The sequence below is a fragment of the Agrococcus sp. DT81.2 genome (assembly GCF_049844935.1).
Lineage (GTDB): Bacteria > Actinomycetota > Actinomycetes > Actinomycetales > Microbacteriaceae > Agrococcus.
This window is the reverse complement of record NZ_JBNCLZ010000008.1, coordinates 55,363-100,305: the sequence shown is the minus strand read 5'-3', so window position 1 is coordinate 100,305 and position 44,943 is coordinate 55,363. Positions and strand designations below refer to the sequence as shown.

Annotated in this window: 46 protein-coding genes and 1 tRNA gene (1 of these 47 only partly in view); 30 read left to right on the top strand and 17 right to left on the bottom strand. The window is 72.7% G+C overall.

Translation table 11 applies throughout. The features are described from left to right. Positions 1 to 149: 149 nt before the first annotated feature. Complete coding sequence (locus ACLQ21_RS14290; protein ID WP_425664631.1) at positions 150 to 977, bottom strand: sugar phosphate isomerase/epimerase family protein; 828 nt, start codon at positions 975 to 977, stop codon at positions 150 to 152. A 91-nt stretch (positions 978 to 1,068) separates the two neighbouring features. On the opposite strand from ACLQ21_RS14290, the gene ilvD reads away from it, so the two are divergent. The 6 genes from ilvD (at position 1,069) to ACLQ21_RS14260 (ending at position 8,758) form a co-directional block, all read left to right on the top strand. After that, complete coding sequence (gene ilvD / locus ACLQ21_RS14285; RefSeq protein ID WP_425664630.1) at positions 1,069 to 2,766, top strand: dihydroxy-acid dehydratase; 1,698 nt, start codon at positions 1,069 to 1,071, stop codon at positions 2,764 to 2,766. 35 nt (positions 2,767 to 2,801) lie between these two features. Beyond that, positions 2,802 to 4,589: an acetolactate synthase large subunit gene (locus ACLQ21_RS14280; protein ID WP_425664629.1), complete on the top strand. Its 1,788-nt coding sequence runs from the start codon at positions 2,802 to 2,804 to the stop codon at positions 4,587 to 4,589. Continuing rightward, positions 4,589 to 5,107 carry an acetolactate synthase small subunit gene (ilvN, locus tag ACLQ21_RS14275; RefSeq protein ID WP_425664628.1) on the top strand — a complete coding sequence of 173 codons (519 nt, stop codon included), beginning with the start codon at positions 4,589 to 4,591 and terminating at the stop codon, positions 5,105 to 5,107. Before ACLQ21_RS14280 ends, ilvN begins: the two co-directional genes overlap by 1 nt. Before the next feature lie 32 nt (positions 5,108 to 5,139). Continuing rightward, complete coding sequence (ilvC, locus tag ACLQ21_RS14270; RefSeq protein WP_425664627.1) at positions 5,140 to 6,165, top strand: ketol-acid reductoisomerase; 1,026 nt, start codon at positions 5,140 to 5,142, stop codon at positions 6,163 to 6,165. A gap of 81 nt (positions 6,166 to 6,246) precedes the next feature. Beyond that, positions 6,247 to 7,722 carry an FAD-dependent oxidoreductase gene (locus ACLQ21_RS14265; RefSeq protein ID WP_425664626.1) on the top strand — a complete coding sequence of 492 codons (1,476 nt, stop codon included), beginning with the start codon at positions 6,247 to 6,249 and terminating at the stop codon, positions 7,720 to 7,722. A 46-nt stretch (positions 7,723 to 7,768) separates the two neighbouring features. Then, the gene (locus ACLQ21_RS14260) at positions 7,769 to 8,758 is read left to right on the top strand and encodes a DUF2332 domain-containing protein (RefSeq protein ID WP_425664625.1); all 990 of its coding nucleotides are present in this window, start codon (positions 7,769 to 7,771) and stop codon (positions 8,756 to 8,758) included. A gap of 60 nt (positions 8,759 to 8,818) precedes the next feature. On the opposite strand, the gene ACLQ21_RS14255 is transcribed toward ACLQ21_RS14260, so the two are convergent. Then, positions 8,819 to 10,312 carry an MDR family MFS transporter gene (locus tag ACLQ21_RS14255; RefSeq protein ID WP_425664624.1) on the bottom strand — a complete coding sequence of 498 codons (1,494 nt, stop codon included), beginning with the start codon at positions 10,310 to 10,312 and terminating at the stop codon, positions 8,819 to 8,821. 110 nt (positions 10,313 to 10,422) lie between these two features. Between ACLQ21_RS14255 and ACLQ21_RS14250 the strand changes: the two genes are divergently transcribed. Continuing rightward, on the top strand, positions 10,423 to 11,028 hold the full coding sequence (locus ACLQ21_RS14250; protein WP_425664623.1) for a TetR family transcriptional regulator: 606 nt from the start codon (positions 10,423 to 10,425) through the stop codon (positions 11,026 to 11,028). Between the two features lie 5 nt (positions 11,029 to 11,033). Here the strand turns inward: ACLQ21_RS14250 and ACLQ21_RS14245 are convergent, their stop codons facing one another. Continuing rightward, on the bottom strand, positions 11,034 to 12,479 hold the full coding sequence (locus ACLQ21_RS14245; RefSeq protein WP_425664622.1) for a DUF222 domain-containing protein: 1,446 nt from the start codon (positions 12,477 to 12,479) through the stop codon (positions 11,034 to 11,036). A gap of 116 nt (positions 12,480 to 12,595) precedes the next feature. Between ACLQ21_RS14245 and ACLQ21_RS14240 the strand changes: the two genes are divergently transcribed. Both ACLQ21_RS14240 and ACLQ21_RS14235 read left to right on the top strand, forming a co-directional pair. Then, positions 12,596 to 12,997: a hypothetical protein gene (locus tag ACLQ21_RS14240; RefSeq protein ID WP_425664621.1), complete on the top strand. Its 402-nt coding sequence runs from the start codon at positions 12,596 to 12,598 to the stop codon at positions 12,995 to 12,997. Next, positions 12,994 to 13,374 carry a hypothetical protein gene (locus ACLQ21_RS14235; protein ID WP_425664620.1) on the top strand — a complete coding sequence of 127 codons (381 nt, stop codon included), beginning with the start codon at positions 12,994 to 12,996 and terminating at the stop codon, positions 13,372 to 13,374. Before ACLQ21_RS14240 ends, ACLQ21_RS14235 begins: the two co-directional genes overlap by 4 nt. A gap of 43 nt (positions 13,375 to 13,417) precedes the next feature. Here the strand turns inward: ACLQ21_RS14235 and ACLQ21_RS14230 are convergent, their stop codons facing one another. Further along, entirely contained in the window at positions 13,418 to 13,813 is a 396-nt protein-coding gene (locus ACLQ21_RS14230) for a DoxX family membrane protein (RefSeq protein WP_425664619.1), read from the bottom strand. Between the two features lie 162 nt (positions 13,814 to 13,975). Here ACLQ21_RS14230 and serA point away from each other — a divergent pair, with 162 nt between their 5' ends. Beyond that, positions 13,976 to 15,568, top strand: coding sequence for a phosphoglycerate dehydrogenase (gene serA, locus ACLQ21_RS14225; RefSeq protein ID WP_425664618.1), 1,593 nt, complete (start codon positions 13,976 to 13,978; stop codon positions 15,566 to 15,568). Between the two features lie 4 nt (positions 15,569 to 15,572). Here the strand turns inward: serA and ACLQ21_RS14220 are convergent, their stop codons facing one another. Both ACLQ21_RS14220 and ACLQ21_RS14215 read right to left on the bottom strand, forming a co-directional pair. Further along, on the bottom strand, positions 15,573 to 16,340 hold the full coding sequence (locus ACLQ21_RS14220) for a hypothetical protein (RefSeq protein WP_425664617.1): 768 nt from the start codon (positions 16,338 to 16,340) through the stop codon (positions 15,573 to 15,575). After that, positions 16,337 to 17,014, bottom strand: a complete 678-nt coding sequence (locus tag ACLQ21_RS14215; RefSeq protein WP_425664616.1) for a hypothetical protein — start codon at positions 17,012 to 17,014, stop codon at positions 16,337 to 16,339. The genes ACLQ21_RS14220 and ACLQ21_RS14215 overlap by 4 nt, the downstream gene beginning before the upstream one ends. A gap of 109 nt (positions 17,015 to 17,123) precedes the next feature. On the opposite strand from ACLQ21_RS14215, the gene ACLQ21_RS14210 reads away from it, so the two are divergent. Next, a complete protein-coding gene (locus tag ACLQ21_RS14210) occupies positions 17,124 to 17,849 on the top strand; it encodes an alpha/beta fold hydrolase (RefSeq protein ID WP_425664615.1) in 726 nt (241 codons plus the stop codon). A 12-nt stretch (positions 17,850 to 17,861) separates the two neighbouring features. Here ACLQ21_RS14210 and ACLQ21_RS14205 read toward each other — a convergent pair whose 3' ends face one another. After that, complete coding sequence (locus ACLQ21_RS14205; RefSeq protein ID WP_425664614.1) at positions 17,862 to 19,058, bottom strand: sensor histidine kinase; 1,197 nt, start codon at positions 19,056 to 19,058, stop codon at positions 17,862 to 17,864. 104 nt (positions 19,059 to 19,162) lie between these two features. Next, the gene (locus ACLQ21_RS14200) at positions 19,163 to 19,702 is read right to left on the bottom strand and encodes a TetR/AcrR family transcriptional regulator (protein WP_425664613.1); all 540 of its coding nucleotides are present in this window, start codon (positions 19,700 to 19,702) and stop codon (positions 19,163 to 19,165) included. A gap of 100 nt (positions 19,703 to 19,802) precedes the next feature. Here ACLQ21_RS14200 and ACLQ21_RS14195 point away from each other — a divergent pair, with 100 nt between their 5' ends. Continuing rightward, entirely contained in the window at positions 19,803 to 21,344 is a 1,542-nt protein-coding gene (locus ACLQ21_RS14195; RefSeq protein ID WP_425664612.1) for an MFS transporter, read from the top strand. A 73-nt stretch (positions 21,345 to 21,417) separates the two neighbouring features. Here the strand turns inward: ACLQ21_RS14195 and ACLQ21_RS14190 are convergent, their stop codons facing one another. Continuing rightward, positions 21,418 to 21,675 (bottom strand): DUF6458 family protein, encoded by a 258-nt coding sequence (locus ACLQ21_RS14190; protein ID WP_425664611.1) that lies wholly within the window; start codon positions 21,673 to 21,675, stop codon positions 21,418 to 21,420. Between the two features lie 171 nt (positions 21,676 to 21,846). Here ACLQ21_RS14190 and ACLQ21_RS14185 point away from each other — a divergent pair, with 171 nt between their 5' ends. The 5 genes from ACLQ21_RS14185 to ACLQ21_RS14165 all read left to right on the top strand — a co-directional run bounded on the left by ACLQ21_RS14185 (position 21,847) and on the right by ACLQ21_RS14165 (position 25,984). Then, positions 21,847 to 22,917, top strand: a complete 1,071-nt coding sequence (locus ACLQ21_RS14185; RefSeq protein WP_425664610.1) for a 3-isopropylmalate dehydrogenase — start codon at positions 21,847 to 21,849, stop codon at positions 22,915 to 22,917. Then, a complete protein-coding gene (locus ACLQ21_RS14180; protein WP_425664609.1) occupies positions 22,914 to 24,002 on the top strand; it encodes a branched-chain amino acid aminotransferase in 1,089 nt (362 codons plus the stop codon). The genes ACLQ21_RS14185 and ACLQ21_RS14180 overlap by 4 nt, the downstream gene beginning before the upstream one ends. Further along, complete coding sequence (locus ACLQ21_RS14175; protein WP_425664608.1) at positions 24,002 to 24,778, top strand: fumarylacetoacetate hydrolase family protein; 777 nt, start codon at positions 24,002 to 24,004, stop codon at positions 24,776 to 24,778. The genes ACLQ21_RS14180 and ACLQ21_RS14175 overlap by 1 nt, the downstream gene beginning before the upstream one ends. Positions 24,779 to 24,948: 170 nt before the next feature. Further along, positions 24,949 to 25,524 (top strand): DUF937 domain-containing protein, encoded by a 576-nt coding sequence (locus ACLQ21_RS14170; RefSeq protein ID WP_425664607.1) that lies wholly within the window; start codon positions 24,949 to 24,951, stop codon positions 25,522 to 25,524. A 133-nt stretch (positions 25,525 to 25,657) separates the two neighbouring features. Beyond that, complete coding sequence (locus ACLQ21_RS14165) at positions 25,658 to 25,984, top strand: PadR family transcriptional regulator (protein ID WP_425664606.1); 327 nt, start codon at positions 25,658 to 25,660, stop codon at positions 25,982 to 25,984. Here the strand turns inward: ACLQ21_RS14165 and ACLQ21_RS14160 are convergent. Continuing rightward, positions 25,953 to 26,648: a permease prefix domain 1-containing protein gene (locus ACLQ21_RS14160; RefSeq protein WP_425664605.1), complete on the bottom strand. Its 696-nt coding sequence runs from the start codon at positions 26,646 to 26,648 to the stop codon at positions 25,953 to 25,955. The two genes, ACLQ21_RS14165 and ACLQ21_RS14160, sit on opposite strands and share 32 nt — an antisense overlap. 37 nt (positions 26,649 to 26,685) lie before the next feature. Between ACLQ21_RS14160 and gltX the strand changes: the two genes are divergently transcribed. Genes gltX through ACLQ21_RS14140 form a run of 4 tightly spaced genes read left to right on the top strand, consistent with a single transcriptional unit; the run spans position 26,686 to position 30,729 of the window. Then, complete coding sequence (gltX, locus tag ACLQ21_RS14155) at positions 26,686 to 28,176, top strand: glutamate--tRNA ligase (RefSeq protein WP_425664604.1); 1,491 nt, start codon at positions 26,686 to 26,688, stop codon at positions 28,174 to 28,176. Continuing rightward, positions 28,176 to 29,087, top strand: coding sequence for an NAD(P)/FAD-dependent oxidoreductase (locus ACLQ21_RS14150; RefSeq protein WP_425664603.1), 912 nt, complete (start codon positions 28,176 to 28,178; stop codon positions 29,085 to 29,087). Before gltX ends, ACLQ21_RS14150 begins: the two co-directional genes overlap by 1 nt. Positions 29,088 to 29,107: 20 nt before the next feature. Beyond that, a complete protein-coding gene (locus ACLQ21_RS14145; RefSeq protein ID WP_425664602.1) occupies positions 29,108 to 29,872 on the top strand; it encodes an ABC transporter permease in 765 nt (254 codons plus the stop codon). Continuing rightward, positions 29,869 to 30,729: a helix-turn-helix domain-containing protein gene (locus tag ACLQ21_RS14140; protein WP_425664601.1), complete on the top strand. Its 861-nt coding sequence runs from the start codon at positions 29,869 to 29,871 to the stop codon at positions 30,727 to 30,729. The genes ACLQ21_RS14145 and ACLQ21_RS14140 overlap by 4 nt, the downstream gene beginning before the upstream one ends. Here the strand turns inward: ACLQ21_RS14140 and ACLQ21_RS14135 are convergent. Continuing rightward, positions 30,714 to 31,277: a DUF5655 domain-containing protein gene (locus ACLQ21_RS14135; protein ID WP_425664600.1), complete on the bottom strand. Its 564-nt coding sequence runs from the start codon at positions 31,275 to 31,277 to the stop codon at positions 30,714 to 30,716. The genes ACLQ21_RS14140 and ACLQ21_RS14135 overlap by 16 nt on opposite strands. Positions 31,278 to 31,577: 300 nt before the next feature. Here ACLQ21_RS14135 and ACLQ21_RS14130 point away from each other — a divergent pair. The 6 genes from ACLQ21_RS14130 to ACLQ21_RS14105 all read left to right on the top strand — a co-directional run bounded on the left by ACLQ21_RS14130 (position 31,578) and on the right by ACLQ21_RS14105 (position 38,258). Further along, a tRNA-Gln gene (locus tag ACLQ21_RS14130) sits at positions 31,578 to 31,649 on the top strand. Positions 31,650 to 31,810: 161 nt separating this feature from the next. Continuing rightward, positions 31,811 to 33,250 carry an APC family permease gene (locus ACLQ21_RS14125; RefSeq protein WP_425664599.1) on the top strand — a complete coding sequence of 480 codons (1,440 nt, stop codon included), beginning with the start codon at positions 31,811 to 31,813 and terminating at the stop codon, positions 33,248 to 33,250. 2 nt (positions 33,251 to 33,252) lie between these two features. Next, the gene (locus ACLQ21_RS14120) at positions 33,253 to 34,572 is read left to right on the top strand and encodes a glutamine synthetase (protein ID WP_425664598.1); all 1,320 of its coding nucleotides are present in this window, start codon (positions 33,253 to 33,255) and stop codon (positions 34,570 to 34,572) included. Continuing rightward, on the top strand, positions 34,562 to 35,734 hold the full coding sequence (locus tag ACLQ21_RS14115; protein ID WP_425664597.1) for an amidohydrolase family protein: 1,173 nt from the start codon (positions 34,562 to 34,564) through the stop codon (positions 35,732 to 35,734). Before ACLQ21_RS14120 ends, ACLQ21_RS14115 begins: the two co-directional genes overlap by 11 nt. After that, a complete protein-coding gene (locus ACLQ21_RS14110) occupies positions 35,731 to 36,993 on the top strand; it encodes a M20 metallopeptidase family protein (protein ID WP_425664596.1) in 1,263 nt (420 codons plus the stop codon). The genes ACLQ21_RS14115 and ACLQ21_RS14110 overlap by 4 nt, the downstream gene beginning before the upstream one ends. Further along, positions 36,990 to 38,258: an aspartate aminotransferase family protein gene (locus ACLQ21_RS14105; RefSeq protein WP_425664595.1), complete on the top strand. Its 1,269-nt coding sequence runs from the start codon at positions 36,990 to 36,992 to the stop codon at positions 38,256 to 38,258. Before ACLQ21_RS14110 ends, ACLQ21_RS14105 begins: the two co-directional genes overlap by 4 nt. 7 nt (positions 38,259 to 38,265) lie before the next feature. On the opposite strand, the gene ACLQ21_RS14100 is transcribed toward ACLQ21_RS14105, so the two are convergent. Then, positions 38,266 to 39,138 carry a MurR/RpiR family transcriptional regulator gene (locus ACLQ21_RS14100; RefSeq protein WP_425664634.1) on the bottom strand — a complete coding sequence of 291 codons (873 nt, stop codon included), beginning with the start codon at positions 39,136 to 39,138 and terminating at the stop codon, positions 38,266 to 38,268. Positions 39,139 to 39,290: 152 nt separating this feature from the next. Here ACLQ21_RS14100 and ACLQ21_RS14095 point away from each other — a divergent pair, with 152 nt between their 5' ends. After that, positions 39,291 to 39,704, top strand: a complete 414-nt coding sequence (locus ACLQ21_RS14095; protein WP_425664594.1) for a hypothetical protein — start codon at positions 39,291 to 39,293, stop codon at positions 39,702 to 39,704. A gap of 5 nt (positions 39,705 to 39,709) precedes the next feature. On the opposite strand, the gene ACLQ21_RS14090 is transcribed toward ACLQ21_RS14095, so the two are convergent. Next, positions 39,710 to 40,660: a PLP-dependent cysteine synthase family protein gene (locus ACLQ21_RS14090; protein ID WP_425664593.1), complete on the bottom strand. Its 951-nt coding sequence runs from the start codon at positions 40,658 to 40,660 to the stop codon at positions 39,710 to 39,712. A gap of 151 nt (positions 40,661 to 40,811) precedes the next feature. On the opposite strand from ACLQ21_RS14090, the gene ACLQ21_RS14085 reads away from it, so the two are divergent. Both ACLQ21_RS14085 and ACLQ21_RS14080 read left to right on the top strand, forming a co-directional pair. Then, on the top strand, positions 40,812 to 41,051 hold the full coding sequence (locus tag ACLQ21_RS14085) for a hypothetical protein (protein WP_425664592.1): 240 nt from the start codon (positions 40,812 to 40,814) through the stop codon (positions 41,049 to 41,051). Positions 41,052 to 41,091: 40 nt separating this feature from the next. Then, on the top strand, positions 41,092 to 41,490 hold the full coding sequence (locus ACLQ21_RS14080) for a DUF1304 domain-containing protein (RefSeq protein ID WP_425664591.1): 399 nt from the start codon (positions 41,092 to 41,094) through the stop codon (positions 41,488 to 41,490). A gap of 54 nt (positions 41,491 to 41,544) precedes the next feature. Here the strand turns inward: ACLQ21_RS14080 and ACLQ21_RS14075 are convergent, their stop codons facing one another. The 4 genes from ACLQ21_RS14075 to ACLQ21_RS14060 all read right to left on the bottom strand — a co-directional run. Beyond that, positions 41,545 to 42,807: a YihY/virulence factor BrkB family protein gene (locus ACLQ21_RS14075; RefSeq protein ID WP_425664590.1), complete on the bottom strand. Its 1,263-nt coding sequence runs from the start codon at positions 42,805 to 42,807 to the stop codon at positions 41,545 to 41,547. Between the two features lie 80 nt (positions 42,808 to 42,887). Further along, entirely contained in the window at positions 42,888 to 43,433 is a 546-nt protein-coding gene (locus tag ACLQ21_RS14070; RefSeq protein WP_425664589.1) for a TetR/AcrR family transcriptional regulator, read from the bottom strand. After that, positions 43,420 to 44,241, bottom strand: coding sequence for an alpha/beta fold hydrolase (locus tag ACLQ21_RS14065; protein ID WP_425664588.1), 822 nt, complete (start codon positions 44,239 to 44,241; stop codon positions 43,420 to 43,422). Before ACLQ21_RS14065 ends, ACLQ21_RS14070 begins: the two co-directional genes overlap by 14 nt. Positions 44,242 to 44,435: 194 nt before the next feature. Further along, a protein-coding gene (locus ACLQ21_RS14060; protein WP_425664587.1) for an aldolase/citrate lyase family protein crosses the window boundary here: on the bottom strand, positions 44,436 to 44,943 show its 3' portion. It continues 290 nt past the right edge of the window; only the last 508 of its 798 coding nucleotides appear in the window; its start codon lies off the right edge, out of view — the gene reads right to left on this strand; the stop codon is at positions 44,436 to 44,438.

Sequence of the window (44,943 nt, the reverse complement as noted above, 5' to 3'; positions counted from 1 at the left end):
TCTCAACCCCGACAGAAGACACCGCGTTGCACTAGACCCTGGAAACCGCCGCGCTGCGCGCGCGGAGCGGCTCAACCAGCGGAGGGGCGCCGCGGACGGCAGGGCGGAGCGGCTCAACCAGCGGAGGGGCGGCCGGACGGAAGCACGGCTCAGCGCTGCTCGGGCGCCGGCTCCGTCTCGGCCGGCGCGCTCTGCCCCAGGTGCTCCCGCGCGAACTCGAGCGTCTCGACCAGCAGCCGCAGCCGGTCGCGCTCCGAGCGCGCCTGGCGCGTCTTGATCTCGGCGACCACCTGACCCGTCCACTCCTGGGCGGCGAGCATCTGCAGCACCTCCGCGACGGGCTCGTTGCCGTGCCCGGGAACGAGGTGCTCGTCGAACACCTTGTCCTCGTCGGCGGCGACACCGTCGGTGAGGTGCAGGTGCCGCAGCCGCGGGCCGAGATCCAGCGCGAGCTGCATCGAGTCGCGCTTCGCGAGCGCGCAGTGCGAGAAGTCGAGCGTCGCGTGGTCGACATCCATCTCGCTCGGGTCGATGCCCGGCAGGTACGCCTGCCGGTCGGTGCCGCCCATCGCCCACGGGAACATGTTCTCGACCGCGACCTCGATGCCGTGCTTCTGCTCGGTCTGCCGCACCGCATCCACGAACGTCCTGGCGTACTTGCCCTGCCACCGGAACGGCGGATGCACGACCACCGCGGGCGCGCCGACCGCGACCGCGAGCTCCGCGGACCGGTCGAGCTTCACGAACGGATCCCTGCCCCAGACGAACGTCGTCAGCAGCACGACGGGCGCGTGGATCGCCATGATCGGCTGCTGGTAGCGCTCCGACAGCTCGAGCAGCCGCTCGGGGCTGCGCGTCTTCGCGTCGGTGGTCACCATCACCTCGACGCCGTCGTATCCCGCCTCGTGGGCGAGCCGGAATCCGTCCTCGACACCCTTGGGGAAGACGGAGATCGTGCTCAGGCCGACCTTGATCATGCGAACGACGGTAGACCCTCCAGCCTGGAGGACGCGCATCCGCCGATGGCGCGAGCCGATCTGACATGTCCCGGCGGCGTAGGATCGGGCCATGCCTGAGATCGACATCAAACCGCGTTCGCGCGCCGTCACGGACGGCGTCGAGGCCACCACGAGCCGGGGGATGCTCCGCGCGGTCGGGATGGGCGACGGCGACTGGGAGAAGCCGCAGATCGGCATCGCGAGCTCGTGGAACGAGATCACGCCGTGCAACCTCTCGCTCGACCGCCTCGCGCGCTCGTCGAAGGAGGGCGTGCACGCCGGCGGCGGCTACCCGCTGCAGTTCGGCACCATCTCGGTCTCCGACGGCATCTCGATGGGCCACGAGGGCATGCACTTCTCGCTCGTCAGCCGCGAGGTCATCGCCGACAGCGTCGAGACCGTCGTGATGGCGGAGCGGCTCGACGGCACCGTGCTGCTCGCCGGCTGCGACAAGTCGCTCCCCGGCATGCTCATGGCGGCCGCGCGGCTCGACCTCGCGAGCGTCTTCGTCTACGCCGGCTCGATCGCACCCGGCTTCGCGAAGCTCGAGGACGGCACGATCCCGCAGTCGATGACCATCATCGACTCGTTCGAGGCCGTCGGCGCCTTCAAGGCCGGCAAGATCTCGGCCGAGGACCTGCACCGCATCGAGTGCGGCTTCGCGCCCGGTGAGGGCGCGTGCGGCGGCATGTACACGGCCAACACGATGGCGTGCGTCGCGGAGGCGCTCGGGATGAGCCTGCCCGGCTCGTCCACGCCGCTGTCGGCCGACCGTCGCCGCGACTTCTACGCGCGCCGCTCCGGCGAGGCCGTCGTCGAGCTGCTGCGCCGCGGCATCACCGCCCGCGACATCCTCACGAAGGAGGCGTTCGAGAACGCCATCACCGTCGCGATGGTGCTCGGCGGCTCCACGAACGCCGTGCTCCACCTGCTCGCGATCGCGCACGAGGCCGAGGTCGAGCTCACGCTCGAGGACTTCCGCCGCATCGGCCAGCGCTCGCCGCACCTCGCCGACGTCAAGCCGTTCGGCGCGTACGTCGCGCAGGACTTCGACCGCGTGGGCGGGATGCCGGTGGTCATGAAGGCGCTCCTCGACGCCGGCCTCCTCCACGGCGACGTCATGACCGTGACCGGCAGGACCCTGGCCGAGAACCTCGCCGACCTCGACCCGGCCGCGATCGACGGCACCGTCGTCCGCAAGCTCGACGACCCCATCCACGCGACGGGCGGCCTGACGATCCTCGACGGCACGCTCGCGCCCGAGGGCGCGGTCGTGAAGACGGCGGGCTTCGACGCCGAGGTGTTCGAGGGTCCCGCCCGCGTGTTCGACCGCGAGCGCGCGGCGATGGACGCCCTCACCGCCGGCCAGATCCGCGCGGGCGACGTGGTCGTCATCCGCTACGAGGGCCCCAAGGGCGGGCCCGGGATGCGCGAGATGCTGGCCATCACGGCCGCCATCAAGGGGGCGGGCCTCGGCAAGGATGTATTGTTGCTGACAGACGGCAGATTCTCAGGCGGCACAACCGGCCTGTGCATCGGCCACATCGCCCCTGAGGCGGTCGACTCCGGTCCGATCGCCTTCGTGCGCGACGGAGACCGCATCAGGGTCGACATCGCCGCTCGCTCGCTTGACCTGATCGTCGACGAGGCAGAGCTCGCCTCCCGGCGTGAGGGCTGGGAGCCGCTGCCCCCGCGCTACACGCGCGGAGTCCTCGCCAAGTACGCACGACTCGTGCGATCCGCCGCCACCGGCGCGGTCACCGGCTGACGCCGGGTCCGTACGAGAGTCAAGCCAGGAGAGCCATGTCCATCGCACCCAGGCCTGCCGCACCGCGCAGCGCCGAACCGCCGGTCCTGACCGGTTCGGGGGCCGTCCTGCGGTCGCTCGAGCTGCTCGGCGTCGAGGACGTCTTCGGCATCCCCGGCGGCGCCATCATCCCGTTCTACGACGAGCTCATGCAGCAGTCGGCGATCCGCCACATCCTCGTGCGCCACGAGCAGGGCGGTGGCCACGCCGCCGAGGGCTACGCGGCCGCGACCGACCGCGTCGGCGTCTGCATCGCCACGAGCGGCCCGGGCGCGACGAACCTCGTGACCGCGATCGCCGACGCCTACATGGACTCGGTGCCGCTCGTCGCGATCACCGGCCAGGTGTTCAGCCACCTGATCGGCACGGATGCGTTCCAGGAGGCCGACATCACCGGCATCGTGATGCCGATCACGAAGCACTCGTTCCAGGTCTCCCGCGCGGAGGACGTGCCCGGCGTCATGCGCGCGGCCTTCCACATCGCCTCCACCGGCCGTCCCGGTCCCGTGCTCGTCGACATCACGAAGGACGCGCAGCAGGGGTCGGCGCCGTTCGTCTGGCCCGAGACGATCGACCTGCCCGGCTACCGCCCGGTGACGAAGGCGCATGGCAAGCAGGTCGCGGCCGCCGCGACCCTGCTCGCCGAGGCCAAGCGCCCCCTGCTCTACGTCGGCGGCGGCGTCATCCGCGCCCACGCGTCGGCAGAGCTGCTCGAGTTCGCCGAGGCGACCGGTGCCCCGGTCGTCACGACGCTGATGGCGCGCGGCGCCTTCCCCGACTCGCACCCCCAGCACCTCGGCATGCCCGGCATGCACGGCTCGGTGCCGGCGGTGCTCGCGTTCCAGGAGTGCGACCTGATCCTCGCGCTCGGCGCCCGCTTCGACGACCGCGTCACCGGCAAGGTGAACGAGTTCGCGCCCGGCGCGAAGGTCATCCACGTCGACGTCGACCCGGCCGAGATCTCCAAGATCCGCCCCGCCGACGTGCCGATCGTCGGTGACGTGCGCGACGTGCTGAGCGACCTGTCGATCGCGTTCCAGGAGCGCGCCGCGAGCGCCCGCACCGACCTCACCGACTGGTGGGAGCGGCTGCACGGCCTGCAGGAGCGCTTCCCGCTCGGCTTCTCGGAGCCGAGCGACGGCAAGCTCGCCCCGCAGCACGTCATCCAGCGCATCGGTGAGCTCACCGGTCCCGAGGCGATCTACGCCTCGGGCGTCGGCCAGCACCAGATGTGGGCGGCGCAGTTCATCAAGTACGAGCGCCCCAACTCGTGGCTCAACTCCGGCGGCGCCGGCACGATGGGCTACGCCGTGCCCGCGGCGATGGGCGCGAAGGTGGCGGAGCCCGAGCGCGTCGTGTGGGCGATCGACGGCGACGGCTGCTTCCAGATGACCAATCAGGAGCTCGCCACCTGCACGCTCAACGACATCCCGATCAAGGTCGCGATCATCAACAACTCGTCGCTCGGCATGGTGCGGCAGTGGCAGAGCCTGTTCTACGAGGGCCGGCACTCGTTCACCGACCTCGAGACCGGCGACGACGCGAAGATGATCCCCGACTTCGTCAAGCTCGGCGAGGCGTACGGGTGCCTGGCCATCCGCGTGACGAAGGCTGAGGAGATCGACCCCGCGATCAAGCTCGCGCTCGAGACGAACGACCGCCCGGTCGTCATCGACTTCATCGTGTCGAAGGACGCGATGGTGTGGCCGATGGTGCCGCAGGGCGTCTCGAACTCCTTCGTGCAGTACGCCAAGGAGCACAGCCCGGTGTGGGAGGAGGAGTGATGAGCACGCACGTCCTGTCGCTGCTGGTCGAGGACAGGCCCGGCCTGCTGACCCGCGTCGCCGCGCTCTTCGCGCGCCGCGGCTTCAACATCGACTCGCTTGCGGTCGGCAAGACCGAGGTGCCCGGCCTCAGCCGCATCACCGTCGTCGTCGACGTCGAGGACCTGCCGCTCGAGCAGGTCACGAAGCAGCTGAACAAGCTCGTCAACGTCGTCAAGATCGTCGAGCTCGAGCCTGGCCAGTCCGTGCAGCGCGAGCACCTGCTCGTCAAGGTGCGCGTCGACAACTCCACGCGCTCGCAGATCCTCGAGGCAGCGACGCTGTTCCGCGCCCGCGTCGTCGACGTGACGACCGACGCGCTCGTCATCGAGGTCACGGGCGACTCTGCCAAGTGCCAGGCGCTGCTGAAGCTGCTCGAGCCCTACGGCATCAAGGAGATCGCGCAGTCCGGCCTGCTGGCCATCGGTCGCGGCGGCAAGTCCATCAGCGAGCGCGTCCTCAAGTCCGACGCGCGCTGACCACAGATCTGAACCACAAGCAAGGAGACACCATGACCGAGGTCATCTACGACGACGGTGCCGACCTGGGCATCATCCAGGGCAAGAAGGTCGCCGTCATCGGCTACGGCTCGCAGGGACACGCGCACGCGCAGAACCTGCGCGACTCGGGCGTCGAGGTCCGCGTCGGCCTGCAGCCGGAGTCGAAGAGCCGCGCGAAGGCGGCGGAGGCCGGCTTCGAGGTCGGCACGCCGGCCGAGGTCGCAGCCTGGGCGGACGTCGTCGTCCTGCTCGCGCCCGACCAGCACCAGCGCCACATCTACAACGACGAGATCGCGGCGTCGATGGGCGAGGGCAAGACGCTGCTGTTCAGCCACGGCTTCAACATCCGGTTCGGCTACATCGACGCGCCCGAGGGCGTCGACGTCGTGCTCGTCGCGCCCAAGGGCCCCGGCCACACCGTGCGCCGCGAGTTCCAGGCCGGCCGCGGCGTGCCCGTGATCGTCGCCGTCGAGAAGGATGCGTCGGGCTCGGCGTGGCAGACGGCATGGTCGTACTCGAAGGCGATCGGCGGCCTCCGCGCCGGCGGCATCACCACGACTTTCACCGAGGAGACCGAGACCGACCTCTTCGGCGAGCAGGCCGTGCTCTGCGGCGGCGTCTCGCAGCTCGTGCAGTACGGCTTCGAGACCCTCACCGAGGCCGGCTACCAGCCGGAGATCGCCTACTTCGAGGTGCTCCACGAGCTGAAGCTCATCGTCGACCTCATGTGGGAGGGCGGCATCGCCAAGCAGCGCTGGTCGATCTCCGACACCGCCGAGTACGGCGACTACGTCTCGGGCCCGCGCGTCATCGACCCGAGCGTCAAGGAGAACATGCAGGCGGTGCTCAAGGACATCCAGAACGGAGCCTTCGCCGAGCGCTTCATCGGCGACCAGGACGCTGGCGGCCCCGAGTTCCAGGCGCTCCGCGCCAAGGCCCAGGGCCACCCGATCGAGGCGACCGGACAGAAGCTCCGCAGCCTGTTCGCGTGGGAGCAGCCCGACGCCGACTACGTCGACGGCAGCGCGCAGCGCTGACCCACGGTCGAACGCGAGAGAGGGGAGCCCGGAGGGCCCCCTCTCTTGCGTCTCCGCCGCTTCCCGCGTTGAGTGGGGCTCATGAGCTCACTCTGGCAAGCGACCGGTCCCACCATCGCCCTCGACCCTGCCGGTGACCGCGACGGCTTCGACGTCGCCGTCGTCGGCGCGGGCATCACCGGACTGACCTCGGCGGTGCTGCTGGCGGCCGCGGGCGCCCGCGTCGTCGTCCTCGAAGCACGTGAGGTGGGGGCCGTGGCGACCGGCGGCACGACCGCGAAGCTCAGCCTGCTGCAGAGCGACCGCCTCCACCGCATCCTCGGGCTCGCGCGCCGCGATGCGGTCCGCGCCTTCGTCGACGGCTCGCTCGAGGGCATCCGGCAGCTGCGCGCGCTGCTCGTCGACACCGACGCAGCACAGTCGAGATCCGCGGTCTCGTTCGCCTTCACCGCCGAGGGCGCCGAATCGCTCGAGCGCGAGCTGGTCGCAGCGGCCGAGCTCGGGCTGCCGGTCGAGCGCGGCGGCGCGGAGTCGCTGCCCTTCGAGACCACCGGCGCTCTCCAGCTGGCCGACCAGGCCCAGCTGCACCCGATGGCTGTGCTCGGCGTGCTCGCCGACCAGCTGCGGGCGCACGGCGGCACGATCGTCCGCGCGAGCGTGCGCCGGGCGCGCGTCAAGGGGCGGGGCGTCGAGCTCGAGACGGATGCGGGCACCTGGACGGCGGGCTCGGCCGTGCTCGCGACGGGGGCGCCCGTGCCCGCTCGCGGCACGTCGGCGCTCCTGTCCGCGCACCGCTCCTACGCCTCCTCCTACCGCACGTCGGGTCCGCTGCCCACGGTCATGGCGCTCAGCGTCGACTCGCCGGGCCGCTCCCTGCGCACCGCGACGATCGCGGGCGAGGAGGTGCTCGTCGCCGGCGGCCCCGGCCACACCGTCGGTCGGCACCCCGACCCGCGCCGGCTCGTCGCCGAGCTCGACGGCTGGGTGCGCGAGCTCTGGCCCGACGCGGAGCGCACCCACACCTGGAGCGCGCAGGACTACCGCACGCCCGACCGGCTGCCCTGGATCGGCGCCCGCCCGGGATCGCGAGGGCGCGTGCTGCTCGCGACCGGGTTCGACAAGTGGGGCATGTCGAGCGGCGCGATGAGCGCCGTCGCGATCGCCGGCCGCCTCAGCGGCGAGGAGCCCGAGTGGGCGCGCACGCTGCGACGGCGCGCGGCGACGCCGGTCGCGGTCGGCACGCTCGCCGGGACGGTCGCCGCGACGGCGCGCGCACAGGTGGTCGCCACCGCGGAGTCGCTCGCGCCGCCGACCACGCCGGCCGAGGGCGAGGGCGTGCTCGGCCGGCGCGGCGCACGACTGGTCGCCGTCTCGACCGTGAACGGTGAGACGCGCGAGGTCTCGGCGGTCTGCCCGCACGTGGGCGCGCGCGTGCGCTGGAACGCACAGGAGCGCAGCTGGGACTGCAGCGCGCACGGCTCGCGCTTCGCGCCCGACGGCTCCCGTCTCGAGGGGCCGACGGCGTGCCCGCTCCGGCAGCTCACCGCCGAGCGCTGAATCCTGCAGTGCACGCCCCGGGGCGTCCGAGTGGGATGGTGGGGGAGTGCAGGATGTGACGGAGGGCCAGTCCGTCGCCCGGTCGTATGAGCGCTGGGCGACCGTCGAGGCGGACGGGCGCTCGCCCCGCTACGCCGAGTGGGCGCGCGGCGTCGCTGCCGATCCGGCGCTGTGCGCCGCGATCGCCGAGCTCGAGCCAGCCAAGCGGCAGCCGAACCTGCTCTTCGCCGCGGCGCGCTTTGAAGGGGTGCCCATCGCGCCATGGGGTGACGTGCGCGACATGGTCGTCGGCGCCTGGGACCGCATCCGCTCGACGATGCGAGCCCGCATGACGCAGACGAACGAGGCGCGGCGGATGGCGACGATGCTGCCCGCGATCGCGCACCTGCGCGGACCGATCGCGCTCGTCGAGGTCGGCGCCTCCGCGGGCCTGTGCCTCTACCCCGACCGATGGCGCTACCGCTTCGGTCCCGGCAAGTACGTCGGCGACCGGTCGCTGCCGCTGCTCGAGACGCAGGCGTCGCCGTCGACGCCGCTGCCGGAGCGGCTGCCGTCGGTCGCGTGGCGTGGCGGCATCGACCTCAACCCGCTCGACCCCGCCGACGCCGACACGAAGGCGTGGCTCGAGGCGCTCGTCTGGCCGGATGCGACCGGCGGCGTCGACGGCGCCCGAGTCGACCGACTGCGCACCGCGATCGCGATCGCGCGACGCGAGCGATCGCGTGTGCGGCGGGGTGACCTCACCACCGACACGCGCGCGCTCGTCGAGGAGGCGGCCGAGCACGCGCGGACGGTCGTCGTGTGGCACTCGGCGGTGCTCGCGTACGTGCCCGCGTACGAGCGGGCCAGCTTCGCCGACCTCATGGGCGAGCTGCGGGTGACGTGGGTCGCGAACGAGGGCTCGACGCTCGAGATCGGACCGCCCGCACCCTGGGCGGAGCCCGGCGACTTCATGCTCCGCCGGAACGCCGAGCCGGTCGCGATCACCGACCCGCACGGCGCCTCCGTCACCTGGATCGACGACATCGCGAGATAAGGGAGACCGCGATGCGCGAAGGGCCGGATGCAGCGCACCCGGCCCATCGCATCGATCGGACTACGCCGCGACGACGGACGTGCGCTTCGCACCCCGCACGAAGGGTGCGGCGATGATCGCGACGACGCCGAGCACGCCGCCGACCGTGAACGCGAGCTGCGTGCCGCTCGACTGGGCGTCGGCGGGGGCGAGGCCGCTCGAGGCGGCCGCCGCGACGCCGATGCCCATCGCCGCGACGAGCACGGCGGTGCCCGCGGCGCCCGCGAGCTGCTGGAGCGTGTTCATGACCGCGCTGCCGTGGCCGTAGAAGCGCGGCTCGAGTCCGCCGAGCGCCGCGGACATGAGCGGCGTCATGATGAGCGCCATGCCGACGCAGAAAGTGACGTTCATCGCGATGACCACGGCGAGGTCGGTCGTCGCCGTGATGGTGCTCGACCACCACTGACCGCCCGCGAGCAGCACCGCGCCGGGGATGACGAGCGGGCGCGGCCCCACCTTGTCGCTGATGCGGCCGACGAAGGGGGAGAGGATGCCCTGCACGAGTCCGCCGGGAAGCATGACGAGGCCCGTGGTGAGCACGCTGAGGCCCATCGCGCTCTGCAGGTGGATCGGCAGCACGATGACGGTGCCGAGCATCGTCGCCATCGCCATCATCACGACGACGACCGAGACCGAGAAGTCGCGCACCCGGAATGGGCGCAGGTCGAGCAGCGCGCCGTCGCTCCGGCGCTGCAGCCGCACCTGCCGCGTCGCGAACGCGACCAGCACGACGAGGCCGATGCCGAGGGCGACGGGCCCGGTCCAGTCGCCCCGCAGCGTCGCGCCCGCGGTCGCGAGGCCGTAGACGATGCCGCCGAACGCGACGAGGGAGAGCAGGACCGACAGCAGGTCGAGCGGCACCCTGCGAGTCTCGCCGCCGGTGCGGATCGCGGGGAGCCCGACGACGAGTGCGACCACTGCGGCTGCGCCCATGATCCAGAACAGGGTGTGCCAGCTCCAGGAGTCGACGACGATGCCCGAGACGGTCGGGCCGATCGCGGGGGCGACCGAGATCACGACCGAGGTGAGGCCCAGCATCGTGCCGCGGTGCTGCGGCGGCACCGACGTGAGCGTCGTGGTCATGAGCAGCGGCAGGATGATGGCGGTGCCGCCGGCCTGCACGATGCGGCCGAGCAGCAGCAGCTCGAAGCCGGGTGCGAGCGCCGCCAGCAGCGATCCGAGCGCGAAGAGCGCGAGCGCGGCGCCGAACAGGGCGCGGGTCGTGAAGCGCTGGATGAGGAAGCCCGTCGTGGGGATGACGACGGCCATCGTCAGCAGGAAGCCGGTCGTGAACCACTGACCGTGCTCGGCGGTGATGCCGAAGTCGGCCATGATCGGCGGCAGCGCGACGCTCAGCACCGTCTCGTTGAGGATCATCATGAAGGCCGACACCACCAGGATGCCGATGGTCAGACCGACGCGGCGGGGCGCGACCCGCTCGGGGTCGCCGGTCACCTCGTTGCCGTCGAGGTTGTCGACGCCGAGCTCGTCGACGGTCGGGTGGGGGTGCGTCATAGGTGATCTCTCTCGCTCTAGGGAACGGTCGATCATGTCACAGTGTGCCACTTTGGCGTAAGTTGTCATCTGGCGAGCGTGGGGGACCGATCGCGTGTGAGGATTGGCGGATGGACGGGGACGTGCCGGCGGGCTTGCGTGAGCGGCGGCGGCTCGACACGCAGCTCGAGATCCACGAGGCAGCGCTCTCGCTGTTCGAGGAGCAGGGTCTCCAGGCGACGACGGTGCAGCAGATCGCGGATCGGGCCGGCATCTCGCACCGCACCTTCTTCCGCTACTTCGCGAGCAAGGAGCAGGCGGCACTGCCAGGACAGCGCCGCCTCCTGCGTGCCTTCGAAGGACTCGAGATCGACGCCGACGGGCCGGGCGACGTGCTGCGGGCCATCGAACGGATGGCCATCGCGGCGATGGAGGAGGAGCGCGCCGGTCGGCTCGAGGAGCACCGGCGCATCACCCGGCTGCTCGCCGCGGAGCCGGCGCTGCAGGCGGTCGCCGCCGGGCAGGAGCTGCTGCTCGTCGAGGCGCTCCATGACCGCTTGGCCGCCCGGCTGCCCGAGTGGCCGACGACTCGCGCCCGTCTGGTCGCCGAGATCGCGGTCGTCACCTGGCGCACCGCGTGGCAGCGCTGGGGCGAGCTCGCGATGCAGGGCGAGGAGCTGGAGCCTGCTGACGTGTTCCGTGAGTGCGCCGCGGACCTGCGGGTCATCGTCGGCTGAGCGGTTCAGAAGGGGGTTTCGGGCAGTGGCCCGATCACGCCCTTCCAGAGCCATTCGCTGTAGCTCTCGGTGAACCGTGGCCCGACCGGCTCGGGTTCGTCGACGTAGACCCGCCCGTCGGGGGAGGTCCACTCGAGCACCCCGTGGCCGAGCTGGCGGACGGTCCAGTGCCTGCCGCCGGCGAGGATGGCGCCCTTGAGCATGTGATGTCGGCGGCAGAGGTGGGCGAGGTTGCCGAGCGACGTGGTGCCGCCGTCGGCCCAGGGAATGGTGTGGTCGAGGTCGGCGTGCTCCGCCTTGGCGGTGCAGCCCGGCCATCGGCAGCGCTGGTCGCGCTCGCGCAGCAGCCGTCCGAGCTTCCGCGGCACCCGGTACCCGTCGACCGCGACCACGTGCCCCTTGACCGGGTCGGTGAACACCCGACTCCAGAGCTTCGTCACCCCGGCGAGGAAGCGGGCCGTGGCCGGGTCGACCAGCTGCCCGGTCCGCAAGCGGGCCGGGTCGCTGCCGTCGTCGTCGCCGAGGAGGACGGTGGCGGGGATGACGATGCTGACCTGGGCGCGGAGGCCGCGCAGCGCCTGGTCGGTGGGTTCGCCGGTGAGGGCGAGGTCGCAGAGCGCGTCCGCGCGCCGCTGGTCGATGGTGCGCGGATCGTCGGGGTCGGCGGCGGCGCCCGCGCGGGCCATCTGCGTGACCCGGTCGAGGATGCCGTGGGCGAGCACGGTGGGGACGAGCGCGCGGAGGATCGACATGCCGTCGCCGAGGTCGGTGACGGTCACCTCCCGCTCGTCGCGGGCGGCGCGGTGCCGCTCCGTCAGCGGCTGCTCAAGCAGCGCCTCGAGCTGCCGGCGGGCGATCGCCCGCAACCGGCCGGGCGTCGTGGTCTTCGCGTGGGGCAGGAGCGCCGCCTCGAACGCGGCCCGCGCCTCGGGGCTCTTGAGCGGTGCGCCGATCTCGGCGATCACCATGAGGTGGCCGCGGCCGATCGCGGCCTCGCCCCACGCGCGCAGCGTCGCGGGCCAGCGCTCGACGGTGTCCATCGCCTGGCCGACCTCGGCCTCGACGGTGCGGTCGCTGCGCCGCTGCTGCAGCGCCAGCTCGTTCGCGAGATCGCGCATCGCGATGCCGGGGTCGAGGCGCGCCTCGGCGGCCTCGTCGATCGCGAGCCGGCCGAGCCCGGCGAGCAGGTGCGTCCGGATCGCCTGCATCGACGCGATCGCCGCATCGACGTCGACCACCGCCCGCATCGCCGACGCACGCACGCCCTCGACCGGCGCCAGCGGCTCGACCGGCGCGACCGTCTCGAGCTCGCCGCCCGCGGCCGTCGCTACCACCGCCTCGCCCGGCCGCGGCCCGCGCAACCACAGCGGACCCTCGAGCACCGCCGGATCCAGCGGCACCGGCACGACCCCGACCGGGACCCTCCTGGCTGCCAGTGTCTTCGTCGACATGCAGGCACTCTCCCACGGGCCACTGACACGGAACGGGGCCTGTGGACAACCTCGAGAACCCGTCTCCGGGGGCCCGACCGAGGCACGGCGCGCGCCCCCCGGCTAGGCTTGATCGAGTGAGCCGTGACGAGGATGCCCTCCGCTGGGAGGGCGACGACGAGGTCGACGGCCTCGCCGTCGGCGACCATGAGGGTGCTCCGGAAGCCCAGCCCGACGCATCCGCCGTGGTCGTCCCGCGCGCCTCGCGCCGCCGTGGCCCCGTCGGCTGGTTGCTGCTCGCGCTCGCCGTCGCCGCGACCGCCGGTTGGGTCGTCATCATCGTGGCGAACCCCGTGCAGCAGCCGAGCCTGCTGGGCCTGGCGATGTACCAGCTCGGCGAGCTGCTCGCGGCGATCGCGCCGCTGCTGTGGTGGTTCCTCGTCGACCGGCTCGCGCCGCGACGCCGCCGCGTGCCGCTGTGGATCGTCGGCCTCGTCGTGACGGCACCGTGGCCGCTCGTCGCCGGAGTGCTGGCATGAGCGCCGAGATGCGCGCCGACGGCGGCGCGAGCGCCGCACGGGCACCGCGCGAGGAGCGCCCGGGCGACGCGTGGATCGTGGCGCTGCTGTTCGCGCTCGCCTTCGGCTACGACACGGTCGAGGCGGTCACGAACCTGCAGCAGCTGCCGCTGCTCTACGTCGGTGCCGGCATCGAGGCATCGATCCCGTGGTGGCTGCTGATCGCGCAGGTCGCCCTGCCCGTGCTCCTGTTCGCCGCCGCGCTGTGGATCGGGCGACGGATGCGGCTGGTGGCGAAGGCGGGCGTGCTGCTGGTCGCGATCGCGGTGAGCGCGCAGCAAAGCCTGCTCGCCGAGCAGCTCGCGCGGCAGATCGCCGTGACGGCGCTGGGCGGCTGACGCCGCGCGTCAGATCACGCCGCGCCTCAGATCACGCTGCGCCTCAGATGACGCTGACGAGCAGCAGCAGGCCGAGCACGGCCTGACCGATCGCACGCGGCACGAGCGGCACCGCGGCGGCGCCGAAGCGCTCCGGCTCCCGCGCCGCCTGCGCGTTCGCGGGGAAGACGGCGATGAGGAGCGCGATGAGCGCGAGCGCGGCCGCGAAGCGCACGCCCCACCAGGGTGCGAGCAGTCCGATCCCGCCGAGGATCTCGGCGATGCCGGAGACGACGACGAGTGTGGGCGCCCAGCGGCGCTCGGGGCCGGCGAGCGAGGCGGGGATCATCGCGGCCATCGTCCGCCGCACGCGCGGGACGAAGTGGGCCGCGCCCATCCCGACGAAGACAAAGGCGAGGATGATGCGCAGCACGAGCTGCGCGATTGCGAAGGCGTCCATCCCCTCCATCCTCCCGCACCTCGGCACCGGCGACCGACGGTGACGCCTCAGCGCGCATGTTGCCCGGGGTGACGCCCGCGACAGGACGAGCACGCGTCGCTCGGTACGCTGGTCGCGGCACGACGAGGTGCTGCCACCCACCGCACCGCGCAAGGAGTCCGCATGTCCAAGCCCGTCGTCCTGATCGCCGAGGAGCTCTCGGCCGCCACCGTCGACGCCCTCGGGCCCGACTTCGACATCCGTCACGTCGACGGCACCGACCGCGAGGCGCTCTTCTCGGCCCTCGCCGACGCATCCGCCGTGCTGGTGCGCAGCGCGACGCAGCTCGACGCCGAGGCGATCGCGCACGCGCCGCAGCTGAAGGTCATCGCGCGGGCGGGCGTGGGCCTCGACAACGTCGAGATCCCCGCGGCCACCGCGGCCGGCGTCATGGTCGTCAACGCCCCGACCTCGAACATCGTCTCGGCCGCCGAGCTCGCGATCGCGCACCTGCTGGGCCTCGCTCGCCACATCCCTGCGGCGGATGCGTCGCTCAAGCGCGGCGAGTGGAAGCGCAGCGCCTACACGGGCGTCGAGCTGTACGAGAAGACGGTCGGCATCGTGGGCCTCGGCCGCATCGGCGTGCTCGTCGCCGAGCGCCTCGCCGCGTTCGGCACCAAGCTCATCGCGTTCGACCCGTTCGTGAGCCCCGCCCGCGCCGCGCAGCTCGGCGTCGAGCTGCGCTCGCTCGACGAGCTCATGGCCGAGAGCGACTTCATCACGATCCACATCCCGCGCACGCCCGAGACGGTCGGCCTCATCGGCGCCGCGCAGTTCGCGCTCGCGAAGCCCAGCCTGCGCATCGTCAACGCGTCGCGCGGCGGCATCATCGACGAGGCCGCGCTCGCGCAAGCGCTGCGCGACGGCACGATCGCCGGCGCGGGCATCGACGTCTTCGTCTCCGAGCCGCCGAAGGACGACGCGCTCACGAGCGCCCCGAACATCCAGGTCACGCCGCACCTCGGCGCCTCGACCGACGAGGCGCAGGAGAAGGCCGGCGTCGCCGTCGCGCGCTCGGTGCGGCTCGCGCTGTCGGGCGACCTGGTGCCGGATGCGGTGAACGTCGCGGGCGGGATCATCGACGAGTACGTGCGTCCCGGCATTCCGCTCGCCGAGCGCCTGGGCCAGTTCGCTGCGGGCCTCGCCGCCGGTCCGGTCGAGGCCGTCGACGTCGCCGTGCATGGCGAGCTCGCCGCCTACGACGTCAAGGTGCTTCGGCTCGCGGCGCTCAAGGGCTTCTTCTCGTCGATCGTGAGCGAGCAGGTCACGTTCGTGAACGCGCCGGTGATCGCGGAGTCGCGCGGCGTCACGAGTGCGCTGACGGCCGACGAGCGCAGCGAGGAGTACCGCAACGTCATCGAGATCGTCGCCGCGATGAGCGACGGTCGCCGGGTGAGCGTCGAGGGCACGCTCACCGGGCCGAAGCAGGTCGAGAAGATCGTCGGCGTCAACGGCCAGTCGGTCGAGGTGCCGATGGCCGACCACTTCGTCGTCATGGAGTACGCGGACCGGCCCGGCATCGTCGCGGCCTACGGCGCCGCGTTCGGCGAGGCGCAGATCAACATCGCCGGCATGCAGATCGCCCGCAGGTCGGCCGGCGGTGACGCGCTGTCGATCATCACGATCGACCAGGCGGCGCCCGAGCAGCTGCTCGAGCAGGTCGGCACCGCGATCGAGGCGACCACCATCCGGCAGATCGGCATCCGCGCGCTCTGAGGCGCTATTCGCGCACGGCGACGAGCGGGTCGCCGGTCGCGAGCCCGGCTCTGGGCGTGTCCCACGGACAGCCCCTCGCCCCGATGGGGTCGTCGGTCCGCGGCGTGCACACGTCCATCGTCGACAGGAACGCCTCGGCGAGCGCCCGCGGGGTGCCGTAGCCGGGGAGCGGTCCGTCGGACTCCTCGCGCCAGACGGCCACAACGGTGATGTCCAGGCCGAAGTAGCCACCCGTCGCGAACCCCTGGACGTCCTGGGCGAAGACCACGAGCAGCCCGGGGTGGCAGTCCCATCGCTCGATGCACAGCTCGAGCGCACGGCTGCCGATGTCGGTGCACGGACGGTTCTGGGACTCCTGGCAGTATCGGTCGACCCAGGCGAGCACGGTCGTCAGCGATTCGTCCCCGTTGCGGGGCGCCGACCACACGCTCACCCGGATGTCGCCCTCGGGCGATGTGAACGCCTCATGACCGGGGCTGTCGACCCGCTCGGCGTCCTCCGCCATCGTCCAGTCGCGCTGCGACGGCTCCACGGCCCAGTCGGGCGGGTGGCCGATCGCGAAGCCGTAGCGCTCCGAGACGTAGGTGACCCATCCGCTCGTGTCGAGGGCCTCGATCGGTGTCGGCGTCGGCGGGGTGAAGGATGCGGTGGGTGTGGGGGATGCAGTCGGTCCGGTGGACGCTGCCGGCGTCTCGGTCTCGGCGGGTGCCGTGGCGCTGCAGCCCGCAAGCAGCACCATCAGGAGCAGGGCGGCGGTCCGTGCAGCCGTCATGGCTGGGGCCGGACGTCCATCGTCGACAGGAACCCGTCGAGGAGGTCGCGCGCGGTTCCGTAGCCTTCGACCTGCCAGTCCCCAGGCCGCCACACGGCGACGGCGATCATCCCGCCGTCATGCTGGCCGCCGGTGAAGAAGGCCTGGACGTCGGACTCGAAGGGCACCAGCAGGCCGGGATGGCAATCGCGCTGCTCATGGCAGAGGCGCACTGCGCGATCGCCGATCGTCGCGCAACGGACGTTGCCCGACTCGACGCAGTACCGCTCGACCCACGCCTGGAGCGCCACGGGCGTCGCCTCCCCGGGGTAGGGGGTGGCCCATGCGGTGACGAGGACGTCCTCATCGGGGGCGAGGAACCGCTCCTGCGCGTCGTTGTCGAACTGGGTGGAGTCGGCCATCGTCCACGTGCGCTGCGAGGGCGAGACGCTCCAGTCGGGCGGGTGCCCGATCCTGAACCCATAGCGCTCCGAGGTGTACTCGACCCAATCGGCCGTGTCGATCGTCTCGGTGGTCGGTGCGCCGAAGGTCGTCGACGACGGTTCGGGCGAACCGGTCGCCGCCGCGCTCGACTCGACCGGGTCGGCGGATGCCGAAGACGACTCCGTGGGGACCGGTGGGGAGCCGCCGCATCCCGTCACGAGCAGCAGCGCGAGCACGGCGATGGATCTCATCCACATCATGGGGTGACCCCCTTCGAGCCCTCCCACGCTACGCCGGTCCGGTCCGGTGCGGCAGAGGCCATCTGGCGCGCTGTCGGTCCCCGCGGCTAGCGTCGGCCGCATGGACACCAGCAGCCCCGCCCGCATCATCCTCGTCCCCGGCTTCTGGCTGGGCGCATGGGCCTGGGACGAGGTCGCGGCGCTGCTGCGCGCCCAGGGCGACGACGTCGTCGCGCTCACGCTGCCGGGGCTCGAGACCGACCACGGCTCGCCCGGCGACGTCTCGCTCGAGGACCAGGTGGCCGCGATCGAGGCGGCGATCCGGGGCGGCGACGGCCCGGTCGTGCTCGTCGCCCACAGCGGAGCGGCGATCCCCGCGACCGTGGCCATCGACCGCAACGTCGACCGCGTCGCCGCATCCGTCTGGGTCGACACCGCGCCCGTCGTCGACGGCGCCGCGATGGACGCGTCGTTCGAGGGGGATGCGCTGCCGCTCGAGACGCAGTGGGACGACGAGATGGAGCAGGGCTCCATGCGCGACCTCACGCAGGCGCAGCTCGACGAATTCCGCAGCCGCGCCGTGCCGGAGCCCGCGGGCGCCGTGCGCGACGCCGCCCGGCTCAGCGACGACCGGCGTCTCGACGTGCCTGCGACGATCGTGTGCACGGCATACTCGGCGGCCGACTACCGCTCCTACGCGAAGGAGGGCGCCTCGTTCCTCGCAGGCGTGCTCGAGCATCGCGCGCTGACGATGGTCGACCTGCCCACCGGCCACTGGCCGATGTGGTCGAAGCCCATCGAGCTCGCCGCCATCATCGACGTCGCCGCCCGCGCAGCCCGGCGCTGACGCCGCGGCGCCTCAGCGCTCGGGCAGCACCACCCAGACGCTCGCCCCGCCGAGCGGCGACTCCTCGATGCCGATCCGCCCGCCGTGGGCCTCGACGATGCGCCGGCACGTCGAGAGCCCGATGCCGAGCCCGTCGACCTCCGGACCGTCGCCCCGCTCGAGCAGCCCGAACACGCGCTCGCGCTGCTCGACCGGCACCCCGGGGCCGTCGTCGTCGACCGTGAGGCGCCATCCGCCGGTCAGTGCGTCCGCCCGCACCTCGATCGTGGGCGCCGCACCGCTCGCGGCGCTGAACTTGATCGCGTTCGCGAGCAGGTTCTGCAGCAGCGCGCGCAGCTGCGTCGCATCCCCGCTGATCGTGGGCAGCGCACCGACCGAGACGACGGCGCCCGAGGTGCGGATGGGCACGTCGAGGTCGTCGATGACGTCGCGCACGAGCGCGGCCAGGTCGACGACGCCGCGCCGCGGCTGCCCGCCGACGCGCGCGAAGTCGAGCAGGTCGGCGACGAGCGCGCCCATGCGCGCCGCGGCGGCCTCCGCCCGCTCGAGCGCGTGCGCGGCGACGGGCGCGTCGGCGAGCTCCGGGCTGTCGGCGGCGATCTCGAGGAACCCGGCGAGCGCGGTGAGCGGGTTGCGCAGGTCGTGGCTCACCTGCCCGGCGAAGTGCGCGAGCTGCTCGTTCGAGCGACCCAGCTCGCGGGTGATGCGCCGCAGCTCGAGCACGTCGATCACCTGCCGCGCCAGCAGGGCGAGCGCCTGGCTGTCCTGCTCGGCGAGGTCGCCGACCCGCTCGTCGAAGACGCACAGCGTGCCGATGGGCACGCCGGCCGGGGTGATGAGCGGGCTCGACGCGTAGAAGCGCACCTCGGCGATCTCACCGGTGACGAACGGGTTGTCACGGAACCGCTCGTCCTCCCGCGCATCCGGCACCACCACGTGGCCCGGGTGGCGGAACACGACCGCGCACATCGAGTCCTCGCGCGCGCAGACGCTCGCCTCGAAGCCGACCGCGGCGATCTGATGCTGGCTGCGGTCGTCGATGATGTTGATGACGGCGGTCGAGACGCCGCAGATGGTCGCCGCGAGCTGCACCAGGCCCTCGAGGTCGGGCTCCGGCGGTTGCCCGACAACGCGGTACTCGGCGATCGCCTCGCGGCGCGTGATGTCGGCGATGGCGTCGCCGCGCGCGATGTCCTCGATGGTGCTCACGCACGACTCCCTCTGCCGCGGCCCGATCCGGGGCCTCCTGGCGCCAGGCTATCCAGCGCGGCGGCCGAGACCTGCGGATGCGCCGAGCGCGCGGCGCGCGCGGCTCACGCCCCGAGTCGGCGCGCGACGCCGAGGAGCAGCTCGATCTCCTCGCCCGCCCGCGTCGGCTCGAGCGCGCCCAGCGCCGAGCGCAGGTAGACGCCATCGGCGAGCAGCACGACCGTGAGCGCGAGGTCGGCGTCGCCGAGCCGCTCGGCGATGGCCGCGACGTAGTCGTCGTCGAGGCGCTGGAGCGCCGCTCGGGCTGCGGCACCGGCGGGGGATTGGGCGAGCCGGATGACGGCGACCATCGTGCGGTCGAGCGGTGAGCCCGACGCGACGGAGGTGCGCAGGAAGGTCTCGACGATGTCGTCGGCGGCCCGCAGCGACTCGACGTCGGCGGCACCGAGGTCACGGAGCCGCTCGATGAGGCCGGTCGCCAGGTCGGCCTTCGAGCCGAAGTGGTAGAGCAGCCCGCCCTTCGAGACGCCCGCGCGGTCGGCCACCGCCTGCACGGTCGCCGCGCGCTCGCCGTCGTCGATGAGCAGCGTCTCGTAGGCGTCGAGCAGCTGCGCTCGAACGGTGCCGGGGGCGTCGCGGGCCATGAGGCCACCATACCGTTGCCAGCAAACCGTCCAGACGGTACAGTGATCCGGTCGGCTTCTGGTGCATCCGCATCGGGCCGACCGGAGACGGAGAGGGATCATGGACATCCGGCAGCAGCAGGGCCTCGGCCAGGCGAGCACCGAGGCCACGAGTGAGCGGCGCGCGGGGCGTCGCGAGTGGGTGGCGCTCGCGGTGCTCATGCTCCCGGTGCTGCTCATCGCGATCGACAACACCGTGCTCGGCTTCGCGCTGCCGCAGATCGCGCTCGACCTCGAGCCCACCGCTGCCGAGCAGCTCTGGATCGTCGACGCGTACTCGCTCGTGCTCGCGGGGCTGCTCGTGGCCATGGGCGGCCTCGGCGACCGCTTCGGCCGGCGTCGGATGCTGCTCATCGGGGCGACCGGCTTCGCGCTCGTCTCGGTGCTCGCCGCCTTCGCGCCCACCGCGGCGGCGCTCATCGCCGCGCGTGCCGCGCTCGGCTTCTTCGGCGCGATGCTGATGCCGTCGACGCTCTCGCTCATCCGCTCGACCTTCCCGCACCGCGGCGACCGCCGGCTCGCGATCGCCGTCTGGGCGACCGCGTTCTCGGTCGGCAGCGCCGTGGGCCCGACGGTCGGCGGGCTGCTGCTCGAGCACTTCGCGTGGGGCTCGGTGTTCCTCATGGCGGTGCCCGTGCTGCTGCCGCTGCTCGTGCTCGCGCCGCTGCTCGTGCGCGAGAGCCGCGACCCGAACCCGGGCAGGCTCGACCCCATCGGCGTCGTGCTGTCGATCGCGGCGCTCGGCGCGCTCGCGGCCGGCATCAAGCACCTCGCCGTCGACGGGCTCGACCTCGTCGCGCTCGGGCTCGCGGTCCTCGCCGTCGCCGCCGGCTGGGCGTTCGTGCGACGGATGCGTGCGGCCGCCTCGCCGATGCTCGACATCGACCTGCTGCGCATCCCCGCGTTCTCGGGCGCGATCGCCATCAACCTGCTGAGCGTGATGGCGCTCGTCGGCGCGCTGTTCTTCCTGACGCAGCACCTGCAGCTCGTCGATGGGCTCTCGACCCTCGACGCGGCGCTGCTGCTCGTGCCCGGCACGATCGCGATGGTGGCGACCGGTCTCGGCGTGGTCGCGCTCGTGCGCCACATGCCGGCGCACCGCGTCGTCGCGCTCGGGCTCGCGAGCTCGATGGCCGGCTACCTCGTCGTCGCACTCGCCGGCGACGCCCTGTCGCCGTTCCACGTCGCGATCGCCTACGGCCTGCTCGGCGCGGGCGTCGGCGCCGCGGAGACGCTGTCGAACGAGATCGTCGTGAGCACCGCCCCGCCGGAGCGCGCTGGCGCGGCGAGCGCCGTGTCCGAGACCGCCTACGAGCTCGGCGCGGTGCTCGGCACCGCCGTGCTCGGCGGGGTCGTGAGCGCCGTCTACCGCTCGTCGCTCGCGCTGCCGGCGGGCGTGGGTGCCGCCGACGGCGCGGCGGCCCGCGAGACGCTCGCCGGCGCGCTCGACGTGGCCGAGCGGCTGCCCGCACCGCTCGGGGAGGCGCTCGCGGAGGCTGCCAAGGCGGCCTTCGACGCGGGCGCCCTCGCCACCGCGCTGACCGGCGCGGCGCTCATGGCCGCTGCCATCGTCGTCGCGCTCCGCGCCCTGCGTCGCGCCTGACGGCCCCCGGCTCGCGCACGACGAAGGGGCGCCACCTCGATCGGTGGCGCCCCTTCGGCTCGTGGCGCTCGGTTCAGAGCACGTCGTCGCGACGCTCGGTGCGCTCGACGCGGGTGCCGGTGTCGGGGTCGACCGCGGTCCGCGAGACCTGCGAGGTGCGGCCCGAGCGTGCGGCCATGATGATGCCGAGGAGCGTGATGAGCGCGCCGGCACCGAGCACGATCCAGCCGATCAGTTCCCAGTTCGCGCCCTCGACCTGCCACAGCCCGGGGACGGCGAAGGCGATGATCGCGCCGACAGCCATGAGGAAGATGCCGAAGCCGATGCTCAAGGTGCTCTCCGTTCGTTGCGGACGCCCGGGACGCAGGCGGCCTGTGGGGCGAATGTACTGCGTCGTCCCTGGGACGCGGATCCGAACATCCGCGCGGCTAGGCTGTGGTTCGCGGCCCGCGCGGATGCGGTGCCCCACCGACGCGCACCCGGTGCGCCCCAAGGAGGAAGAGTGCAGCAGCTGCGCCTCGCGGTCATCGCAGGAGACGGCATCGGCCCCGAGGTCACGCTCGAGGCCAGGCGGGCCATGCGAGCCGCGTTCGACGGGGTCGAGCTCGTCGAGACCGAGTTCGACCTAGGCGCCGCCCACTACCTCGCCACCGGCGAGATCCTCGACGACGCCACGCTCGAGCGGCTCGCGCAGCACGACGCCATCCTGCTCGGCGCCGTCGGCGGCGACCCGGCCGACGAGCGGCTCGCGGGCGGCATCATCGAGCGCGGCCTGCTGCTGCGGCTGCGCTTCGCGTTCGACCACCACGTCAACCTGCGGCCGACGCGGCTGCACCCGAAGGTCGCGAGCCCGCTGCGCGACCCGGGCGAGATCGACTTCGTCGTCGTCCGCGAGGGCACCGAGGGGCCCTACGTGGGCAACGGCGGCTCGTTGCGCACCGGCACGCCGCACGAGGTGGCGAACGAGACGAGCGTCAACACCGCTTTCGGCGTCGAGCGCGTCGTGCGGTTCGCCTTCGAGCTCGCCGAGCAGCGCAGCCGCAGGCTCACGCTCGTGCACAAGAAGAACGTGCTCGTGCACGCGGGCGCGCTGTGGCAGCGGATCGTCGACCAGGTGGGCGCGGAGCACCCCGAGGTGGCCGTCGACTACCTGCACGTCGACGCGGCCACGATCTTCCTCGTCGACCGTCCCAGCCGGTTCGACGTGATCGTCACCGACAACCTGTTCGGCGACATCCTCACCGACCTCGCCGGCGCGGTCGGCGGCGGCATCGGGCTGGCGGCCTCCGGCAACCTCAACCCCGCGCGCACCTTCCCGAGCATGTTCGAGCCGGTGCACGGCTCCGCGCCCGACATCGCCGGCCGCGGCATCGCCGACCCCACCGCCGCGATCCTCTCGGCCGCGCTGCTGCTCGAGCACTCCGGGCACCCCGACGCGGGCCGCCGCATCCGCGACGCCGTCGACGCCGACATCGACGCCCGCGACGAGCAGGGCGCCGCCACCGGCCGCACGACCGGTGAGATCGGCGCAGCCATCGTCGACCGCATCCGCACCTCGAAGGAGCAGGCATGACACTCGAGTTCACCCTCACGCGGAACGCCCAGCCGATCGCCGACGACGAGCGCGCGCGCGTGCTCGCCGAGCCCGGCTTCGGCAAGCACTTCACCGACCACATGGTCTCGATCGACTGGACCGAGGACGGCGGCTGGCACGACGCCCGCGTCGAGCCGTACGGCCCGCTGCAGATGGACCCCGCCTCGGCGGTGCTGCACTACGGGCAGGAGATCTTCGAGGGGATGAAGGCCTACCGCCGGGCCGACGGCTCGGTGTGGACGTTCCGCCCCGACCAGAACGCGAAGCGCATGCAGCGCTCGGCCGCGCGGCTCGCGCTCCCGCAGATCCCCGAGGAGCTGTTCCTCGAGGCCATCCGCCGCCTGGTCAAGGTCGACGAGGCCTGGGTGCCGACCGGCGGCGAGGACTCGCTCTACCTGCGCCCGTTCATGATCGCGAACGAGGTGTTCCTCGGCGTGCGCGCGGCCCAGACCGTGCGGTTCATGGTGATCGCGAGCCCCGCCGGGCCCTACTTCGCGGGCGGCGTCAAGCCGGTCTCGATCTGGCTCTCGCGCGAGTACAACCGGGCCGGCAAGGGCGGCACGGGTGCCGCCAAGTGCGGCGGCAACTACGCCGCGAGCCTGCTGCCGACGCAGATCGCGGTCGCGAACGGCTGCGCGCAGGTGCTCTTCCTCAACGAGGCGGGATCCGACCTCGAGGAGCTCGGCGGCATGAACATCGTGCTCGTCAAGGCCGACGGCACGCTCGTCACGCCGGAGTCGGAGTCGATCCTCGACGGCGTCACGCGCAACTCCCTGCTGCAGCTGGCAGAGGATGCGGGCCACACGGTCGAGCGCCGCCCCGTCAGCCTGGCCGAGTGGCGCGACGGCGTCGCGGACGGCTCGATCACCGAGGTGTTCGCGTGCGGCACCGCCGCGGTCGTGACGCCCATCGCGGCGCTGCGGAGCCCCGACGAGACGATCGGCGACCCGGACGCGCCCGCCGGCCCCGTGTCGCTCGCGCTCCGCGCGGCGCTCACCGACATCCAGTACGGCCGCGCGGAGGATCCGCACGGCTGGATGGTGCAGCTCACGGGAGCCCGCTGATGCGCGTCGCCCGCTTCGCGCACGGCGACCGGATCGGGTACGGCGTGGTCGACGAGGACGCGCTCGTCGTGCTGGTCGGCGACCCCATCGTCGCCGGGTTCGACACGACGGGGGAGCGCATCCCGCTCGGCGAGGCGCGCTTGCTCGCGCCCGTCATCCCCCGCTCGAAGGTCGTCGCCGTCGGCCGCAACTACGCGAAGCACGCGGCCGAGCTCGGCAACGAGGTGCCCGCCGAGCCGCTCGTGTTCCTCAAGCCGAACACCTCGGTGATCGGCCCCGGCGACGCGATCGTGCTGCCGCCGGAGTCGAGCGACGTGCACTTCGAGGGCGAGATCGCCATCGTCATCGGGCGCGTCGCTCGCCGGCTGACGAAGGCGAACGCGCTGCACGCGGTGTTCGGCGTCACCGTCGCCAACGACGTGACCGCCCGCGACCTGCAGCAGCGCGAGCCGCAGTGGGCGCGCGCGAAGGGCTTCGACACCTTCTGCCCGCTCGGGCCCGCGATCGAGACCGAGCCGGACTGGAGCGACCTGCGGCTCATCACCCGGGTCGACGGCGAGGTGCGGCAGGACGGCGTCTCGAGCGACTGGATCTTCGACGCGCCCACCGTGCTCGAGTGGATCACCGCATCCATGACCCTGCTGCCGGGCGACGTCGTGCTCATGGGCACGCCGGAGGGCGTCGGGCCGCTCGCCGCGGGCCAGACGGTCGAGGTCGAGGTGCCGGGCGTCGGCACGCTGCGCAACCCGGTGGTCGCGCAGGCCGTCGCGCCCTGACGGCTCCCCGGCGCCCTCGTCCGCCGCTCCGACGATCGAACTTCCCCGAACCGCGGGTTTTCGGCGCGGAACCCCGCGGTTCGGGGAAGTTCGGCGTTCGGCGGGGGAGTTTCAGACTCGTCGCCTAGCATCGGGGCGCTGGCGGCATCGGTCGCCGAGGAGGAGGAGCCATGTCGGAGATCCAGCAGCTGCTCGGCCGCATGCCGGTCCAGCAGATCGCACAGCAGGCGGGCGTCGGCGAGGACGAGGCGAGGCAGGCGATCGAGGCGATCGTTCCCGCGCTCGTCGGCGGCATGCGGGCGAACGCGCACGACACTGCGGGAGCGCAGTCGCTCGCCGGCGCGCTCGGCGCGCACGCCGGGCACCTCGACGAGCGGCTCGCGGGCTCGATCGACCCCGGCGACGGGCAGAAGATCGTGCGCAACGTCTTCGGCGACAACACCGAGCAGATCGCCCGTGCGGCCGGCGGCGGGTCGGCGCTCGGCGGGATTATCCAGAAGGTGCTGCCGATCGTCGCGCCGATCGTGATCGCATGGATCGCGAACAAGTTCTCGGGCCAGGGCGGTCAGGGCGGTCAGCCGCAGGCGCCCGAGCAGGGCGGCTTCGGCCTCGACGACCTGCTCGGCGGCATCCTGGGCGGCGGCGCTCCGAGCCCGCAGGGCGGTGGCCAGCAGCAGTCGGGCGGTGGTCCGCTCGGCCCCCTCGGCGACATCCTCGGCGGCCTCCTCGGCGGCGGCCGCCGCTGACCCGCTGAACCGCTGACGCCGAACTTCCCCGAACCCCGGGAAGCCGGGGCGGATCCCCGCGGCTCGGCGAAGTTCGACGACACCGGAGTGGAGCCTGCCTGCATATGCAGGCAGGCTCCTCTAGACTGACGGCATGGCTTCCAACGACGCGCTCCGCGGTCACGTCGACGCGATGCTGCTGTCGGTGCTCTCCGAGGGACCGGTGCATGGCTACGGCGCGATCGAGCGCATCCGGGACCGGTCCGGCGGTCAGCTCGACTTCCCCAGCGGCACGGTCTACCCGGCGCTCAAGCGGCTCGAGCGGCGCGGCCTCATCGAGGGGGAGTGGGCGTCGGAGGGGCGCTCGAAGCGCGTCTACCGGCTGACGGATGCCGGAACCGCAGCGCTCGCGGCCGAGCGCGACGAGTGGACGGCGACGGCGTCGATCATCAGCCGCGTGCTCGGGCCCGCGCAGGCGTAGCGGCGGCGGCGCGCACGGCGGCGAACCGCAGCAGCAGCGCGCCCGCGCCGACGCCGACGGCCGAGCCGAGCACCACGGTGAGCGCCACGAGCGACACCGCGATCGCCGCCCCCGCGGGCGGCACGGGCAGTGCGACGGCGAGCGCGATCGCGCCGCCGACGAGCACCGCGGCCAGCGCGAGCTGCATGCTCGCCACCGCGACGAGCGCCGGCATCGAGCCTGCGCGACGGATCGCGATGGCGCCGACCGCGGCCGCGACGGCCACGAGCGGCGCGACGACGTCGAGCGCCCGCGAGACCGGCAGCATCCACGCCGCGTCCATCGGCACGCGGAAGCCGGGCAGCCCGGCGATCGTCGTCATGCCGGCGACCCACGCGACGATGAGCACGCCGACGAGCCCCGCCGACACGGGCGAGTAGCGGCGGCCGACGTCGGCGAGCAGCTCGTGCGAGAGCTCCGCGCCGATGGCGGCAGGCTCGCCGAACTCGGCGACGACGGCGGATGCGGCGACCGGCTCGGGTACGCCGGCCGCGGTGCGCGCCGCGACGGCCTCGCGCAGGTCGCCCTCGATCTCGCGCACGATGTCGCGGCGGTGGCCGCGCGGTGCGACGACGGCGCGCTCGAGTCGCACGACGAGGTCGGCGACGGGATCGGAGGTGGGCATCGTGGCCGATTGTCCCACGCCTAGGATGGAAGCCATCATGAGCGTCCCCTTCTCGACCGCCACAGGCGGCGACGTCGTCGTCCGCTTCTGCCCGTCGCCCACCGGCACCCCGCACGTCGGACTCATCCGCACGGCGCTGTTCAACTGGGCGTACGCGCGGCACCACGGCGGCAAGATGGTGTTCCGCATCGAGGACACCGACACCGCGCGCGACAGCCAGGAGTCGTACGAGCAGCTGCTCGAGGCGATGCGCTGGCTCGGCATCGACTGGGACGAGGGCGTCGAGACCGGCGGCCCGCACGAGCCCTACCGGCAGTCGCAGCGCGGCGAGATCTACGCGGACCTCATCGAGCGGCTGCTCGAGGCAGGGCACCTCTACGAGTCGTTCGCGACCGCCGAGGAGATCGAGGCCCGCAACCACGAGGCCGGCCGCGACGCCCGCCAGGGCTACGACAACTTCGAGCGCGACCTCACCGAGGCCGAACGCGAGGCGCACCGCGCCGCGGGCCGCCAGCCGAGCCTGCGCCTGCGCGTGCCCGACGAGGACCTCTCGTTCGACGACCTCGTGCGCGGCGAGATCACCTTCCCGGCCGGCTCGTTCTCGGACTTCGTGGTCGTGCGCCCGAACGGCGCGCCGCTCTACACGTTCGTGAACCCCGTCGACGACGCCCTGATGGGCGTCACGCACGTGCTGCGCGGCGAGGACCTGCTCTCGTCCACGCCCCGCCAGATCGCGCTGTACCGGGCGCTCGCCGACATCGGCGTCGCGACCGCGATCCCGCGCTTCGGGCACATGCCGTACGTCATGGGAGAGGGCAACCGCAAGCTCTCGAAGCGCGACCCGCAGTCGAACCTGTTCCTGCTGCGCGAGGCCGGCTTCATCCCCGAGGGGCTGCTCAACTACCTCTCGCTGCTCGGCTGGTCGATCGCGCACGACCGCGACGTCTTCTCGCGCGACGAGCTCATCGCGGAGTTCGACGTCGCCGACGTGAACCCGAACCCCTCGCGCTTCGACCCCAAGAAGGCCGAGTCGATCAACGGCGACCACGTGCGCATGCTCGCGGCCGACGACTTCGCCGCCCGGCTCGAGCCCTACCTCGGCCGGGTGTTCGGCGGCAAGCCGAGCGACGAGGAGCGCGCCCTGCTCGCCAAGGCCGCCCCGCTCGTGCAGGAGCGCATGCAGCTGCTCGGCCAGGCCGAGGACATGCTGGGCTTCCTCTTCCTCGACACCGAGGACATCCGTCACGACCAGGATGCGGTGGCCGGGCTCAGCGACGACGCGCACGCCGTGCTCGAGGCCTCCCGCCGCGCGCTCGCCGAGCTCGAGACCTTCGACACCGCCTCGATCGAGCAGGTGCTGCGCGACGTGCTCGTCGACGGGCTCGGCATCAAGCCGCGCTTCGCGTTCACGCCGCTGCGCGTCGCGGTGACGGGCCGCCGCATCTCGCCGCCGCTGTTCGAGTCGATGGAGCTGCTCGGCCGCGAGGCCGTGCTCGCGCGCATCGAGCGGCTGGCCGCGAGCGTCTGATGGACGTCGATGTCGTCGTCATCGGCGCCGGTCCGGCGGGTCTCGCGGCAGCGCTCAACCTCGCGCGCCAGCAGCGCACGGTGGCGCTGCTCGACTCCAACCGCCCGCGCCATGCGGCGACGCTGCAGTCGCACGGCTACATCACCCGCGACGGCATCTCGCCGCTCGAGATGCGCTCGCTCGGCCGCGAGGAGGTGCTGCGCTACCCGACGGTGACGCACGAGCGCACCCTCGTGCGGCAGATCGTCGCCGTCGACGACGGCTTCGCCGTGCAGGCGGAGCAGCCCGGTTCGCGTGCCGAGAGCGAGACGCGCGCCGCTGCGGTCCTGATCGCGACCGGGCTCTCCGAGACGCTGCCCGCGTCGCAGCACGTGCGCCCCTGGTACGGCACGAGCCTCCACTCCTGCATGGACTGCGACGGCTACGACAAGCGCGGCCAGGCGCTCGCGCTCATCGGTGAGACGCCCGACCTCGTCGACCGCGCCATGGTCATCCGCCGGCACACCGACGACCTCGCCGTGTTCACGAACGGGTCGGATGCCGTCGACGACGCGGGCGCGGCTCGGCTCGCCGACCACGGGGTCGCGCTCGTCCGCACGCCCGTCGCCGCGATCGAGGGAGACCGCGACGGCATGCGCGCGATCGTGCTCGAGGACGGAGAGCGAAGCCTCCGCACCGGCGGCTTCGTGCGGCCCTGGTGGCACCCGCAGCTCGAGTTCGCCGATGCGCTCGGGCTCGAGCGCGATGAGGACGGCCTGGTCGTCGTCGACCGGATGCAGCGCGCATCCGTCGAGGGCATCTACGCCGCCGGCGACATCACCCCCGGCTTCCGGCAGCTCGCGGTGGCCGCTGGCGCCGGCACGATCGCCGCCTCGGTGATCAACCGCGACCTCATCGCGCGAGAGCGCTGACGCCCGAGCAGGCGGCCGCAGTGGGGTTCCAAGCGCTGGATGCGGAGCTGTGGCTGCGCACCGCGGCCGCGATCGCGCTGCTCGCGGCGGTGGCGTTCGCCGGCCTGCGGACGTTCCGGGTCGCGGCCCCGTGGGAGGCGGTCGTCGCGATCCTGCGCGCAGCCGTGCAGCTCGCGCTCCTCAGCGTCGTGCTGGCCGGGCTGATCCAGGATGTGCGATGGATCGCGCTCGGCCTCGTCGTCATGCTCGTCGCCGCCGTCGCGACCGCGGCGCGGCGGGGCAGGGGCGCCTCGGCGCCGCCGGCGCTGCTCGCCGCCGCGATCGCCGCTGGGCCGGCCGTGGCGATGCTCGTCGTGTTCGGCACGGGAGCGCTCGAGCTCACGCCGCAGTACCTGCTCGCGGTCGGCGGCATCGTGATCGGCAACGCCATGACGATGGCGATCCTGGTGCAGCGCGTGCTGCATGCGTCCATCCGCGATCACTGGGACGAGGTGGAGGGCTGGCTCGCCCTCGGCGCGACGCCTCGGCAGTCGATCGCGACGCTCGCTCGGGATGCGGTCCGCACCGCGCTGCTGCCGTCGATCGACCAGACGCGCACGACCGGCATCGTCGTGCTGCCCGGCGCGTTCGTCGGCGCCGTGTTCGCGGGCCTCTCGCCGATCGAGGCGGGGAGGTTCCAGCTCGTGGTGCTCGCGAGCATCCTCGCGGCCGGCGTGGTGACGGCGTCGACCCTCGCGTTCACGGCGCACCGGGCCGCGACGCGCACGGTCGCGACGCGGCAGTGACTGCCTTCGTGGAGGTGCCGCCGCCGGCAGCGCTCGACTCCGTCGCGACCCGCCTGTGGCACCTCGACACCGCCCCGGTCCGGCGCTTCGAGAAGATCCTGCCGCTGCCGAGCATCCACCTGATCGTCAACCTCTCGGAGCCGTACCGCTTGTTCGACCGCACCGGCGCGAGCACTGCGGTGGTGGATGCGTTCGTCTCGGGCCTGCAGCGCGAGTGGCTGGTGATCGAGTCGCCCGCGCGCATCCGGCACGTGGGCGTCGAGCTCACACCCGCCGGCCTGCACGCGCTCGCGCCGGACCGTGCTGCGACGAGCGCGGGAGCCGTGCAGGACGCGCGCGCGCTGCTCGACGGCATCGACCTGCTCGTGGAGCGGCTAAGCGCCGCCCGATCGCCGCACGCGATGCTCGGCATGCTGGCCGACTTCCTGCTCGGTTCGCTCGTGCAGGCGCCGGATCCGCTGGTCACCGCGACCGCCCGTGCGATCGAGGCCGACGTCGACCGCACGGTCGCGTCCCTGGCCACCGAGCTGGGCGTCTCGCAGCGCACCCTGATCGCGCGCTTCCGCGCCGCGACCGGCACGACGCCGAAGCAGCATGCCCAGGTGCTGCGCTTCCACCGGTTCGTCGACCGCGTGCACGCCGCGGGTGGACCGCCGGACTGGGCAGACCTCGCCGTGGCCTCGGGCTACTACGACCAGCCGCACGTCATCCGGGCGTTCCGCCGGTTCAGCGGCTGGACGCCGGCCGAGTACCACCGCCTGGTCGCGGAGCACGGGTCGGATGCGGCCCACTTCGTGCCGCTCGAGCAGCTGCCTGCCGCTCCGCCGCTTCGCACGGAGGATCAGGCGAGCGCGTAGGCCTCGCGCAGCCAGCCGAGCAGCTCGTCGTCGACGTCGTCGATCGCGGCCAGGTCGACGCGGTGCGTGCACATGCCGCCGACGGCCCGCAGCCGCTCGGTGGCAGGCGCGTCGGCGAGATTGATGCCGAGCTGCACGCGCTTCGCACTCGCTGCCTCGACCACGGCGAACTGCTTGCGGCGGCGCAGCGAGACGCTCGTCTTCTTGGGCGCCACCTCGACGTCGGCGCCGAGCGCCGTCGCCTCGGCCACCAAGCGGTCGAGGATCGGCCGCAGTGCGGCCTTGCCGCCCGCGTACTGCGCGTCGACCAGGTCGTCGTGCGTCTGCGGGCCCGCATCGCGCGCGCGGTACCGCAGTGCCACGAGGTTGGCGAAGCCGTGGCTCATCCCGTGCTCGCCCTTGAGCAGCGCCATCGTCTTGCCATGCTTCTCGAGGCTGGCGTCGTCGCGCTTGGCGACGTCGAGCACAGCGAACCACTCGTCCAGGCTCCTGCCGGTCTTCGCGGGCAGGTTGTCGATCATCGATTGCGTCGCAGCATCCACGTCCATGCTCGCGACCGTAGCGCCCCGCCATCGCGGGGGATTGTACGAAGTTGACCGCGCATCCTCCGATACCGGGATGCGAGTGCCGCGCAACCGCACCGGCAGATCGGTGCGGGGGTTCCCCCGGTGCTCGTCGGGCCTGAGCTCCCGGTACCGATCTGCGGGTCGCACCGAAGCGCACCCGCAGACCGGTGCAAGTGGTCCGCAGTCAGCGTCGCGCGGCCCGACCCCGCCGCCGCGATTGGCGCCCCGCCGCCCCGTCCGCTATGCTCGACTCTTGGCTCGCTGTGCTTCGGTGCGCGACCTTGGGGTATGGTGTAATTGGCAACACGGAGGTTTCTGGTACCTTTGTTCTTGGTTCGAGTCCAGGTACCCCAGCACTTCGAAGCCCCCGCAACGCGGGGGCTTCTTCGCGTTCCCGGACGGCGTCGCGTTGTCCCAGCCTCGGCCCGTGTGTAATGTTCGTTACACATTGGTCCGATTGGCGGCTCGCCGTCTGCTGAACGTCAAAGGCGACGTTCGAGGGAAAGGTCTGCACGATGACTTCGACGGTGGATGCGCCAGGCGGCGCGACGACGACGCCGCGCAGGAGCCTGCGCCTCTGGGAGGTCGTGGCCATCTCGGTCGGCTTCATGGGTCCGGTCATGGCGATGTCGCTCAACGGCATCGGTGTCGCGGGGCTCGTCGGCCCCTCGGTGCCGTTCACCTTCGTGGTCTCCTTCATCGGCACCATGCTCGTGGCGTACGCCTTCATCCGGCTCACGCGATCAATCACCCACGCCGGCTCGGTCTACGCGCTCGCCGGCGCGACGCTCGGCCCTCGTGCCGGCTTCTTCGGCGGCTTCGCGCTGTTGGGCACCTACCTCTTCTTCGCCGCGTGCATCGCGGGGGCGTGCGCCGTCTTCTTCGAGGCGATGATGACCGAGCTCGGCGTCGTGCTGCCCGGGTGGACGTGGATGCTCGTGCCGGTCGTGGTGGCGGTGTTCGTCCTGCTCCTGAACGTCCGCGAGTCCACCGTCACGGCGCGCACCCTGCTGGGCATCGGCTTCGTCGGCATCGCCGCGATGGTGGTGCTGTCGATCGTGATCATCGGCCGCGTGGCGGCCGGCGACGCCCCCGTCTCCACCGGCGTCGACCTGTCGGTGCTGCTGCCGGGCGACGCCCCGATCAGCGCAGTCATGACCGCGGCGGTGTTCGGCTTCCTCTCCTGGGCGGGCTTCGAGTCGGGCACCTCGCTCGGCGAGGAGACCCGGAACCCCAAGCGGGTCGTGCCGATCGCGCTGCTGCTCGCGGTCGTGATCGCGGGTGCGATCTACGTGCTGGTGATGTTCGCGCAGACCATCGGGTTCGGCACCGACGCGGCGGGCGTGGAGGCGTTCGCGAGCGCCTCGTCGACGCTGACGACGCTCGCGTCCACGTACATCGGCCCCTGGTTCGCGGTGCTCATCTCTGTGCTCGCCTTCCTCGTCGCGTTCGCCTCCCTGCTCAGCTCGACCGCTGCGGCCTCTCGGCTGCTGTTCGCGCTCGCGCGGGACGGCTTCGGCCCGACGTCGTTCGCACAGCTGAGTCCCAAGACCGGCGTGCCGGTGCGCAGCACCGTCTTCGTGGTGGTGCTCACCGTCGTGCTCGCGGTAGTGCTCGGCATGTTCGGTGCCACGAGCGTCGATGCCTACTACTGGTACGCGACCATCGCGACGCTGTGCATGGTCGTCGCCTATGCCATGTGCTCCGTGGGCGTGATCCGTCACACCTTCAGGCCCGGCTCGCGCATCCCGAAGTGGGAGGCCGTCGTGCCCGTCCTCGGTGTCGCGTTCCTCGTCTACGTCTACGTCATCCAGATCGCGGGCCAGGTCGCGCCCTACTCCTACTTCCCTTGGATCGCGGGCGCGTGGTGCGTCATCGGTCTCGTCATCGTGCTCGCCAAGCCTGCGCTCGCCGACCGGATCGGGTCGCGCCTCACCATGGAGGATCTCGACTGACCATGCCTACGACCGAATCCTCTCCCGAGGCCCTCGACGAGCTCATCTTCGTCGCGACCTCCGACATCGCCGCACGGACGAAGGGCCGCTCGATGCGGCTCGCCGACTTCGACGAGCACACCTCGCTGGGCTGGGTGCCGGCCAACCTGGGCATCGGCTCCCTCGGGCACATCGTCGACGACATCCCCTACGGCTCCACCGGGGATCTGCGGCTCAAGCCCGACCACTCGTCGCTCACGCGCGTCGACGGCATCCCCGGCAGGCCGCCCCTGAACATCGTGTTCGCCGATCTCGTGAACACGGATGGGTCGGCCTGGGAGAGCTGCCCCAGGACCTTCCTGCGAGAGGCGGTCGAGCAGCTGCGCGACGAGTTCGGGATCAGCACGCGCAGCTCCTTCGAGCATGAGTTCGTCGATGTGAGCGCCAAGGGCGACCACCACCCGTTCTCGCTGCAGGCGTTCAGGAACGCCGAGCCGCTCGGCTCGACGCTCATGAGCGTGCTGCACCGCGCGGGGCTCGAGCCCGAGACCTGGCTGCCCGAGTACGGCCGCCACCAATACGAGATCACGGTCGCGCCCACCGACCCGGTGGCGGCGGCGGACCGCGCGGTCCTCGTGCGCGACATCGTCTATGACATCTTCGCCGCCCACGGCCGCGAGGCGTCCTTCGCTCCCGTCGTCGCGCCCGGCGAGACCGGGAACGGCGTGCACGTGCACTTCGGCCTGAACGACGCCGAGGGGAACACGCTGGTCTTCGACGCGGAGCGCCCCGGTCGGCTCTCCGAGCTGGCGGGCAGCTTCGCTGCCGGCATCGTGCGGCACGGGCCAGCCATGGCGGCGATGTTCGCTCCGCTCGCCACCAGCTACCTGCGGCTCGCGCCGCACAACTGGTCGACCGCGCGCGCCTTCCTCGGCCTGCAGAACCGCGAGGCGCTGCTGCGCATCTGCCCGACGAACGAGATCGATGGGCGCGACCCGCGCAGCCAGCTGCACTTCGAGTTCCGCGGATCCGACATCGGCGCGAACCCGTGGATCCTGCTCGGCATGATCCTGCGCGCCGGCATGCACGGCATGCGGGAGGGGCTCGCGACGCCCGAGATCGTCGAGGGCGAGCTGGATCTCGACGGTCGCCACGCGGGGCTCGCGCGGCTGCCCCGCGACCTCGAGGAGGCGCTCGACATCCTGGCTCGCGACGAGGTCGTCTCCCGCTGGTTCTCGCCGGCGTACCTCGCCACCTACGTCGCGATCAAGCGCGACGAGTTCGCGTCCGTGCAGGCCAGGTCGCTCGCGGAGCAGTGCGAGGTGTACGCCCGTGTCTACTGACGTGCAGACGGATGCGCTCGTCGCGGCGACCATCGATGCCATGCCGCTGATCGACCACCACTGCCACGGCATCATCACGGAGCCGCTCGACCGTGCCGCGTTCGAGGACCTCATCACCGAGTCCGACTGGCCGGCCCCCGACGGCACGACGCACTTCGACACCCAGGTCGGGTTCGCCATCCGCCGCTACTGCGCCCCCGTGCTCGGCCTCGCGCCCTTCGCGAGCCCGGAGGACTACCTCGCCCGGCGCCGGGAGCTCGGGGCGGAGGCCAGCGAGCGGCTGCTCCGTGCCACCGGCATCAGCGACTACGGCATCGAGGTCGGACACCGCGGCGACGAGATCCTCGATCCCGATGGCATGGCGGCCGCTGGCGCCGCCCGCGCCCACGAGATCGTGCGCCTCGAGCGGCTGGCCGAGGAGCTGATGCTCGAGGGCTGCGAGTCGAGCGCCTTCCGCGAGGCATACGACCGGCTGCTCGACGAGCGGATGCAGGGTGCCATCGGCGTGAAGTCGATCGCCGCGTACCGGATCGGACTCGACTTCGATCCGTCGCGGCCGTCGGCGACCGAGGTCGACGCGGCCGTCGAGGCGTGGGCTCGCGGCACGACGGCGGATGAGCCGCTGCGGCTCGCCGACCCGGTCATCATCCGCCACCTGCTGTGGGCGGCGGTCGACCGTGCGTGCGCGATCCAGTTCCACATCGGCTACGGCGACGCCGACGTCGACCTGCACCGCTGCAGCCCGCTGCTGCTCACCGAGTTCCTCCGTCGGACCCGAGACTCCGGCGCACGCGTGCTGCTGCTGCACTGCTACCCCTTCCACCGAGAGGCCGGCTACCTGGCGCAGGTCTTCCCCCACGTCTACTTCGACGTCGGGCTGGCGATCAACTACACGGGGTCGCGATCGGTCGAGGTGATCGCCGAGACGCTCGAGCTGGCGCCGTTCCACAAGATCCTGTTCTCCTCCGACGCCTTCGGGGTCGCGGAGCTCTTCCACCTGGGCGCGCTGCTCTTCCGCCGCGGTCTCCAGCAGGCGCTTGACGCCTTCGCGGAGCGCGACGGCTGGCCCGCGGACGAACGCTCCCGAGTCGCGGAGCTGATCGCCTGGCGCAACGCCGCCCGCGTGTATCGATTGGCTGCCCCGGCCGCGGCAGCAACGTGAACGCCGCGCTCACCGGGCTCGACGAGCTCGCGACGCGCTGGGAGGCCGCGTTGGAGCGGCAGCTCCCGGCCGCGGTGCGCCTGCGGCACAAGCTGCACGCCGCGCCGCGCCTGTCCGGAGATGAGCACGACACGACCGCGCGCATGGCCGAGGAGCTGGAGCGCGTCGTGCTGTTCGAGCCGGTGGCAGGAGCGGGCGCCGTCGGCCGCGTCGGTCCGATCGGCGGCCACGCCGTGGCGGTGCGGGCGGAGCTCGACGCGCTGCCGGTCACCGAGCGCACGGGCGCCGCGTTCGCGGCGGCGAACGGTGCGATGCATGCCTGCGGCCACGACGTCCATCAGGCTGCGCTCACCGCGCTGCTCCGCGCTTCCGCGGGCCTCGACCTGCCCGTGGGCCTCGTCGCGCTGCTGCAGCCGCGCGAGGAGTCCTACCCTTCCGGCGCGCTCGACGTGCTGCGCGAGGGCGTGCTCGAGCGCCACGCGATCGCGCACGTCATCGCCGCGCACGTGCATCCGGGGGTGCCCACCGGCGCGGTCGCCGTGGGCGGGGGGTTCATCAACGCCGCCGCCGACGAGATCGAGGTGCTCGTCGAGGGCCGCGGCGGCCATGGCGGCTATCCGCACGACGGCGCCGACACCGTCGCGGCCATCGCCCACATCGCCACTGCCATCCCCGAGGTGGTGCGCCGCACCGTCGCCCCGCTCAACCCGGCGGTCATCAGCGTCGGCACGCTCAGCGCCGGGGATGGCGCGGCGAATGTGCTGCCCGCGAGCGCGCGCCTGCTCGCCACGATGCGCACGACCGATCCCGCCGATCGCGAGCCCCTGGTGCAGGCGGTGCGCACGATGGCGGAGCGGATCGCGGAAGCCTTCGGGACGCGCGCGACGGTCGTCCGCACCGAGGGCGAGCCGGTGCTCGTCAACGACCACGCGCTCGCGCAGGGCGCCGACGACTGGCTCGCCCGGCTGGGCGTCGACGGCGCGGAGACGATGCGATCGCTCGGTGCCGACGACTTCTCGTACTTCAGCGAGGCGGTGCCCTCGCTGATGATGTTCGCGGGCGTCGAGACCGCGGGCGAGGAGCCGCAGCCCGCGCTGCACCATCCGCGCTTCCTGCCCGGTGACGAGGCCGTCGGCGTCGTCGCCCGCGCGCTGCTGGCCGGATATCTCGCCGCGGCAGAGCGCGTGCTCGGCATCGAGCACCACCGCGACGGTCGCGCGCATCCGCTGAGCACCGAGCCCACGGGCGCGGCCCGGTGAGCCGCACCGACGACGCCGTCGTGCAGCTGATCGCGCGCGACGCTCGCGTCATCGCGGGCGTCGAGCAGCTGCGATTCTTCCCGCTCGCCGCTGTCTCCGGTCGCGGCAACCCGGCGATCGCCGATGCCATCGCGCGCGCGGCGGTGGATCCGGCCGGCTCCTCGATCCTGTCGGGCACGCATCCAGCGGCCGTCGCGCTCGCCGAGGAGCTGCTGGCGCTCGTGCCCGCTCGAGACCCGGACGCGCAGCGGCGGGTCTACCTGGGGCACGCTGGCACCGACGCGAACGATGTCGCCATCCGGGGCTGCCGGCACGCGACCGGCAGGCCGCGCGTGCTCGCCTTCGAGCAGGGATACCACGGCGGCCTCGGCTCCGCTCAAGGCGTCTCCGGTGTGCACGTCGCCGCGGGAGCGCAGGCAGACCCCGGCGTCTGGTTCCTGCCCTACCCCGATCGCTACCGTCCCCACACGGGCGACGCCGCGACGGTCGTCGACGACGTGCTGCGGCGCGCCGAGGCGGGACTCGCAGAGGGCACCACCGCCGCCGTGATCGTCGAGCCGCTGCAGTCGGACGGTGGGCTCATCGTGCCGCCCGCGGGATTCCTCGCAGGCTTGCGCGCGCTGTGCGACGCGCACGGCGCGTACCTCATCGTCGACGAGGTCAAGGTAGGGCTCGGGCGCACCGGGCGCACGCACGCGTTCGAGCACCAGGCCGTCGTGCCCGACGTCGTCACGCTCGGCAAGGCGCTCGGCGGCGGTCTCCCGCTGTCGGCCGCGATCGGGCCCGCGGCGGTGCTCGACGAGCCGACGGCATCGGCGCTCATGACGACGGTCGGCAACCCGATCTCCTGCGCTGCCGCCCTCGCGGTGCTCGCGCTCGTCCGCGACGGGGCGACGACCCGGAGCGCGGAGGAGCGCGGCGCTGAGCTCCGCTCGCAGCTCGAGCAGTATGCGGCCAGCGGTCGCCCGGGCGCGGAGCGCATCGGCGACGTGCGAGGGCTGGGACTCTCGCTCGGCGTGGAGCTCGTCAGCGGGCGCGAGGACTCGACGCCGGATCCGCTGCTGACCGCGAAGGTCGCGTACCGGGCGTGGGAGCTCGGCGCGGTCGCATACCCCGTGCGCGGCAACGTCCTCGAGCTGACGCCGCCGCTGGGCATCACCGCGCGGGAGGTGGAGCGCGCGGCCGCGATCCTGGCCCAGGCGATCGACGACGCGGCGACCGGGAGCGTCTCGGACGAGCAGATCGCGCCGTACCGGGGCTGGTAGCGCCGGATCAGGCCGGCGGCTCGGCCGCGGGTCGCGCGCGCATCGCCTCGATCGCCTCGATCCGCTGGCGACCGGCCTCGCCCATCCGGTCGGTGACGCCGGCGATCACCGCCTCCACGACGGCGAGCGCCGGCACGAGAGAGTCGAACGGCGATGGCGCCGCCACCTCCGCCGCGAGCACCGTGGTGGCGACCTCGGCAGCGGGGGAGAGCCAGCGGTCGGTGAAGAGCACGATCTCGGCGCCCCGGTCGGCGGCCTGCTGCGCCAGGCGCACGACCGCCGCGTCGTAGCGACGGTAGTCGAACACGACGAGCACGTCGCCGCGCCGGACGTCCGCGACGGCCGCGAGGCGGGGGAGCTCCCGGTCGTCGAGCACGGTGACGTCCGGCCGCAGCTGCACGAGGTGCGCTCCGAGGTACTCGGCGAGCATGCGGCTGAACCGGCCACCCAGCAGAACCACGCGCTGGCGGGGCTCCGACAGCAGCGCGACCGCCCGGTCGAACTCACTCTGGGGCAGCTCGTCGATGGTGGTGGCGATCCCGGCGGAGAACACCCGCACCGTGCGGCCGAGGTCACCGACGCCGGAGCGGAGGTCCTCACGGCCGTACTGCTCGAGCGGCGAGCCCAGCCGCTCGTGGACCTCGCGCTGGAGTCGCCGCTGGAAGTCGGGGTAGCCGCTGAAGCCGAGCCGGGTCACGAACCGGACCACGGTGGGCGGGCTGACGCTCGCGCGCTGGGCGAGCTCGGCGACGGTCTCGAGCCCGGCGATGGGGTAGTTCGCGAGCAGCGCCCGGCCGACCTTGCGCTCCCCGGCGCTCAGCGTCGCCAGCGAGCCGCGCACCACGTCGCTGAGCGAGCTCGCGCTCGGGGCACCGGGCATGTCCGTCACGTTCCCGCCTCTCAAGTCCGGAACCGACGCTACCGCGCTGCGCTGACGGGACGCGGTCCTCGGCACCGCGCTCGACACGCATCTCGACAACGCGCGAGCGTCGAGGCATCCTGTGTTGTCCCCCGATCGACGAGGAGGACACCATGGCGGACGAGACGGATGCGGCGAGCGGCGCAGGCCCCGACGGCGGGCACGTGCGCACCGGCCCGGAGGCGTCGGACTCACTGAAGTACTCGCAGGAGGTCACGTCGCCGGACGACGAGCCGGAGCGCGACGGCCGCAGCCTCGCGACCACGAGCCACGACGTGATCCGCGAGTGGGCGGAGGCCCGCGACGCGGTGCCCGCGACCGTCGACGGTACCGAGCACGACGGGCACCTGGGCGTGCTGCGCTTCGACTTCGGCGGCGACTCCGACCGGCTCCGGCACGTCGAGTGGGAGGAGTGGTTCGAGACCTTCGACGAGCGTCGCCTCAACTTCATCTACCAGGAGACTCGCTCCGACGGCTCGGAGTCGAACTTCTTCCGGCTCGACAATCCCGAGCGCGAGGACGGCTGACAGCCTCACGCGTGGAACAGGTCGCCCGCGAGGTACTTGAGGCCGGTGTCGGTCGCGACCGTCACGACGGTGCCTCCTGGGCCGAGTGCCGTCGCGAGCTGCAGCGCGCCTGTGACGTTCAGCGCGCTCGACGTGCCCGCGAAGATGCCCTCCTGCTGCGCGAGCGGCAGCGCCAGTGCTCGCGCCTCGGCCTCGTCGATGGCGCGCGCCTCGTCGTAGGTGCCCGGATCGAGCATCGGCGGCACGATGCCGGTGGCGATGCCCTCGACGCGGTGCGGGCCTGACCACCCTTCGGTCAGCGTGGGCGACGACGTGGGCTCGAGCGCGACGATGTGCACGGGCTCCGCCTGGTGCCGCAGCGCCGATGCGACGCCCACGAGCATCCCCGCGGTGCCGACGCCGGCGCAGAAGGCGTCGATGCGCACGCCGCTCGCTTGCGTCTCCTCGAGGATCTCGCGGCCCATCGCCGCGTACCCGACGAGGGCATCCTCGTTGTGGAACTGGTCGACCCAGTGCGCGCCCTCGCGCTCGACGATGCGGTCGACCTCCTGCCGCATCCGCACGAACAGATCGGCCGTGATGCGCCCGGCGTCGCTCGGCACGATCGTGAGGTCGGCGCCGAACGCGCGCATCGTCGCGAGCTTCTCCTGCGAGAAGGCGTCGGAGGACACGATCGAGAGCGGGTAGCCCTTGACGGCGCAGACGAACGCGAGCGACGACCCCGTGCTGCCGCCCGAGAACTCGACGAGCCGCTGGCCGGGTCGCAGGTCGCCGCGCCGCTCGGCGCCCTCGACGATGGCGAGGGCCATGCGGTCCTTGTAGCTGCCGGTCGGGTTGCCGCCCTCGAGCTTGACGAGCACGCTCGCCGCGCCCTCGGGCACGAGCCGCCGCATCCGCACGAGCGGCGTGCGGCCGATCGCCTCGAGCGCCGACTCCCGGATGCCTGTCGTCGGCATGCGCACCTCGCCTCTGCGCGGCCGTGCGCGTCGCGTCGACGCGAGGACCCGCGCAATCGGAAGATACTCCTGGCCGCGACGACGCAGCAGGGCTGGTCGCACCCTCGGGCGACGCGTCGTGCGATGATGCGGTCAACGAGACAGGAGCGTCATGGGCGACATCATCGGCGGCGTCCCCTGGTGGGTGCTCGCGCTCGTGCTCTTCGCGGCCTGGGTCGCCGTCTGCCTCTGGGCGGTCGCGAAGCTGCTGCGGATGGACGTGGCGCTCATCACGAAGGTGCTGTGGGCGCTCGCGATCCTCGCGTTCCCCGTCGCCGGCCTCATCGCCTTCCTGCTGCTCGCGGATCGCACGCCGCAGATGGAGCGCGAGCTGGGCATCCGCCGCTACTGACCCGTCGGCCGAGGCGGCGGCCGCGCCTAGACTGCCGCGCATGGACCTCGCCGTCATCGCCTGCATCGCCGCCGCTCTCGCGGCGGCCGTGCACGGCTACATCTTCGTGCTCGAGACGCTCCGCTGGGAGGAGCCGGGCACCCGGCGCGTGTTCGGCACGACGCCCGAGCAGGCGGCGCAGTCGAGGCAGCTGGCTGCGAATCAGGGCGTCTACAACCTGCTGCTCGGCATCGCCGCGCTCGCCGGCGTGCTCGCGATCCTCGCCGGCGCTCGTGGGGCCGGCATCGCGGTGCTGCTGACGACGACGGGCATCATGCTCGCCGCCGCGCTCTACCTGGTGGTCTCCGACCGCACGAAGGGCCGCGCGGCCGCGGTGCAGGGCTTCTTCCCGCTCGTCGCGGTCGTGACGGGGCTCATCGCGCTCGGCCAGGTCGTCTGACGAGCGAGGGCCGTGCCGCCGACGAACTGCGTCAGCGGCACGGCCCCGACCGTGTCAGTCCTTCTTCTTGTTGGGGAATATGCCGAGGAACCGGCGCGACGACGATGCGCGGCGCGGGCGCTTGGCCTGCTCCTGGTCGTCGCTCGAGGTCGAGCGCCGGTCGGTCGAGCGGTCGCCGTCGTTGCTCTGGCTGCGGCCCCGCTCGCCCTCGCCGAGGTCGGTCTCGTCGGCGTGCTCCTCGCGGATCTCCCGGCCCTCGGCCTCGAGCTTGTCGCGGGCCTCGGCCTTCTTCTCGACCTTCTTCGTGCCGCGCGGCGGCAGCTGGATCGCCGACTCCGCCTCGATGCCCGCCTGCAGCTGCCGGGCGCGCTCGACCTCGGCATCCACCTCGGCGCCCAGGAGCAGCACGATGTTGAAGATCCAGAGCGCGAACAGCAGCGCCATGACGGTGCCGATCGCGCCGTACGAGCTGTAGCCCGAGGCGAACGTGAAGTAGAGCCCGAGGGCCACGGCGGCGAGCGCGATGCCGATGATGGCGACGACCGAGCCGATGCTGACCCACGTGAACTTCGGCTGCTGCAGGTTCGGCGCCAGGTAGTACAGCAGGGCGATCATCGCGATCACGAGCGCGAGGATCACGGGCCACTTCACCCACGCCCAGATCGGCAGGAACGTCTGCGTCATGAACGCGAGGAAGCCGCCGAGGCCGAGCGGCTCGGCGATCGGGCCGAGCACCCCGGTCACGAGCGCCTCGTTGACGGCGAGCGACACGAGGATGACGACGACGCCGACGAGCAGCGCGACCGTGATGAGCAGCATGGTCGCCGTCTGCTTGATGAAGCCGCGGCCCTCCTCGATGCCGTAGACGATGTTCATGCAGCGCGAGAACGACTTGACGTACGCGGATGCCGACCACACCGCCGTCGCGATACCGATGATGAGCGCGATCACACCGCCGGCCGCCGAGCTGGTCATCGTCTCGACGAGGTTGACGATGAGGTCCTGGTAGTCCTCGGGCACCTGTCGCACCGCGTCGTCGACGATGCCCGTGACGGTGGAGGCGTTGTTGGCGAGCACGAGCGAGATGATCGAGAAGACGGCGAGCAGTCCCGGTGCGAGCGACAGCACCATGTAGTACGTCAGCATCGCGGCGAGGTCGGTGCCGCCATCGCTGCCGAACTCCTTGAGCGCGCGCTTGAGCGCGTACTTCCAGCTCGCACCCTCGAGCTTCTGCGGTGCCTCGGGCTTCTCGTCGTGGTCCGGGTCCGGCGCGTCTGCTGCGTCGAGCGTGGCGTCGATGGGGTCTCTGGTCGACACGGGGTGTCCTCTCGCTGCCGGTGCTGGTGGCGCAGAACTGTACCCCACACACATGCGAGCCGTCCCCAGCCGCGCGGCGCTCAGTCGCCGACGACGCGCTCCACGAGCCGGTCGAAGGATGCGTCCACGTCGGTCGCGAGGCCGAAGCCGCCGGCCGCCTCGAGCGTGGCGAACCCGTGGGCCGCGGCGCGCAGTCCGCGCAGCGTGTGGATCGCGTCGTCGCCGCTGAGGTGGGCGACCGCCCGCTCCGCGATGGACATCACGCGAGCGCCCGCGGCTTCGAGCGCGGGGTGACCGCTCGGCTGCGCGGGAAGCGCCCGGTAGCGCGACGGATGCCGCACCGCGAACGACCGGTAGGCGTGCAGGAACGCCCGGGCCGCATCCGCCCCGCGACGCTCGCCGACCGCAGCCTCCACGGCGTCGCCGAGGTCGCGGTAGATGCGCGCGCCGACGAGCGCCTCGAGCTCCGGGAGCCCCGCGACGTGCTTGTAGAGCGACGGTGGCCGCACGCCCGCCCTGGCCGCGACGGCGCCGATCGAGAGCGGCGCGCCGCCCGTCGCATCGAGCTCGGCGAGCGCGAGGTCGACGAGGGCGTCGGGGGAGAGGCCGGCCCTAGGCACGCTCACCGAGCTGCCAGCCGACGCGACGGGCGAGCCCGAGCACCGTGGCCGCGGTCTCGCCGGGCCGCTCGGCGTGCGGGTAGTGGCCCGCGCCCGGGATCATGACGACCTCGCCGCGCGTCGCATCCGCATAGTGCTGCGCCTCGGCTGCCGGGTCCGTGAAGTCGGGGTCCGCGTCGCCCATGACGACGACGACCGGCGCAACCTGCGCCGCTCGCGCGCCCACGGCATCCTTCGTCCGGCCCGTGCCCATGGCGACGAGGGCGTCGGTGCCGTGCGGCCGCCGCAGCGACGCGACGATGCGCCGACGGTGGTCGGCGAGGTCGGCCGGTGGCGCGTTGTGCAGCGAGCGGTAGAAGAGCGACCAGAGCAGGGGCGTGCGCGTCACGAGCCGCGTCGCGGCGCCCATGATCCCGGACTGCTTCGGCGTCGTCGCCCACGGCGCGATCGCGACGGCGCCGACGATGGAGGCGGGTGAGAGCTGGGTCGCGAGCAGGGCGCTGTCGGGGGTGAAGGAGTGGCCCACGACGATCGCGGGGCCGCCGAGCCGCTCGACGAGCGCGACGGCGGCGCGAGCGATCTGCTCCTGGCCTACGGGCGTGGGCGAGATGCCGGAGTCGCCGTGCCCGGGCAGGTCGGCGGTCGCGACACGGAGGCCCTGCGCCACGAGCAGCGGCACGAGGTGGCGGTAGGCGCTGCGGAGGTCGCCCATGCCCGGCAGGCAGACGACGAGCGGTGCGCCGGCGGGGCCGGTGACGTCGTAGGCGAGGTCGACGTCGTCGACCTCGAGCGTGGCAGGTGCGGTAGTGGTCATGCGCTCAGGCTAATGCCATTAGCCACCGACCACAAGGCTCGAGAAGGAGCCCCGCGCCCGAGCCCCACCGCTCCCGAACGCGACCGCTCGGGATCCGCCGAACTTCCCCAAACTCCGGGTTCTCGCGGCGAGAACCCGGAGTTTCGGGAAGTTCGGCGTTCGGCGGCCTCGAGGCGTCGGCCCCGCGGCGGTGCTCAGTACGCGTCGGTCTCGGAGCGCCCCTGCTTCAGCCGCGCCACCGCCGCCTCCGAGCCTCGCGCCATGAGCGTCACGTCGGCCGCGACGAACACGAACGAGGCGCCGCGGGCGATGCAGCGGTCGGCATCCGCCTCCGCGAACGTGTTCACGCCCACCGGCTTGCCTACCGCGCGCACGGCGTCGATCGTCGCGTCGACCGCCGCCACGACGGCCGGCTCCGAGGGCCGGCCAGGGAAGCCCATGGAGCCCGCGAGGTCCGCCGGGCCGATGAACACGGCGTCGACGCCGTCGACCGCCGCGATCTCGGCGGCGTTCGCCACGGCCTCGGCCGTCTCGATCTGCACCGTCACGGAGACATGCGCATCCGCTCCCTGCACGTAGCCGGCGATGCGGCCCCAGCGGGAGGAGCGCGCGAGGGCCGAGCCGATGCCGCGCGCGCCGTCGCGCTCGCCCTCGCCGCCTGGGTAGCGGGCTGCGCGGACCGCAGCCACGGCATCCGCCGCC

Coding starts and splice junctions, on each gene's coding strand:
- ACLQ21_RS14290 (WP_425664631.1), bottom strand. CDS start 977: ATGATCAAGGTCGGCCTGAGCACGATCTCCGTCTTCCCCAAGGGTGTC.
- ilvD (WP_425664630.1), top strand. CDS start 1,069: ATGCCTGAGATCGACATCAAACCGCGTTCGCGCGCCGTCACGGACGGC.
- ACLQ21_RS14280 (WP_425664629.1), top strand. CDS start 2,802: ATGTCCATCGCACCCAGGCCTGCCGCACCGCGCAGCGCCGAACCGCCG.
- ilvN (WP_425664628.1), top strand. CDS start 4,589: ATGAGCACGCACGTCCTGTCGCTGCTGGTCGAGGACAGGCCCGGCCTG.
- ilvC (WP_425664627.1), top strand. CDS start 5,140: ATGACCGAGGTCATCTACGACGACGGTGCCGACCTGGGCATCATCCAG.
- ACLQ21_RS14265 (WP_425664626.1), top strand. CDS start 6,247: ATGAGCTCACTCTGGCAAGCGACCGGTCCCACCATCGCCCTCGACCCT.
- ACLQ21_RS14255 (WP_425664624.1), bottom strand. CDS start 10,312: ATGACGCACCCCCACCCGACCGTCGACGAGCTCGGCGTCGACAACCTC.
- ACLQ21_RS14250 (WP_425664623.1), top strand. CDS start 10,423: ATGGACGGGGACGTGCCGGCGGGCTTGCGTGAGCGGCGGCGGCTCGAC.
- ACLQ21_RS14245 (WP_425664622.1), bottom strand. CDS start 12,479: ATGTCGACGAAGACACTGGCAGCCAGGAGGGTCCCGGTCGGGGTCGTG.
- ACLQ21_RS14235 (WP_425664620.1), top strand. CDS start 12,994: ATGAGCGCCGAGATGCGCGCCGACGGCGGCGCGAGCGCCGCACGGGCA.
- ACLQ21_RS14230 (WP_425664619.1), bottom strand. CDS start 13,813: ATGGACGCCTTCGCAATCGCGCAGCTCGTGCTGCGCATCATCCTCGCC.
- serA (WP_425664618.1), top strand. CDS start 13,976: ATGTCCAAGCCCGTCGTCCTGATCGCCGAGGAGCTCTCGGCCGCCACC.
- ACLQ21_RS14220 (WP_425664617.1), bottom strand. CDS start 16,340: ATGACGGCTGCACGGACCGCCGCCCTGCTCCTGATGGTGCTGCTTGCG.
- ACLQ21_RS14215 (WP_425664616.1), bottom strand. CDS start 17,014: ATGAGATCCATCGCCGTGCTCGCGCTGCTGCTCGTGACGGGATGCGGC.
- ACLQ21_RS14210 (WP_425664615.1), top strand. CDS start 17,124: ATGGACACCAGCAGCCCCGCCCGCATCATCCTCGTCCCCGGCTTCTGG.
- ACLQ21_RS14200 (WP_425664613.1), bottom strand. CDS start 19,702: ATGGCCCGCGACGCCCCCGGCACCGTTCGAGCGCAGCTGCTCGACGCC.
- ACLQ21_RS14195 (WP_425664612.1), top strand. CDS start 19,803: ATGGACATCCGGCAGCAGCAGGGCCTCGGCCAGGCGAGCACCGAGGCC.
- ACLQ21_RS14180 (WP_425664609.1), top strand. CDS start 22,914: ATGACACTCGAGTTCACCCTCACGCGGAACGCCCAGCCGATCGCCGAC.
- ACLQ21_RS14175 (WP_425664608.1), top strand. CDS start 24,002: ATGCGCGTCGCCCGCTTCGCGCACGGCGACCGGATCGGGTACGGCGTG.
- ACLQ21_RS14170 (WP_425664607.1), top strand. CDS start 24,949: ATGTCGGAGATCCAGCAGCTGCTCGGCCGCATGCCGGTCCAGCAGATC.
- ACLQ21_RS14165 (WP_425664606.1), top strand. CDS start 25,658: ATGGCTTCCAACGACGCGCTCCGCGGTCACGTCGACGCGATGCTGCTG.
- ACLQ21_RS14160 (WP_425664605.1), bottom strand. CDS start 26,648: ATGCCCACCTCCGATCCCGTCGCCGACCTCGTCGTGCGACTCGAGCGC.
- gltX (WP_425664604.1), top strand. CDS start 26,686: ATGAGCGTCCCCTTCTCGACCGCCACAGGCGGCGACGTCGTCGTCCGC.
- ACLQ21_RS14150 (WP_425664603.1), top strand. CDS start 28,176: ATGGACGTCGATGTCGTCGTCATCGGCGCCGGTCCGGCGGGTCTCGCG.
- ACLQ21_RS14135 (WP_425664600.1), bottom strand. CDS start 31,277: ATGGACGTGGATGCTGCGACGCAATCGATGATCGACAACCTGCCCGCG.
- ACLQ21_RS14125 (WP_425664599.1), top strand. CDS start 31,811: ATGACTTCGACGGTGGATGCGCCAGGCGGCGCGACGACGACGCCGCGC.
- ACLQ21_RS14120 (WP_425664598.1), top strand. CDS start 33,253: ATGCCTACGACCGAATCCTCTCCCGAGGCCCTCGACGAGCTCATCTTC.
- ACLQ21_RS14100 (WP_425664634.1), bottom strand. CDS start 39,138: ATGCCCGGTGCCCCGAGCGCGAGCTCGCTCAGCGACGTGGTGCGCGGC.
- ACLQ21_RS14095 (WP_425664594.1), top strand. CDS start 39,291: ATGGCGGACGAGACGGATGCGGCGAGCGGCGCAGGCCCCGACGGCGGG.
- ACLQ21_RS14090 (WP_425664593.1), bottom strand. CDS start 40,660: ATGCCGACGACAGGCATCCGGGAGTCGGCGCTCGAGGCGATCGGCCGC.
- ACLQ21_RS14085 (WP_425664592.1), top strand. CDS start 40,812: ATGGGCGACATCATCGGCGGCGTCCCCTGGTGGGTGCTCGCGCTCGTG.
- ACLQ21_RS14080 (WP_425664591.1), top strand. CDS start 41,092: ATGGACCTCGCCGTCATCGCCTGCATCGCCGCCGCTCTCGCGGCGGCC.
- ACLQ21_RS14065 (WP_425664588.1), bottom strand. CDS start 44,241: ATGACCACTACCGCACCTGCCACGCTCGAGGTCGACGACGTCGACCTC.